Origin of the sequence: Mesorhizobium sp. B1-1-5 (genome assembly GCF_006443065.1) — a bacterium.
Taxonomy (GTDB): Bacteria; Pseudomonadota; Alphaproteobacteria; order Rhizobiales; family Rhizobiaceae; genus Mesorhizobium.
In genome coordinates, this window is the sequence record NZ_VFWS01000023.1 from 1 (window position 1) to 55,574 (window position 55,574).

A 55,574-nucleotide genomic window follows, 5' to 3' on the forward strand; every position below is an offset into this window, starting at 1 on the left:
GCCCGGTCTGGGCCGCCTTGCGGATGGCTTCGATGGCGCCTTCGACCGCATCGTCGCCGAGCACGACCTCGATCTTCACCTTGGGCAGGAAGTCGACGACATATTCGGCGCCGCGATAAAGCTCGGTATGGCCCTTCTGGCGGCCGAAACCCTTGGCTTCGGTGACGGTGATGCCTTGCAGTCCGGCCTCCTGAAGCGCTTCCTTCACTTCGTCCAGCTTGAATGGCTTGATGATCGCTTCGATCTTTTTCATGTAAAAAGTGGCCTCCACTGCCAAGAAAACGGGTTGTGTGCCCCGCTTGCGCCTTCATCAAGCACGAAGCGTGCCAATCCTGAGGAGTGCAGACGGTGAGGGGCGTTTTCGCGCCCATGCCGCGTCCGGATGCAAATTCGCGTCATCGGCTGCATCGGATGCGTCATGGACGCCCAAACCGTATACATCGCTCCTCCTCGCGTCTGCGCAAAAAATGGGCAGACAGCGCAATTTGCAGGCTGAACCCCTCCCGGATGCGACCGCATTTGCAAGACAATGCGCGGTCATTGGTTTGCTTCGAACCGAAAACTGGACAATGCTTGATCGCATGGAGATCGGCAATCCCATGCGCAATGAACTTCTATCGCCGGCCGAAATGGCCGAGGCCGACAGGCTGACAATCGCGGCCGGACCGCTCGACGGCTATCGCTTGATGCTACGCGCGGGCGAGGCGGTCGCGGCCGTCGTGCTGGCGCGCTATCCTGGCGCGAAGAAGGTGCACGTGCTGTGCGGCCCCGGCAACAATGGCGGCGACGGCTACGTCGTGGCGCGGCTGCTGGCCGAGGCCGGCGTCGATGTGGCCCTGTGGGCGTCGGGCGAACCGAAGGCAGGCAGCGACGCCGCGCTCGCGGCGGCTGATTGCGCTCTGGAGCGGCACCCGCTTTCAGCCTTCACCGCGGAAGCTGGATCGCTGGTTGTCGACGCGATCTATGGCGCGGGCCTGTCGAAGCCTCTTGCCGGCGACGCCAAAGGCGCGGTCGAAATCGCGACGGGCATGAACCTGCCGGTTGTCGCGATCGACCTGCCTTCGGGCGTTTCAGGCGAAAGCGGCCAAGTCCTCGGCTCGGCATTTTGCGCGGCTCTCACGGTGACCTTCGCACGAAAGAAGCCTGGGCATCTGCTGCTGCCTGGCCGCGAGCGATGCGGCGAGATCGTGGTGGCCGACATCGGCATCCGGGACGAGATCATCGACGAGGTCGCGCCGCGGGCCTTTGAGAACCGCCCCGGGCTCTGGATCGCAAGCTTTCCCGCGCCCGCCCTCGACACGCACAAATACAAGCGCGGCCATACCAGCGTCTTTTCGGGCGGACCATCCGCGACGGGCGCGGCGCGCCTATCGGCACTTGCGGCCGCAAGAAGCGGAGCAGGGGCCGTCACCGTGCTGTCGCCCGCCAACGCAATGCAGGTCAATGCGGCGCATCTGACCTCGATCATGCTGCGCAAGGTCGACGCGATCGAGGACGTGCATGATCTTATCGGCGATCGCCGGCCGTCCGCCTTCGTCCTCGGCCCCGGCTTCGGCATCGGTGACAAGGCGCGCGATTTCACGCTGGCCGTGCTCGCCAAAAACCGCCAGGACGGCGGCGTCGAGGGCCTCGTGCTCGACGCCGACGGCATCACGTCTTTCCGCAATGTGGCCTCGACGCTGTTCGAGGCAGCCGGCAGACCGGACGCGCCGGCGTTGATCATGACGCCGCATGAGGGTGAGTTCGGCAGGTTGTTTGCGGACGTTGCCGGCAACAAGGCGTTGTCGAAGCTGGCCAAGGCACGCGAAGCCGCGCGGCGCGCCAACGCCGTGATCGTCTACAAGGGCGCCGACAGCGTGATCGCCGCGCCGGACGGCCGCGCCGCGATCAACAGCAATGGCGCGCCCTGGCTTGCCACCGCCGGTTCGGGCGACGTGCTGGCGGGCATCATTGCCGGGCTTCTCGCGCAAGGCATGCCGGCCTTCGAAGCGGCTTGCGCGGCGGTCTGGATCCATGCCGAAGCCGGCAGCCGCTTCGGGCCGGGTTTGATTGCAGAAGACCTGCCTCTGGCCATGGTGCCGGTTCTTCGCGAACTGGCGCAGAGCGCTGTCCAATGAAGCGGCGCGCCCCAGCCGGCATGGGCGCGGGTTTCGGCGCGGCAGCCGGGGAATAGGTCAGGCAATCTAGCTGGGGCGCGGCTGCCTCACGGCGTCGGCCAAAGCGGCAAGAACGCGTTGCTCGCTGACACCGCGTGTGTCCTGGACCCAACTCGGTGTCGAAATCGGCGGCTCGAGATAGCGCACCTGTTCGTTCACCGGTCCGGTCTCATAGGAGCGGGTCGATCCGAAGATAAGCACGCATGGTCCGCCCAAGGCTGCGGCCGCATGGCAGAGCCCGCCATCGACGCCGAGAAACGCAGTCGAGGCGGCGATCTGGCATATGGCGTCGGTCAGTTGCGGTGTCGATGTGAAATCCACCGCCTCGGGGAGCGCAGCCCGGATCTGAGCCGCGGCCTCGCGCTCGCGCGGGCCGCCGATGAGCCAGACCGACCAGCCGCGCCGGGCGTGATCCTGCGCGACCGAGATAAAGCGCTCCGCCGGCCATGAGCGAAAGTTGCTGAAAGCCGAGGTGTAGAGCGCCAGCGCCGACCTCGCCGGATCGATTCCATGCTGGGCGCGCCAATCGGAAAGTTCCTCGGCTGAGACCGCCATTTGCGGCGCGGGCAGGCGCATGTCATCGCCAGGTTTCTCGCCCAGCATCGCGATCGCGCAAACTTGCTCGAACAACCTTGTCTTGCGCGGGCCGAACGCCACGAAGCTCTTCGGCCAGCCGGCGGGAAGGCGGTTGATGATGCCGAACTGGAACTCGCGCGGATAGCCGATGCGTTCCGGAATTCCGGCGAGCCACGGCACCAGCGAAGCCTTGGTGCTGCTGGTGAGCATATAGGCCGCCTGGTAGTTCTCCTTGCGGATTTCGCGTGCCAGACCCGCGCGCTCTTTCAGCCCGGGCTTCCAGTGCTTCTCAATGATCCAGGTCTTGCGGATATGCGGCATCAGCCGCGCCAGCGGCGCGGCGAGTGGCGAGGTGGCGACGTCGATCGGATGCCCGGGAAATTTCTCCGCCAGAATCTGGATTGCCGAATGGCAACGGATGAAATCACCGATCGCCGGCAAGCAGAAGACGAGGATGGGACGCAACAAGCGCTACCTTTTCGATCCGGAACAGCCGCTGCCAATAGCGAGCATGACGGTGATTTGTCACGGAAGCGCTTCGCCATCAAGGATGCGGTGATAGAGCTCCAGATAGGCTTTCGCCGTTTTCTCGATCGGGAACCTGTCCGCCGCAGACTGGCGGCACCTTTGCGCCGGCAGGTCTCCGATCTCGACAAGGGCGCACCCGAACTCCTCGTCGGACTCGAAGAAGCGTCCGGTATCCGCATCGACGGTTTCCACGAGCGCGCCGCGCGGCGTGGTGAGCACGGGCGTGCCGCACAGCATGGCCTCGACCTGCGCCATGCCGAACGGCTCCTCCCAGGAGATCGGGTTGAGGAATGCCTTCGATTCGCCCAGCAGACGCAATTTGTCCTGGCCGTCGACCATGCCGTGAAACCGATAGCGAGCGGAAAGGCTCTTGAAGAACACGCCCTCGCGGCGCGTCTTGCTGCGGCCGAGCAGCTTCCAGCGCGAGCCGCCGGCGATGTCGAGGGTGAAGTCGAATTTCTTCGCCAAGTCCACCGCCCGGTTCAGCCCCTTTCCGGCCCGGGCGATGGCCGCCATGAAAAACAGATGGTCGTTCTTCGACGGCGCCAGCTGATAGGCGTCCACCGGAAAGCCGTTATAGACGAAGGTCTTGCGGCCATGCAGCTCGGCATGGCGGGCGCTGAGGAAATTCCAGTTGGGCTGTGGCCGCGGATAATCCGGAAGATGGCCGTGCTCGGTGTTGAGCGTCGGAAAGGGTACCTCGACCTTCCAGGCGTGGAGATTGACGATCTGGGTTTCGCGTGGGATCGCCGCCCGGCATTCGGCATCGCTGATCGCATGCCTGACCTCGCAGAGCGGATGCGACGACCCCGGCGCGGCGATCAGGACCACATGGTGGCCGAGCCTGACCAGTTCGGTGATCAGCCATTCGACCTGGCGCTGTGTGCCGCCATACCCCATCGCTGGAATAAGGCTCTGGGCTGCAAGGGTTATGCGCATTTCTTATCGGTGCAGCTTTTCACAACGGAATGTTGTCGTGCTTCTTCCAAGGATTCTGCATGTCCTTGTTGCGCAGCATGCGCAGCGCTCGCGCTACGCGGCGCCTGGTCGAATGCGGCATGATCACCTCGTCGACATAGCCGCGTTCGGCGGCGACGAAGGGCGACAGGAAGCGGTCCTCGTAAGTCTTTGTATGGGCGGCGATTTTCTCCGGATCGCCGATATCCTTGCGATAGATGATCTCGACCGCGCCCCTGGCGCCCATCACCGCGATCTGCGCCGTCGGCCAGGCATAGTTCATATCGCCGCGCAGATGCTTCGAGGCCATCACGTCATAGGCGCCGCCATAAGCCTTGCGGGTGATGACGGTGATCTTCGGCACAGTCGCCTCGGCATAGGCGAAAAGCAGCTTGGCGCCATGCTTGATCAGCCCGCCATATTCCTGCGCGGTGCCCGGCAGGAAGCCCGGCACGTCGACGAAAGTGACGATTGGAATGGAAAAACAATCGCAGAAGCGCACGAAGCGCGCCGCCTTGCGGCTGGCGTCGGAATCGAGCACGCCGGCCAGCACCATCGGCTGGTTGGCGACGAAACCGACGGTGCGGCCCTCGACGCGGCCGAAGCCTGTGACGATGTTCTTGGCGAAACTCTGCTGGATCTCGAAGAAATCGCCTTCGTCCGCGACCTTCAGGATCAGCTCCTTGATGTCGTAGGGCTTGTTGGCATTATCGGGGATCAGCCGGTCGAGCGACAGGTCGTGGTCCGTCACCGACTGGTAGCACTCGATTTCCGGGATTTCGGCCGTGTTCGACGCTGGCAAAAGATCGACCAGCCGGCGCATCTGCAGCAGCGCCTCGACATCATTGTCATAGGCGCCGTCGGCGATGGAGGATTTGGTGGTGTGGACGGACGCGCCGCCGAGGCTTTCGGCGGTCACCGTCTCGTTGGTCACGGTCTTCACCACGTCCGGTCCGGTGACGAACATGTAGGATGTATCGCGCACCATGAAGATGAAATCGGTCATGGCGGGCGAATAGACGTCGCCGCCGGCGCAGGGACCCATGATCAGCGAGATTTGCGGGATGACGCCGGATGCGAGCACATTGCGCTGGAAGATCTCCGCGTAGCCGCCAAGCGCCGCCACGCCTTCCTGGATGCGTGCGCCGCCGGCGTCATAGAGGCCGATGATCGGCGCGCGATTGCGCAGCGCCATCTCCTGGACCTTGATGACCTTCTCCGCATGCGCTTCCGACAGCGAGCCGCCGAACACGGTGAAATCCTTGGCGAAGATATAGACCGGGCGCCCGTTGACGGTCCCCCAGCCGGTGACGACGCCGTCGCCGGCGATCTTGGTCTTCTCCATGCCGAAATCGGTCGAACGATGCTCGACATACATGTCGAACTCCTCGAACGAGCCCTCGTCGAGGAAGATCTCGATACGCTCGCGCGCGGTGAGCTTGCCCTTCTTGTGCTGCGCCTCGATGCGGTCCTTGCCGCCGCCCATGCGGGCAATCTCACGGCGGCGCTCGAGTTCTTTCAGCACGTCTTTCATCGCTGCTTCCCAAAAAGGATAAGTGATTTGTGGTAATGGGGAGGGCAGAGGAGCGCAAGCGCTCCATTTCGCCCGGGTCTCCAAGCTCGCGCAACCGTCAGTGGGCGATCTTGGCAGTCAGCAGTCGGATATGGCAGAATGAAACGATGAAGAACAACGTGGAAATATCCGAGGACTTGAACCGCAGGATCGAAATGCTGACCTCGCGTTCGACACTCACTCGCGATCAGATCATTGAGGATGCCCTATCTCACGGCCGCTCGCTCGCGTGGCAGGAAAAGTGGATCGCCGGCATTCAGGCCGGAATAGACGCGGCCGATCGTGGCGACTTCGCAAATGAAGAAGAGATAGCAGCCGTTTTGAACAAATACGGTCAGGTATAACGATCTGTGCGGATTGTCTGGACCCGACACTATCTGATCGAGCTTGCATCAATCGGCGACTATATCGGCCAACACAACCCACGGGCCGCTGCCCGGGTCGTCAACGAGATCCATTCGAAAACAGCTCGTAAACGGCTGCTCATTTATTGCACCGCAACATGACGCCCCTTGCAATTCGGGACGAACTCAGCCATATGCAGCGGCATAGGCGCTTGGGCCGGGATATCCGGCCTTCTCGACGAATGAGACTGGTTGCGTCTGTTTTCCCTCTTTCCGGCAATCGGCCCTGGTCGATCGGCAAGCTGGCGAAAAAGCCCCGAGGCATGATGCTTGCGGGCACGACAGCGCAGCCGCGCGGACGGAACCGTCCGCCGCCTTGTCGTTCCATGACAATTTATCCGACGGCAGGTTGCGCCCTGCCGCCATTGATGTTTGCGGCCACAAGGCCGCGTGAAAGAAGATTATTTTGACCAACGAAAACACAGCGGAACTGAACGGTTTCGCAGCACTTGGGATTTCGGGCGCGCTGCTCAAGGCGACCCATGCCGCCGGCTTCACCGATCCGAAGCCGATCCAGACGCAGGCGATCCCGCCGCAGCTCGAGGGGCGCGATATTTTCGGTATCGCCCAGACCGGTTCGGGCAAGACGGCGGCCTTCGCGCTGCCGATTCTCTCGAAGATCATCGGCCTCGGCACCAAGCGCCGGCCGAAGACGACGCGGGCGCTCATCCTGGCGCCGACGCGCGAGCTCGCCGTGCAGATCGAGGACACCATCAAGATCCTCGCCAAGGGCGCGCATGTCTCGACCGCGCTGGTGCTGGGCGGCGTCTCGCGCTTCAGCCAGGTCAAGAAGGTTGCGCCCGGCGTCGACATTCTGATCGCCACGCCCGGCCGCCTGACCGACCTGGTGCGCGAGGGCGACCTCATCCTTGCCGACACCAAATGGCTGGTGCTCGACGAGGGCGACCGCATGCTCGACATGGGCTTCATCAACGACGTCAAGCGTATCGCCAAGGCGACCGCGCCGGACCGGCAGACGGCACTGTTCTCGGCTACCATGCCCGATGAGATCGCCGAGCTCGCCAAGGGCTTGCTGAAGAACCCCGTCCGTATCGAAGTCTCGCCGCAAAGCACCGCTGCGGTCGAGATCGTGCAGAGCTTGGTGCTTGCCCGCACCAAGCAGAAACGCCAGGTGCTGTCCAAGATGCTGGCCGACGAGGCGATGCGTTCGGTGATCGTGTTCTCGCGCACCAAGCATGGTGCCGACCGCGTCACCAAGGACCTTGCCCGTGACGGTTTCGAGGCGGCCGTCATCCACGGCAACAAGTCGCAGAACGCGCGCCAGAAGGCGCTCAACGATTTCCGCGACGGCTCGGTGCGCATCCTTGTCGCGACCGATATCGCGGCGCGCGGCATCGACGTGCCCGGTATCAGCCATGTCGTGAATTTCGACTTGCCCGACGAAGCGGAGAGCTACGTCCATCGTATCGGCCGCACCGGCCGCAACGGCAGGGACGGTATTGCGATCACGCTGTGCGATCCTTCGGAAAACGCCAAGCTGCGGCAGGTCGAGCGCATCATCCGCATGAAGCTGCCGGTCGTTGCCGACCATCTCGGCAGCCCGGATCCGCAGCGCGACCCCAGGGAAAAGGCCGAGCGTCATTTCGAACCGGCCAATGACCGCGAGCATCACGGCGCCCGCCGCGATGGCCGCCGCCCGGGCAACGGTGGCGACAACAAGCGTTTCGGCGGCAAGCCTCATGGCGAGCGCGCTCCGAAGCCGCAGGGCGAACGCCCGGCCGCGGCCAAGCCGAACGGCTCGAGCAAGCCCGACGGCTTCAAGCGCTTCAAAGGTAACAACAAGCGCCGCTTCGGCGGCAAGCGTCCGGCGAACCGGGCCGCTTGAGCCTAGTAGAATCACGCGAACAGGAACGGCCGGAGCGATGCTTCGGCCGTTTTTCATTCCATTGGGCTGACTTCACTGGCCTGACTGCTGCTGCATCAGCGCCTTCACCCACACCACGATACGCTGGGTAAGGAAGGCTGTGGTCTGCGGCGACAGCACATCGCCGGCGATGACGTGATTGTCCGGATCGCCGGTGTCGTCGACCGGCACCAGCTCGTGCGGACCGCCCCAGCGCCCGGCGATCTCGCGCGTGCGGTCCGGCCGCACCACCTTGTCGGCATCCGAGAAGATAAAGAGGGCAGGGATTTTCGCCTTCTCGACCGGCGCCTCATAGGCGAGATTGGTGAGCGCGGCCATCGGCAGCACCGCCTTCATGGGATATTTGGTGGTCCAGAATTTCTCGTGCAGCGCGTTGCGCGCGGGGAAGCTGCGCTCCTTGCCGCCGACAAGCTCGGCGATTTGTCTGCCCCAGGGCATGGTGAGAACCTCGGCGCCGGAGGCCTTGACGCCGAAATTTGGCGATATGAACGCGATAGCAGCGACGCCGTCCGATGCACCGGGCCGGGTTGCGGCCCATGCCGCCAGCGAACCGCCGGTCGAGGTCCCGATGACGATCACCTTGTCACCGATGGCACGGCCGATGGCCAAAGCCTCCTCATAGTCGTTGACCCAGGCATTGACACTGCCTTGCGCCATGGCCGCGCCGTTCTGGCCGTGGCCGGTCAGACGCGTGTAGAAGAGGTTGGCGTCCAGTTCATCCGCAATGTCGTCCGGCAAGGGGCGGACCTCGCCCTTCGAGGCGGAAAAGCCATGGATATAGACGATGGCCAAGGGCGTCTTGGCATGGACCATCGGGTTCGCCCAGATGATCTCCTTGTCGAGCCCGTCGCGGATGTTGGGCACGGCGGCCTCTTCACGCGCCAGATAGGCCTGCGGATCGTCGCCGATCGCCGACGGATTGAACCGGATTGTGGTGTCGACCGGCACGCGTGGGCCGAGGAAGAAAACGGCTGTCAGGACGACTGCAAGGCCAAGCACCGCAAGCACGATCCGCCGCCCCATTACAGTCTCCAAGCAATGATTCTCAACCTATGGCCGTCCCCGCCGGCAGGCAATCGCCGTTTCGCCGGCTTATGCCGCCTTGTCGCGGGATGGGTTCTTGTCGCCAGGCAGCCTGCGATCGAAATGCAATGGCCGCCCCCACCAGTGGGTGGTGAGCCCGATGACGAAGCGGCCGATCGGCCGCGGCAGCAGGCCGAGCACCTTCAACGGCAAGCTAATATGGTACGGGAAGGTGACTTCGAAGCCGCCCTTCCGGATACCGCGTGCCATGCGGCGCGACGCGCGATGCACAGGCATGAGGCCCGGCATCGGCAGCTTGTTCTTTTCCGTCAGCGGCGTGTCGACGAAGCCCGGGTTGATGACCTGGATGCGGATATTCATCTTGTCGAAATCGTATTTCAGCGACTCCGCCAGGATGTTGATCGCGGCCTTGGTGCCGCCATAGGCCGCCGTGGTCGGCCAGCCGGAATAAGCGGTGACCGATCCCACCAGAACGATATGGCCGCGTCCGCGCACGCGCATATGCTCGACGACAGGCACCACGCCGTTGACGATGCCGAAATAGTTTACGGCGAAGGAGCGGTGGAAATCGCGCACAACAAGATTCTCGCCGGGGGTGGCGATGTAGTTGCCGGCGTTGAAGACGGCAAGCACGATGGGCCCCATCTGCTCCTCGATTGCGGCGGCCGTACGCGCCATGCCCTGCTCGTCGGTGACGTCGCAGGGAAAGGATTTCACATGTCCCGACATTTGCGCCGTTTCGACGACCAGCGTGTCGGCCGGATCTTCCGGCAGAGAGGTCACCGCGACGGCATAGCCTTGATTGGCAAGATCCTTGGCCAACGCGCGCCCAAGCCCGCTGCTGCCGCCCGTGATCCAGGCGACACCGTCCTTCGGATTGGCCCGGTAGAGTGTCATGTGATGTCCTGCGAATGTTCGGGCTTGCTGTAGCGGCGAAGAAATCGAATGAAAAGAGCGCTTTTGCGCTTGGCGTTGAAATGATCGCAAGCATTGCAGCGTCCAGAATGCGACTGGACCAGACAAAATCTTACCTTGAAACCGGGGCGTCCGGTTTTTAGGGTCTCGCCGCACACATAAAGGAATCCCGCATGCCCCGTTCTGTGATCGAAGCAATCGGCAACACGCCGCTGATCCGGCTCAACAAGGCTTCGGAAGCGACCGGCTGTGAGATCCTCGGCAAAGCCGAGTTCATGAATCCGGGGCAATCGGTAAAGGATCGGGCCGGCCTGTTCATCATCCGCGATGCCGAGCAGCGCGGCCTGCTCAAGCCAGGGGGGTTGATCGTCGAAGGGACTGCCGGCAACACCGGCATCGGTTTGACATTGGTCGCCAAGGCGCTTGGCTACCGCACCGTCATCGTCATCCCCGACACGCAGAGCCAGGAAAAGAAGGACACGATCAAGATCCTGGGCGCGGAGCTCATCGAAGTGCCGGCGGTGCCCTACAAGAACGCCAACAATTACATAAAACTGTCCGGCCGCCTTGCCGAGCAACTGGCGCGCTCGGAGCCGAACGGCGCGATCTGGGCCAACCAGTTCGACAATGTCGCCAACCGCGACGGCCACGTCCGCACGACTGCCCAGGAGATATGGGCTCAGACCGGCGGCAAGATCGATGGCTTCGTCTCGGCAGTGGGCTCCGGCGGCACGCTTGCGGGTGTTGCGCTCGGGCTCAAGGGCAAGAGCAAGGACGTCAAGATCGCGCTCGCCGACCCGCTGGGTGCCGCCCTCTACAGTTTCTACACCAGCGGCGAGTTGAAATCCGACGGCAGCTCGATCACCGAAGGTATCGGCCAGGGCCGCATTACCGCCAATCTGGAAGACTTCACGCCGGATTTCTCCTATCAGATCCCGGACGAGGAAGCGTTGCCCATCATTTTCGACCTGATCCAGGAAGAGGGGCTCTGCGTCGGCGGCTCGACCGGCATCAACATCGCCGGCGCCGTCCGGCTGGCGCGCGAGCTCGGACCCGGCCACACCATCGTGACGATCCTGGCCGACTACGGCACGCGCTACCAGGCCAAGCTCTTCAATCCGGAGTTCCTGCGCGGCAAGAACCTTCCGGTGCCGCGCTGGATGGAAGAAAAAGCCGATATTTCAGTGCCGTTCGAAAAGGTGGCATGATGGCGTATAAAACCGAGGCGCAGTTTCGCGACGACGCCTATCAGAAGACGGCGGAGGCCGAGGTCGTCGCGATCAACGATCGTGGCGGCATCCTTCTGGATCGTACAGTCTTTTATGCAACGTCCGGTGGGCAGCCGGGCGACACCGGGATATTCGAGCGCGCCGATGGCGGCCGCATTGCGATTGCCGCCACCATCACCGGCGAGACCAAGGACGAGATCGTCCATGTGCCGGCACCCGAGCAGGCGCTGCCCGCGGTCGGCGAAAAGCTGAAGCTCCTGATCGACTGGGAGCGGCGGCACCTCCTGATGCGCATGCACTCCGCCTGTCACCTGCTGACTGTCGTTTGCCCTTTCCCAATCACCGGGGCAGCGGTCGCAGAGGACGACAGCCGCGTCGACTTCGACATTCCCGACGCCGGCTTCACCAAGGAGGATGTGACGGCGAGGCTGATGGAGCTGGTGCGCGCCGACCATCCGATCTTCACCCGGCTGATCACCGACGAGGAACTCGCCGCCAATCCCGGCCTAGTCAAATCGAAGAACGTCCGGCCGCCGGTCGGCACCGGCAAGATCCGCCTGGTCTGCATCGGCGAGAGCGGCTCGATCGACAGCCAGCCATGCGGCGGAACGCATGTGAGGTCGACCGGCGAGGTCGGCGAGATTCATATCGGCAAGATCGAGAAGAAAGGCCGCGAGAACCGGCGCTTCCGCATCCGATTCGGACCGATGCCGGCGAACTGACGTTAAAGCTAGGCGGGGCAGGAGAATAAAATGGCGCAGGACAGTCCCTTCATCGTCGACGCCGATTGGCTGGAAAAGCGACTTGGCGAGCCGGGTTTCTCCATTATCGACGCTTCGTGGTATCTGCCGGCGCAAAAGCGCGACGCCCGCGCCGAATACGATGCCGCTCATATTCCGGGTGGTCGCTTCCTCGACCAGGATGCAGTGTCCGATCCGGATTCGAAACTGCCGCACACATTGGCATCGCCGCAGCACTTCGCCCAATATGTCGGCGCCATGGGCGTTTCGGCTGACGACACCATCGTCGTCTATGACGGGCCCGGCCTGTTCTCGGCACCGCGCGCCTGGTGGATGTTCCGTGTCATGGGCGTCTTCCAGGTCTACATCCTGAACGGCGGCATCGACCGCTGGAAGGCCGAGGGGCGACCCGTGACGGCCGAGCCGACAAAGATCGCGCCGAGCGTCTTTTATGCCGATTTCGATGCCGGCCGTGTTGTCGGCCTCGACGAGATGCGCAGGATCGTCGGCAGCCATGAGAGCCAGATCGCCGACGCACGCTCGGCCGGCCGCTTTGCCGGAACCGATCCGGAGCCGCGTCCGGGCGTCCGTTCGGGCCATATGCCGGGTGCGCACAACGTTCCGGTCACGGCGCTTGCCGAGAATGGCGAATTGCTGCCGAAGGATCGCCTGCGCAAGGTGATCAAGGATGCCGGCATCGACCTGTCGAAACCGGTTGTGACGTCCTGCGGCTCGGGCATCACGGCGGCGGCGATCACGCTGGCGCTCGAGACGCTCGGCCACACCGACAACCGGCTTTACGATGGATCCTGGACTGAGTGGGGCGGTCTCAGCGACACACCAGTGGTAACGGGGAAAGAATGATGGAAAACGGCGCGCTGCAGGATATCGAAGTCACGGTCACATTCCTGGAGATGCACGCGGCTCCGGCGGTTTCGCCGCCGATCCCTTACAATCGCCAGATCGCGCTGCTGAAGACGAAAGATATCCCGCTTCATTTCTACCGCTATCTGATGGATCGCGTCGGTCGCAAATGGCATTGGGTCAATGTGCTGAGGCTCAGCGACGAGGAGCTTGCCGCCGGCTTGCACCGCGAGGACCGCGACATCCGCGTGCTCTATCTCGACGGCGCTCCCGCCGGTTTCTTCGACCTGAAGCCGCATCTGCCTGACGAGGTGGAGCTCGCCTATTTCGGCATGATGGAGCATGCGCATGGTCAAGGCATCGGTCGCTGGTTCCTCGGCGCCGCCATCTCGGCGGCCTGGGCATATGGGCCAAGGCGCGTCACCGTGCAGACCTGCACGCTCGACCATCCGGCGGCTCTTCCGCTTTATCAGAAGCTGGGCTTCACGCCGGTGGCGCAGAAGAGAGAGGTCGTGCATCCGCTGACCTTCGCCGAGCGGTCGGCCAGCGTCATGCGACCCTAGAGCAATTCGAGGACTGGTGAGAAACGTTTCCGCCAGTCAGGAATCGGGTGGGAGCCGTCGTCGAGGAGGCATAATTTCCGGAGATCGACACCGGAGATCTGCCATGAGCATCCAGTTCAAAGCTTTGCCGACCGAAGCCGTGCGCGCCTTGCAGCGGGGAGGGCCCGATGCCTATGGCTGCATCCCGGAGCACCGCATTTCCGACGGCGCCGGCGTGCCATGCAGGCATTGCCTCAGGAACGTCGCCGAGGGTGATGGTTATCTGATCGTTGCCTACCGGCCGTTTCCGGAACTGCAGCCCTATGCCGAAACCGGCCCGATCTTCCTGCATGCCGAGGAATGCGAGCGCGCAGCCGAAGGGGATGCGCTGCCGGAGATGCTCGAAAGCAGCGACTATATCGTCAGGGGTTACGGCAGGGACGATCGCATCGTTTATGGCAGCGGCGCCGTCACGCCGACCGGCGAGATTGCCGCCCGCGCGCGGACGCTGTTTGGGCGCGCCGACATCGCCTACATCCATGTCCGCTCGGCCCGCAACAATTGCTATCAATGCCGCATCGAGCGGGCATGACCCAAAAAAGAAGCCCGCCGATGGTCGGGCGGGCCGTTGGAGGGTCTGACAGAAGCTGTCGGGCCAGTGCCGTCCGGGCCGGACTTATCCGACCCGGCAAGCAGCTCAGGCCGCCAGTAACGGTCCGTCTCTAGGCAACTTTCTCGTCGAGCGAATGTGAAGCATTTCACACAAGGAGCATAATCGCCGGGAAGATGGAAACCGCGCCTTCCAAGACTGTCGTATTCCCGTCGTACTACTGCGCTAAACAGTAATCGTTGATGATTTGTCGACCGCGGATGGACCGGCGGCAGATCGTGGCAGTCGAGGAAGCGGGGCTTTTTGCTCCGCTTTTTTGTTGCCAAAATTTTCGAGGGAAGCGCAGTTTCCGCGCAAGAAAAAGCCCGCCGGAATGACCCGGCGGGCGACTGAAGGAAATCGTTGCGAATTATCAGGCGGCAAGGACCGCCTTCGGTTCGACCATTTCGTAGCCGAGCGCCTCAGCGACGGCGCGGTTGGTGATCTTGCCCTTGTGGACATTGAGGCCGTTGCGCAAATGGTGGTCGTCGACCAGCGCCTTCAGGCCCTTGTCGGCGAGCTGCAGGCCATAGTGCAGCGTCGCGTTGTTGAGCGCGTGCGCCGAAGTGACCGGCACGGCGCCAGGCATGTTTGCGACGCAATAGTGGATCACGCCGTCGACCTCATAGGTCGGATCGGCGTGCGTCGTGGCATGCGAGGTCTCGAAGCAACCGCCCTGGTCGATCGCGACGTCGACCAGCACCGAGCCCTTCTTCATGCCGGAAAGCATTTCGCGGGTGACGAGCTTGGGCGCGGCGGCGCCCGGGATCAGCACGGCGCCGATGACGACGTCGGCCGAGAAGCATTCTTCCTCCAGCGCTTCGACGGTCGAGTAGCGTGTATGGACGCGGCCGCCGAAGATGTCGTCGAGCTGGCGAAGACGCGGGATCGAGCGGTCGATGATGGTGACGTCGGCGCCGAGGCCGACAGCCATCTTGGCTGCATGCAGGCCGACGACGCCGCCGCCGAGCACGGTGACCTTGCCGGGCAGCACGCCGGGCACACCGCCGAGCAGCACGCCGCGGCCGCCATTGGCCTTCTGCAGCGCAGTCGCGCCGGCCTGGATCGACAGGCGGCCGGCGACTTCCGACATCGGCGCGAGCAGCGGCAGGCCGCCGCGGTCGTCGGTCACGGTCTCATACGCGATCGCGGTGACGCCCGAGCCAAGAAGCCCCTTGGTCTGCTCCGGATCCGGAGCCAAATGGAGATAGGTGTAGAGAATCTGGCCGTCGCGCAGCTGCACCCATTCGTTGGGCTGCGGCTCCTTGACCTTGACGATCATGTCCGACTTGGAGAACACGTCGGCGGCCGTCTTGGCGATGGTGGCGCCGACGGCGCGATAGGCGTTGTCGTCGGCGCCGATGCCGGCGCCAGCACCGGTCTCGACCAGCACTTCATGGCCATGCGCGACATATTCGCGGACCGAGCCCGGCGTCAGGCCGACGCGATATTCGTGGTTCTTGATTTCCTTGGGGCAGCCGACACGCATCTTTCTTCTCCCTGTCCGCGCCCTTCAAGGGGCGCTCTCACTGTCGCTCGTGCATGTCACCGGGTCGAAAATGCGGAGGGTGGACACGCAGTAACCGCAGTCAACCACGAATCGTTCCGTATGTGTTTGCGAATGCACTTGCGGCAATGGTCGCTCTCCGATAATCGTTGCGCAAAATGACTTGAAATTCGCAGGAACTTCGAAAAATGCGGCTCGACAGGATTGATATCGCCATTCTGGAGACTTTGCAGAAGGATGGCCGGATCCCCAATGCGGCGCTCGCGGAGAAGGTCGGCCTTTCCCAATCGGCCTGTTCGCGCCGGCTCGACAATCTGGAGAAGTCCGGAACCATCCGCGGGTACCACGCGCGGCTGTCCAATTCCGCGCTCGGCCACCAGATGACGGCGATCGTGCACATATCGCTGTCGGGGCAATTCGAAAAGACGCTGTCGGATTTCGAGGCGGCGATCAAGCGCTGCCCGAACGTGCTCTCCTGCCATCTGATGTCGGGCGAATACGACTACATCCTGCGCATCGCGGCGAAGGATCTCGTCGACTATGAGCGTATCCACAAGGAATGGCTGTCGGCCATGCCGCACGTGACCAAGATCAACTCGTCCTTTGCGCTGCGCGAGATCGTCGATCGCACGGCGGTCGGGCTGCGGCCTGAGATGGCTTAAACCGCTGCGGCTTCGGTCACCACAGTAGTCATTGGGATATCGTGCGGCTGCGGGTAGATGGTCGGAATGCGCTGCAATTCGTAGCCGACGCCGATGACCAGCGGCCTGAACGGCATTGCGGCAAGCGTGCGATCGTAAAAGCCGCCGCCATAACCCAGCCGATAGTTACCTGGATCGATGCCGACGATCGGCGAGATCACGATGTCGGGCAGCACCGGGTCGCCCTCGGCCGGGATCGGAATGTTCCACACGCCCTTTTCCAACCGGTCGCCCTGTTTGTAGGCGCGAAACACTAGCGGCTGCCCCTTCTCGATGACGACGGGCAGCGCGGTGCGCCCACCGCGATCGTTGATCGAGGCCATCCAGCCACGCAGATCCGGCTCGCCGCGAAATGGCCAGTAGAGGCTGACCATCCGGCCGGCTATGTCGCCGATCAGCGCGTCGAGGCCTTTCGCGATGCGTGCCGACATGGCGGCGCGCGCATCGGCTGAAACGGCGAGGCGCCCGGTGATGAGTCGCTCACGCTCGGCCTTGCGCCATCGCCGAACATCCGTCCAGTCGGAGAGCGGCTCCCGGTATTCCGGGTCGAGTTCGTGCATGAAGCAGGGCGGTGAGGCGTATTGGGCCGGGCCTTCGTCGTCGTGTTTGTCAGCCATGCTTGGCTCCCGTCGTTTTGTTTCACGCTATACTCGCGCCTGTGCGACCGCATGTGCATTCACGACGCCGCACGACGACTCCCGGGCATGACCGTTGCCATGCGCAATATTGTTGCAGTGCACAAAAATACTTACATCATCAGTAGGATTGCACTTTGGCGAGGTGGAATGAAATGAGCGAAACCGAGCATAAAGTCGTTGTCGTCGGCGCCGGCTTCGGCGGCCTCGAACTCACGCGCGCGCTGGCGGGAGCTCCGGTGCGCATCACCATGATCGACAAGCGCAACCACCATCTCTTCCAACCGCTGCTTTACCAGGTGGCGACGACGTCGCTGGCGACCTCGGAAGTCGCCTGGCCGATCCGCCATCTTCTGCGCAGGCGCAAGGACGTGACGACGCTTCTCGGCAATGTCACCGGCGTCGACCGCGCCGGCAAGCGCGTGCTGATCGAGGACGGCAGCTCGATCCCGTATGACACGCTGGTGCTCGCCACCGGCGCTCGCCACGCCTATTTCGGCCATGACGAATGGGAGCCGTTCGCGCCGGGTCTGAAGACGCTTGAGGATGCCACGACGATCCGGCGCCGTATCCTGCTCGCTTTCGAGCAGGCCGAGCGCGAAACCGATCCGGCCAGGCGCCAGGCGCTGCTGACCCTGGCCATCGTCGGCGGCGGGCCGACCGGTGTCGAGCTCGCCGGTACCATTGTCGAGCTCGCGCATGACACGTTGCGCGGCGAGTTCCGCAACATCGACCCAAGCCAGGCGCGCGTCGTGCTGATCGAAGCCGGCGACGGGATCCTGGCCAATTTCGCGCCGCAGCTTTCCGACTATGCCCGCAAGGCGCTGGAACGGCTGGGCGTCACCGTCGAGCTCGGGCGCCCCGTCACGCACCTCGATGCCGAAGGTGTCGTCTTCGGCGACACGCGCTTGCCGGCAAGGACGATCATCTGGGCGGCTGGCGTTGCCGCTTCGCCGGCGGCCGAATGGCTGGGAGCGCCGGCCGACCGGGCGGGCAGGGTAATCGTCGAACCAGACCTCACCGTGCCGGGCAGTCCAGACATTTTCGTCATCGGCGACACCGCGCATGTGCTGCGGCCGGATGGAAGGCCGGTGCCGGGTGTGGCGCCCTCTGCCAAGCAGGAGGGCAAGCATGTTGCCGCGACGATCAAGGCGCGGCTCGCCGGCGACATGGCGACGCGTCCTTTCCAATACCGTCATGACGGCGATCTGGCGACGATCGGCAAGCGCGCCGCCGCCATCGATTTCGGCTGGATAAAGCTCACCGGCTGGCTCGCCTGGTGGCTCTGGGGCATAGCGCACATCTATTTCCTGATCGATTTCCGTAACCGCCTGGCGGTCTCGCTTAGCTGGCTATGGATATATTTTACGGGCCAGCGCAGCGCGCGCCTGATCACGCAGGGCGACGACGACAAAAGCTGATCGCCCCGCTGCAGCCTGCTTCATCGACCCGTCACCTTGTCGTGATTGAACGGCTTTCCGCGCACGTGGACTCAACGCGCCTTCAGCGCCATGCTCCGTGCCTGGGGCAAGGGGTTGTCGCGTTGTCCAATAGGAGAAGAAAATGTCACGACTGCCCATCTCCCGTCGCGGATTCTCCCGTCGCGAATTCCTGGCCGGCGTCGCTGCCGGCGGCGCACTGATCATGCTGCATCCGTTCTCCGCCCGCGCCGCGGCCAACCAGGCGCATCTCAGGATCATGGAGACGACCGACATCCATGTGAACCTGTTGCCTTACGATTACTACGCCGACAAAGCGAACGACACGATGGGCCTGTCGCGCACCGCCTCGCTGATCGATGCGGTGCGCAAGGAAGCCACCAATTCGATGCTGATCGACAATGGCGACCTGCTGCAGGGCAGCCCGATGGGTGACTATGTCGCCTATGAGGAGGGCATGAAGGATGGCGACCTGCACCCGGTCATGAAGGGAATGAACCTGCTCGGCTATGAATGCTCGACGCTCGGCAACCATGAATTCAATTACGGCCTGTCCTTCCTCGACAAGGTGCTGGCCGGCGCCAATTTTCCCTTCGTCTGCGCGAACCTGATCCGCGGCACCACGCTTGCCGCGAGCCCGCGCGACGACAAGCTCTACCTCAAGCCCTATGTGATCCTCGACAGGAAGATCAAGGATGGGTCGGGTGCCGAGCAACCGATCAGGATCGGCGTCATCGGCTTCGTGCCGCCCCAGATCATGGTCTGGGACCTGAAGAACCTCGAAGGCAACGTCCAGACGCGCGACATCGTCGAGACGGCCAAGGCCTGGGTGCCGCAGATCAGGGAAGAAGGCGCCGACATCGTCATCGCGCTCTCGCATTCCGGCATCGACATCAAGCAGGGCGACAAGATGGAGAACGCCTCCTTCTTCGTCGCCGGCGTCCAAGGCATCGACGCGGTCTTCACCGGCCACCAGCACCTGGTCTTCCCCGGCAAGAAGGATTTCCAGGCGCTCGCAGGCGTCGACACCGAAAAGGGCACGCTGCAGGGCAAGCCGGCGGTCATGGGTGGCTTCTGGGGCTCGCATATGGGTCTGATCGACCTGCTTCTTGAGCGCGACGGCTCGAAATGGCGGGTCGTCTCGGCCACCTCCGAGGCGCGGCCGATCTATGAGCGCGTCGACAACAAGAACAAGGCGACGGTTGGCGACGACAAGCGCATCATCGCCGCGCTCGAGCAGGATCACGAGGCAACCCTTGCCTATGTCCGCCGCCCCGTCGGCAAGACCTCGGCGCCGCTCTATTCCTATTTCGCTCTGGTGGCCGACGATCCATCGGTGCAGATCGTCAACCAGGCGCAGACCTGGTATCTCAAGGACATATTGAAGAGCACTGGGTGGAAGGACGTGCCGCTGCTATCGGCGGCAGCACCCTTCAAGGCCGGCGGCCGCAACGGCGCCGACTATTATACCGACGTTCCAGTGGGCGATATCGCCATCAAGAACGTCGCCGATCTCTATCTCTATCCGAACACGGTGCGCGCCGTCGAAATCACCGGCGCCGAGGTGAAGGAATGGCTGGAGATGTCGGCCGGCATCTTCAACCATATCGAGCCGGGCAAGGCGGATCAGCCGCTCATCAACACCGATTTCCCGTCCTACAATTTCGACGTCATCGATGGCGTCACCTACAGGATCGACCTGTCGCAGCCGCCGAAATACGATGCCAAGGGCGGCATCGCGAACACAGGCTCCAACCGCATCGCCGACCTGAAATTCGACGGAAAACCGATTGATCCGGCAGCGAAATTCGTCGTTGCCACCAACAACTACCGTGCCGGCGGCGGCGGCAATTTTCCCGATATCAACGCCTCGAAGATCATCTATGAGGCGCCCGACACCAACCGCGACGTGATCGTGCGCTTTGTCGTCAGCGAGGGCACCATCAATCCGTCGGCGGACGGCAACTGGTCGTTCGCGCCTCTGCCCGGCGCCAGCGTCGTCTTCGAGACCGGCCCGAGGGCCAAGGATTTCATTGCCGAGGTCAAGTCGTTGAAGATCGAGCCGGCAGGCGAGGGCGAGGCGGGCTTCGCCAAATACCGCATCACGCTTTGACGTCGTGCAGCGTCGACGCGGCTGCCTGGGCGGCCGCCCGCGCCGCCGCTGACGGGAAAGCGCTTCAGGCAAAAAGCAGTGAACTGCCAAAATCGCTGCCCCGGCCGCTCTGGTTCCGGCCGTCCGCATGGGATAGTTTTAGCCATGCGTTATGTGATCGTCATCGCCTCCATCACCTTCTTCCTGTTCTGGGACGGCCTCTACAATCGCGGCCACTACCTCGACGTGACCGTGCGGGAAGTCTCGCGCATCGTGCGCTACGTCACCGGGTAAGGTCTCGCCGGTTTCGCATAGCGGGCGCGACATCGTTGCCGGTTGACGCCTGGGCATCGCTCCCACAAAAACGCCGCTGAAACGAAGACCAGGGAGGCTGGCTTGATCCGGCACATCGTTTTCTTCAGCGTGCGGCGCAAGGAAGATGTCGAGACTGTGCGCTCGGGCCTGCTGGCGCTCGGCAAGATTCCGTACTCGAAGCATTTCGAGGTGACGCTCAACACCAAGGTCGATCAGTTCTCCAATGCGATCGATGTCGTCGTCTATGCCGAGTTCGAGGACGAGGCGGCGCTTGCCGCTTACAAGGCGCATCCGATTTATGCGGATACGACCAGCAAGGTGAAGCCGCTGCGCGAACTGCGCTATTCGGCCGATGTCGTGGCCGCTGCCTGAAGCGGCAGAGCACGGTCCGTCGGGCCGCCGCTCTTGAACAGCCGGCCGGAATGAGGCACACCGCGCCGGCATGACCAGAAACTCCGCCCATCCGCTCGACCATCTCGTGTTGCCGACACGGAACCTCGATGCCGCGCGGTCGCGTCTGGCCTCGCTCGGCTTCGTCGTCGCCCCCACGGGCATCCACCCGTTCGGCTCGGAGAACGCCTGCGTCTTTTTTGCCGACGGCACCTATCTCGAGCCGCTGGCGGTGGGAAATGAACAGGCGGCAAGACAAGCGATTTCGGCCGGCAATGTTTTCATAGCGCGCGACCGCCTTTTTCGCGAGCGGCTGGGCGAGGAAGGTTTTTCCGCCGTCGTGCTTGGAACCGGCAATGCCGATGCCGACCATATGCGTTTTGTCGAAGCCGGTCTGTCAGCCGGCGATACGCTGCGTTTCTCACGCGCGTTCACAGATGCGAACGGAAAGAGCGACACGGCGTCCTTCAAGCTGGCCTTCGCGGCCGGCAAGGGAGCGACGGACGCCTTCCTCTTCGCCTGCGAGCGCGTCAACGCGCCGAAGATCGATCGCAAGGCGCTGCAGGCCCATGCCAATGCCGTGACCGGCATCGTCGAAGTGATCGCGGTCAGCGACGCGCCGCCCGCGCAGATCGGACTGGTCGCGATCGCCGCAGACGCGAAGGCGGACGGTGACGCGGTGCGGCTGCCAAATGGGGTCCTGAGCATCGTCACGCCCGAAACCTACGCGCAGCGCTTCGGCCTGGCGGCCGAACCCTCACCGCATTTACGGTTTCAGGCGGTTGTTTTCTCGATCCGCGACAAAGCTACAGCGGCGCACGCGCTTGCGGCCGGGGCCATCGATCACGACATGAACGGCAGTGACATCGTCGTTCCGCCGGCGCCCGGACAGGGCGCCGCCTTCATCTTCCGGGAGATCCCATGAGCAAGCCCCTGGCGCCCAACGCATCGGTAACCGTCGGCAAGGTCGTCTTCGCCAACAATGCGCCGCTGTCGCTAATCGCCGGCCCGTGCCAGCTTGAATCGCGCCAGCACGCTTTCGACATGGCCGGCGCGCTGAAGGAACTGACGGAACGTCTGGGAATCGGCCTCGTCTACAAGACTAGCTACGACAAGGCCAACCGCACCTCGCTGTCGGCGACGCGCGGCGCGGGACTCGATGCGGCGATGCCGATCTTCGACGATCTGCGCAAGGAGTTTGGCCTTCCTGTGCTGACTGATGTCCACAACGAGGAGCAATGCGCGATCGTAGCCCCCCATGTCGATATCCTGCAGATCCCCGCCTTCCTGTCGCGCCAAACCGACATGCTGGTCGCCGCCGCCAGGACAGGCAAGGTCATCAACGTGAAGAAGGGGCAGTTCCTCGCGCCCTGGGACATGAAGAACGTCGTCGCCAAGATCACCGGCTCCGGCAACCCGAATGTGCTCACCACCGAGCGCGGCGTCTCGTTCGGCTACAACACGCTGGTCTCGGACATGCGCGCTCTGCCGGTCATGGCCGAGATCGGCGCCCCGGTGATCTTCGATGCCACCCATTCCGTGCAGCAGCCGGGCGGGCAGGGTGGCTCCTCCGGCGGCGAACGGCGCTTTGTCGCGACGCTCGCGCGCGCGGCCGTTGCCGTCGGTGTCGCCGGCGTCTTCATCGAAACCCATCAGGACCCGGACAATTCGACGTCTTCGGATGGCCCCAACATGGTGCCTCTCAAGGACATGCCGGCGCTGCTGGAAAAGCTCATGGCCTTTGATCGGATCGCCAAGGGCCACTGATTCCAGCGGCGGACCTCGATCCTGCGCCGGCTTGTGGTGAGCGGGGGCTGCCTCACCGACAGCTGAGCAAATCGTCGGGAACCTTAGCGCGCTCCTCTCATTGTCGGTGCATGCATTCAACGAGAGGAGCACCATCATGACTACTCCGTCCGGGCATACCGAAGCCATTGCCGCCTCGCGCGTCATCGGCACGTCGGTCTACAACACAGAAGGCAAAAGCATCGGCAGCATCGAGGACGTGATGCTCGACAAGATGTCGAACGGCATCATGTTCGCTGTGATCGGTTTCGGCGGCTTCCTCGGCATGGGCGAGAAGTACCACGCGATTCCGTGGGCGACGCTCGATTATGACGAGGATCAAGGCGGCTATGTCGTGCCGTTCACCAAGGAGCAGCTCCAGGCGGCACCGGCATATTCGATCGACGAATTGACCGGCGCCGACGGCGAAGCCGCCCGCGATGCTTCATTCCAGTATTACCATGTGAAGCCCTATTGGCATTGATCGCGCGATCGGCAAGCTGGGAATCGAAAGGCCCCTGATATAAAAGCCGGGGGCCTTTGACGTTAACTACTCCGCCGCGTTGAGAGTTGATAGCTCCACCGAGCTCTGCTGCGGTTTCTGATCGTCGCATGACGTCAGGAACGCCGCCGCGATCAGGAACAAACTCACGATACCGCTCAACTGGGACATGGCGAAACTCCTCCTGTTTCGCCCCGCGCGAACGCGACCATAGATGAGATGGTCACACAGCGCGCATGACTTATGATGACAGAAAATTGCGCTTCGTGAATCACACCCGCGGCAATAAATGCGGGCCCGCCGATTGCCTTTTGCTCTGCTTTGGCTAAGAGGGGCGCGACGCTTCAATCGATCAATCGGGGACATCGCAAATGACCGCCATCATCGACATTGTCGGGCGTGAAATCCTGGACAGCCGTGGCAATCCGACCGTCGAGGTCGACGTGGTGCTGGAGGACGGCTCCATGGGCCGCGCCGCTGTGCCGTCGGGCGCATCGACGGGCGCGCATGAGGCGGTCGAAGTCCGGGACGGCGGGCCGCGCTATCTCGGCAAGGGCGTGCAGCGCGCCGTCGAAGCGGTTAACGGCGAGCTGTTCGAGGCGATCGGCGGCATGGAAGCCGAGAACCAGATCCATATCGACCAGACGATGATCGAGCTCGACGGCACGCCGAACAAGAGCCGCCTCGGCGCCAACGCCATCCTCGGCGTGTCGCTGGCGGTCGCCAAGGCCGCGGCGGAAGCCGCGGGCCTGCCGCTCTACCGCTATGTCGGCGGCACCAAGGCGCACATCCTGCCGGTGCCGATGATGAACATCATCAACGGCGGCGCGCATGCCGACAACCCGATCGATTTCCAGGAATTCATGATCCTGCCGATCGGCGCGCCGACGCTGCGCGACGGCGTGCGCTGGGGCTCGGAGATTTTCCACACGCTGCGCAAGAAGCTCAAGGATGCCGGCCACAACACCAATGTCGGCGACGAGGGCGGCTTCGCTCCCAACCTGAAGAGCGCGCCTTCGGCGCTCGATTTCATCATGGAATCGATCGAGAAGGCCGGCTTCAAGCCGGGCGAGGACGTGGCCCTCGGTCTCGATTGCGCGGCGACCGAGTTCTTCAAGGACGGCAATTACGTCTATGAGGGCGAGAAGAAGACCCGCGATCCGAAGGCGCAGGCCAAGTACCTTGCCAAGCTCGCTGCCGACTATCCGATCATCACCATCGAGGACGGTCTTGCCGAGGACGATTGGGAAGGCTGGAAAATCCTGACCGATCTGATCGGCAAGAAGACCCAGCTCGTCGGCGACGATCTCTTCGTCACCAATACGGCGCGGCTGCGCGACGGCATCCGCATGGGCGTCGCCAATTCGATCCTGGTCAAGGTCAACCAGATCGGCTCGCTGACCGAGACGCTTGACGCCGTCGAGACCGCGCACAAGGCCGGCTACACCGCCGTCATGTCGCATCGCTCGGGCGAGACCGAGGATTCGACCATCGCCGACCTCGCCGTCGCCACCAATTGCGGGCAGATCAAGACCGGCTCCCTGTCGCGTTCGGACCGCATGGCCAAATACAACCAGCTCATCCGCATCGAGGAAGAGCTCGGCAAGCAGGCGCGCTACGCGGGCAAGTCGGTGGTCAAGGGCTGATCCCGGCAATTTCCAGGGAATGTAAGCGCGCTCGTTCGCTGAGCCGCTAATGCATGTCGCTCAAAAGTGCTCAGCGGTTTGAGAGAACGACATCAAAACAAAGACTTTAGAGCGCGTCGCAGGGCCTCGCGCGACGCGCCTGGGAGCACCGCGCTCCTCAAGCGCTTTCCGTGCGATGCACGCCGAGCGCCGCCGAGAGGCCTCCTGTGATTTTCAGCATCACGTCCGGCTCGTTTCGGTCGACGCCGTAGACGTAGCCCGGAAAATCGAGCGGTTTTTGGTGAGACCAGATTGCCTCATGCCGGTCGGGGGGCAGGACTTGCGCCGGGTCGCCGACGGCAATCCAGCCGATCGGTACGACGGCGCCAGGCTCGAGGCGGGTGCGTAGGTGAACGGTGCCGTTGATGCGGACTTCCGATCCGCGGCCTATGTGTGCGCCATGGAATACCGCGGCGCCCGTAGCGATAAAAACCTCATCGCCGACTTCTGCGCCGACCACGTGGCTATTGGGACCTACAATGCAATAGTTCCCAATCATGCAAGGGTGACGCGCTGTGGCGCGGATTACCGCATTCTCCAGCACGATGCAGTAGCGGCCAATGCGGATCGAGCCGCCTGCCTCCGCCACGAGGCGGGAGCCATGCATGACCCGGCTGCCAGCGCCAACGGTGACATCGCCACATACGGTGGCGTCCGGAGCGACCCACGCATCGGTATCGATTGCCGGCGAATGCCCGGCGTAAGAAACGATCATCGCTCGCTCTCCTGTTTCTCGATTTCAGCGGCGCGACAGCCGATCGGACAAACCTCGGCTCCGCAAAGATCATGCTCGCAGAGGCGACAGGTTGTTCTCGCGAAGGCCCGGGAAGACGTCGCGCCGGCAAGAATCCTATCCAGCATGGAAACAAAGCGCGGCCGCTCATCCGGTCGCAGTGCGGACAGCAATCCGTCAAGCGCGGTGAGCCGGAGAGCCTGCATCTCCTTGACCTGGGCGTGGCCTCTCTCCGTTAGCATCAACGGCGTGACACGACCCTCCGGTTTGCCACGCTCAATCAGCGCCTGCCGCTCCAGCCCGTCGATCAAACGTACAGCAGTCGGTTGACTGACACCGACGATGTCAGCGAGTTGCGTCGTCGTCAGTCCCGGCTTGAAGTGCAGCATCGACAGCACCGCCGCCGCGCTCGATGAAAGCTCCCTCAAGGATGCTTCCGTCCTGTCGCGAATCACGGCGCCGAGAGCGCCGAGCTTGTTGGCGTCCAATAATTGCATAGCGTATGCATGCATCATTTCAGGACGACGTCAACCTTTTCACGCATGCGGGCCACGCGACCGCAAACACGTCGAGGCAACTTGCCCGCCGGTCATTCCACTTCGCCAAAGTCCACGGTCCGTAACCGTCCATTAAGCACAATCGGGCGAAATGCGACTCATGGCCGCCTGCGTTCGTGGCCGCGAGGGTTCGGGTCATGTGGACACGTCAGCACAAGCAGAGAAACACCGGCAGGCTGATCATCCCCTCGCTTTGCGTGCTCTTCCTGGCCTATTTCGGCTTCCATGCCTATCACGGCGAATTCGGCATCTATTCCAAATATCGGCTGCAGGCCCGGGCGGTTGAATTGCAGGCCCAGCTTGACGCCGTGAAGGCGCGCCGGATCGACTTCGAGCGTCGTGTCCAGCTGATGCATGAGGGCACACTGGAGAAGGATATGCTTGACGAGCAGGCCCGAAAGGCGCTCAATCTGTCCCATCCCGACGAAATCACCATCATGCTGCCTGTCGCGACGAAATAACCGAATTTCGGTTAATCGCCGTTATTTTCAATGATTCTAACCGCTTAGACGCATGCCAGCCATGCGTTTTTCAGCATGGCGCAATGCATCCTTGCATGTTAGCTTTCCGCAATCGGTGGGGAGACGATCGATCTCCCTGAATGTCCGCGAAGAGACGCCAACAGGGAGTGACGCATGGCCACCGCCGCCAAAAAAGCGCCCGCAAAATCCAGATCCGACAAACAGCCCAATCTGTCAGCGCCCAAACCGGCGGATTTCACCAAAGAAGAAGAGCTTTCCGCCTACCGGCACATGCTTTTGATCCGCCGCTTCGAGGAGAAGGCGGGCCAGCTCTACGGCATGGGCTTCATCGGCGGCTTCTGCCACCTCTATATCGGCCAGGAGGCCGTCGTCACCGGCATGAAGATGGCGCTGATCGAAGGCGACCAGATGATCACCGCCTATCGCGACCATGGCCACATGCTGGCGATGGAGCTGTCGCCGCGCGGCGTCATGGCCGAGCTGACTGGCCGCCGCGGCGGCCTATCGAAGGGCAAGGGCGGCTCGATGCACATGTTCTCCAAGGAGAAGCATTTCTATGGCGGCCACGGCATTGTCGGCGCGCAGGTGTCGCTCGGCACCGGTCTCGCCTTCGCCAACCGCTACCGCGACAACAAGAATGTCTCGCTGACCTATTTCGGCGATGGCGCCGCCAACCAGGGCCAGGTATATGAAAGCTTCAACATGGCCTCGCTGTGGAAGCTGCCGGTGATCTACATCATCGAGAACAACCGCTACGCCATGGGCACGTCCGTGTCGCGCTCGTCGGCCGAGACCGACTTCTCGCATCGCGGCGCTTCCTTCAAGATTCCCGGCATCCAGGTCGACGGCATGGACGTGCGCGCGGTGAAGTCGGCGGCCGATCTCGCCACCGAATGGTGCCGTGCCGGCAACGGTCCGCTCATCCTCGAGATGCAGACCTATCGCTATCGCGGCCATTCGATGTCCGACCCGGCGAAATACCGCTCCAAGGAGGAAGTGCAGAAGATGCGCTCCGAGCATGACCCGATCGAGCAGGTCCGGGTGCGGCTGCTCGACAAGAAGTGGGCAAGCGAGGACGAGCTCAAGGCCATCGACAAGGAAGTCCGCGACATCGTCGCCGACGCCGCCGAATTCGCCCAGAACGACGCCGAGCCGGATCCGTCCGAGCTCTGGACCGACATCGTACTCTAAGGAGAGGGCAAGGACATGCCGATCGAAATTCTCATGCCCGCGCTGTCGCCGACGATGGAAGAGGGCAATCTTTCCAAATGGCTGAAGAACGAAGGCGACAAGGTCGTCGCCGGTGACGTCATCGCCGAGATCGAGACCGACAAGGCGACGATGGAAGTCGAAGCCGTCGACGAAGGCACGCTGGCCAAGATCGTGGTTCCCGCCGGCAGTGAAGGCGTCAAGGTCAACGCGGTCATCGCCGTGCTTGCCGTCGACGGCGAGGACGTCGACAAGGCCGGCGAAGGTGTCGGTGAAGAACCCGCCAAGGCTGAAAAAGCCACGCCGGCGCCAGCCCCCGCCGCGGCCAAGAGCGACGCTGCCGCTCCTGTCGCCGCCGCGCCGAAGGCGGAAATCGCCGCCGATCCGGATATTCCCGCCGGCACCGAGATGGTTTCCACCACGGTGCGCGAAGCGCTCCGTGACGCCATGGCCGAGGAGATGCGCCGCGACGGCGATGTCTTCGTCATGGGCGAGGAAGTCGCCGAGTACCAAGGCGCCTACAAGATCACGCAGGGCCTGCTGCAGGAATTCGGGCCGAGGCGCGTCGTCGACACGCCGATCACCGAGCATGGCTTTGCCGGCGTCGGCGTCGGTGCCGCGATGGCGGGGCTGAAGCCGATCGTCGAGTTCATGACCTTCAACTTCGCCATGCAGGCGATCGACCAGATCATCAACTCGGCCGCCAAGACGCTCTATATGTCCGGCGGCCAGATGGGCGCGCCGATCGTGTTCCGTGGACCGAATGGAGCGGCGGCCCGCGTCGCCGCGCAGCACTCGCAATGCTATGCCGCCTGGTACAGCCATATCCCCGGCCTAAAAGTGGTGATGCCCTATACGGCTGCCGACGCCAAGGGCCTGCTCAAGGCCGCGATCCGCGATCCGAACCCGGTCATCTTCCTGGAGAACGAGATCCTCTACGGCCATTCCTTCGACGTGCCGAAGCTCGACGATTTCGTGCTGCCGATCGGCAAGGCGCGTATCCACAAGCAGGGCAAGGACGTCACCCTCGTCTCCTTCGGCATCGGCATGACCTATGCGCTCAAGGCGGAAGCCGAGCTGCGCGGCATGGGCATCGACGCCGAGATCATCGATCTCAGAACCATCCGCCCGCTCGACTTCGACACGATCATCGCCTCGGTGAAGAAGACCAATCGGTTGGTGGTGGTGGAAGAAGGTTTTCCGCAGAACTCGGTCGGCGATCACGTCGCCAACCAGGTCTCGCAGCGCGCCTTCGATTTCCTCGATGCGCCGGTGATCACCATTGCCGGCAAGGACGTGCCCATGCCTTATGCGGCGAACCTCGAGAAGCTGGCGCTGCCCAACGTCGGCGAAGTCGTCGAGGCCGTCAAAGCCGTCACTTATCGCTGAGCCGGTCGGGAGGACATCATGCCAATCAACATCACAATGCCGGCGCTCTCTCCCACGATGGAAGAGGGCAATCTGTCAAAATGGCTGGTCAAGGAAGGCGATAAGGTTTCGCCGGGTGACGTGATCGCCGAGATCGAGACCGACAAGGCGACGATGGAAGTCGAAGCCGTCGATGAAGGCACGGTCGCCAAGCTGGTGGTTCCGGCCGGCACCGAAGGCGTCAAGGTCAACGCGCTGATCGCCATCCTGGCCGGTGAAGGTGAGAATGCCGCGGCCGCTGCCAAGAGCGGCAGCGGCGCGCCCAAGGCCGAAGCGCCGAAAGCGGATGCCCCGAAGGCCGAGCCGCCCAAGGAGGCGCCGAAGCCGGCAGCCGCCGCTGCGGCCTCCGCGCCGAAGGCCGAGCCTGCTCCGGTCGCCAACGGCCACGCTGCCGGCGATCGCGTCTTCGCATCGCCGCTGGCCCGCCGCATCGCCAAGGATGCCGGCGTCGACGTGACGGCGCTGACCGGCTCCGGCCCGCATGGCCGCGTGGTGAAGGTCGATGTCGAGGCGGCGATCGCTTCCGGTGGCGCTCCGGCTGCGAAGGCGCCCGCCGGCGCTCCGTCCGCTCCGGCCGCGGCGCCCAAGCCAATGTCGGACGACCAGGTGCTGAAGCTGTTCGCCGAAGGCTCCTACGAGCTGGTGCCGCATGACAACATGCGCAAGACCATCGCGCGCCGCCTGGTCGAGGCCAAGTCGACCATCCCGCATTTCTATTTGACGCTCGACTGCGAGCTCGACGCGCTGCTTGCGCTGCGCACGCAGCTCAATGCCGCAGCCCCGATGCGGAAGGCCGACAAGGGCGAGGTTCCGGCCTACAAGCTCTCGGTCAACGACATGGTCATCAAGGCCATGGCGATGGCGCTGATGGCGGTGCCGGATGCCAACGCCTCCTGGACCGAAAATGCCATGGTCAAGCACAAGCACGCCGATGTCGGCGTCGCCGTCTCGATCCCCGGCGGCCTGATCACGCCGATCATCCGCCATGCCGATGAAAAGACGCTGTCGGTCATCTCCAACGAGATGAAGGACATGGCCAGCCGCGCCAGGAGCCGCAAGCTGAAGCCGGAAGAATATCAGGGCGGCACGACGGCGGTGTCCAATCTGGGTATGTTCGGCGTCAAGGACTTTGCCGCCGTCATCAACCCGCCGCATGCGACGATCCTGGCTGTCGGCGCCGGCGAGGAGCGGGCGGTGGTCAAGAAGGGCGAGATCGGAATAGCCACCGTGATGTCGGTGACCTTGTCGACCGATCACCGCGCCGTCGACGGCGCGCTCGGCGCGGAACTGCTCGGCGCCTTCAAGCGCCTGATCGAAAACCCGATGGGCATGCTGGTGTAAGAAGGGAAAAGGCGGTGCGGAAATTCTTCACCAGCCTTTTCGCCCTGATCATTTTCAATCCTGACGGCGAGCTCTTCGCACTCCTGCGCGGCAGGCGCTCGCAGCCAGCTTTCGGCAAGGGTGGGGCAACCGCATGAAGACAATTCTCTGCTATGGCGACTCGCTGACCTGGGGCTATGACGCCGCCAGTCTCGGCCGCCATGCGCTCGAGGACCGCTGGCCGAGCGTTCTCGGGGGCGAGCTCGGGGGCGACGTCGAAGTCATCGCCGAAGGCCTCAACGGCCGCACCACGGCATTCGACGACCATCTGGCTGGTGCCGATCGCAATGGTGCCCGCGTCCTGCCGACGATCCTGACCAGTCATGCGCCGCTCGATCTCGTCATCATCATGCTCGGCTCCAACGACATGAAGCCCTGGATTCACGGCAATCCGGTCGCAGCCAAGCAAGGCGTGCAGCGGCTGATCGATATCGTGCGCGGCCATGACTATCCGTTCGAATGGCCGGCGCCGCAGATCCTCATCGTCGCGCCGCCTGTCGTGACACGCACTGACAATGCCGAGTTCAAGGAAATGTTCGCTGGCGGTGACGACGCCTCCAAGCGACTTGCGGCCCAATATTCGGCGCTGGCCGACGAGGCCGGCTGCGGCTTCTTCGACGCCGGCACTATCGCTACCACCACGCCGCTCGACGGCGTCCATCTCGATGCCGAGAACACGCGAAACATCGGCAAGGCTCTGGCGCCGCTCGTGCGCGTCATGCTCTCGCTCTAACCCTCAGAAAGATCAGGGAGAAAACCCGTGGCTGAATCCTACGACGTCATCATCATCGGCTCAGGCCCCGGCGGCTATGTCACGGCGGTGCGTTCCGCCCAGCTCGGCTTCAAGACGGCGATCGTCGAGCGCGAGCATCTTGGCGGCATCTGCCTGAATTGGGGCTGCATTCCGACCAAGGCGCTGCTGCGCTCGGCCGAGATCATGCATTATTCGGATCATCTGAAGGATTATGGGCTGAAGCTTGAGTCGGGTAAAATCATCCCCGACACCGCTGCCGTGGTCGACCGCTCGCGAAAAGTCTCGCTACGGCTGAACACCGGCGTCGGCTTCCTGATGAAGAAGAACAAGGTCGACGTCATCTGGGGCGAGGCGAAGCTTTCCAAGGCTCCTGCCGGTGACAAACCGGGCGAGGTCGTCGTTTCGAAGACCGCGAAGAAGGCGATGGAGCCGCAGCCGCCGGTGCCGAAAGGCGTCAAGGGCGAGGGCACCTACACGGCCAAGCACATCATCCTGGCGACCGGCGCCAGGCCGCGCGCACTGCCCGGCATCGAGCCGGACGGCAAGCTGATCTGGACCTATTTCGAGGCCATGGTGCCGAAGGAAATGCCGAAATCGCTGCTGGTGATGGGCTCGGGCGCCATCGGCATCGAATTCGCCTCCTTCTATCGCACCATGGGCGCCGATGTGACGGTGGTCGAGCTGCTGCCGGCGGTGATGCCGGTCGAGGACGCCGAGGTCTCGAAATTCGCGCAAAAACAATTCGAGAAGCAAGGCATGAAGATCCTCCTCGAGGCCAAGGTGACCAAGGTCGAAAAGGGCGCCAATTCGGTCACCGCCCATGTCGAGATGAAGGACGGCAAGGTCGAGAAGATCACCGCCGACCGCATGATCTCGGCCGTCGGCGTGCAGGGCAACATCGAGAATCTCGGCCTTGAAGCGCTTGGCGTGAAGACGGATCGCGGCTGCGTGGTCGTCGATGGCTACGGCAAGACCAATGTGCCCGGCATCTACGCGATCGGCGACGTCGCCGGCCCGCCTATGCTCGCCCACAAGGCCGAGCATGAAGGCGTTGTCTGCGTCGAGAAGATAGCCAATTTCCCGGGCGTGCACCCCATCGACAAGTTGAAGATCCCCGGCTGCACCTATTGCAGCCCGCAGGTCGCTTCCGTCGGCCTGACCGAAGCGAAGGCCAAGGCCGAAGGCAAGGATATCCGCGTCGGCCGCTTCCCGTTCAGCGCCAACGGCAAGGCCATCGCGCTCGGCGAGGACCAGGGCTTCGTCAAAGCCATCTTTGACAAGAAGACCGGCCAGCTACTCGGCGCGCACATGGTCGGCGCCGAGGTGACCGAGCTCATCCAGGGTTTTGTCGTGGCGATGAACCTGGAGACCACCGAGGAAGAGCTGATGCATACGATCTTCCCGCATCCGACACTGTCGGAGATGATGAAGGAGAGCGTGCTCGACGCCTATGGCCGCGTTTTGAACGCATGATGAGTCACCAATCGGTGATAAGTCACCAATCGGTGATCGATGGCCAATCCGTGCTAACGTTGTCGGGCGAGACTCACACGCGGCAGCCGGAGAAAGCTGACGGCAAGGCGGTTCGTATCCGGATGCATTTTCACCTGATCGAGGAGGAATTGGCACATGCATATGAATGGTGTCGGCTGGATCGCAGCCATCATCGTCGGCGGCTTGGCGGGCTGGCTGGCCGAGATGGTCATGAAGAGCAACACCGGTATCTTCATGAACATCATCATGGGGATCGTCGGTGCGATAGTGCTGAACGCGATCCTGCAGGCTCTCAACATCCAGTCGTTCGGCGTCGGCTGGGTCGCCTATCTGATCACCGGCTTCATCGGCGCCTGCCTGCTGATCTTCGTCGGACGGCTCGTGCGTCGCTGACCCGAAGCCGCCGTTATGCGAAAATGGCCGTGGCGGCATGCGCTGCCGCGGCCTTTTTCTTTGTCCCGAAAAGTCCTAGATGACGCAAGACAGGCGGCTGGCGAAATCGCGGCCGCGAAGGGTTTGAAATGGTCACAGTCGTAGACACGATCGCCAACCGGCCGCGCCCGCGGCATCCCGAAAAGGCGCACCGGCCCGACCAGGAGGTGCTGCGCAAGCCCGACTGGATCCGCGTCAAAGCGCCGGTTTCCAAGGGCTATGCCGAAACGCGCGAGATCGTGAAGTCGCACAAGCTGGTGACGGTGTGCGAGGAGGCCGGTTGCCCCAACATCGGCGAATGCTGGGACAAGAAGCACGCCACCTTCATGATCATGGGCGAGATCTGCACGCGCGCCTGCGCCTTCTGCAATGTCGCGACCGGCATCCCGACCGCGCTCGACCAGGATGAGCCGGCGCGCGTGGCGCACGCCGTCAAGCAGATGGGGTTGAGCCATGTCGTCATCACATCCGTCGACCGCGACGATCTTGACGATGGCGGCGCGCAGCATTTCGCCGAAGTCATCCGCGCCATTCGCTCGGCAACGCCATCGACGACGATCGAGATCCTGACGCCCGACTTCCTGCGCAAGGACGGCGCGCTGGAGATCGTCGTCGCCGCCAAGCCCGATGTCTTCAACCACAATCTCGAAACCGTGCCGTCGAACTACCTGACGGTTCGCCCCGGCGCGCGTTATTTCCATTCGATCCGGCTTTTGCAGCGGGTCAAGGAACTCGACCCGTCGATCTTCACCAAATCCGGCATCATGGTCGGCCTCGGCGAGGAGCGCAACGAAGTGCTGCAGTTGATGGACGATCTGCGTTCGGCCAATGTCGATTTCATGACCATCGGCCAGTATCTGCAGCCTTCCAAAAAGCATCATCCGGTGATCCGCTTTATCCCGCCGGACGAGTTCAAATCCTACGAGACGATCGGCAAGACCAAGGGTTTCCTGCTGATGGCGTCGAGCCCGCTGACGCGCTCCTCGCACCATGCCGGCGAGGATTTCGCCAGGCTGCGCGAGGCGCAGCTCGCGAAGGCCAGCTGACCTTCAATGCCGAAATTCGAGGCGACACGCCGCGTCGCGCATACGCCCGACGAGATGTTCGCGCTGGTGGCGGACATCGAGGCCTACCCGCAATTCCTGCCGCTCTGCGAATCGCTCACCGTGCGCTCGCGCAAGGAGCGTGACGGCCGCACCATCCTGGTTGCCGATATGAGCATCGGCTATAAGGCGATCCGCGAGACATTCACGACCCAGGTGCTGTTGAAGCCCGACGAGAAAGCGATCGACGTCAAATACATAGACGGCCCGTTCAAATATCTCAGCAACATCTGGCGCTTCGATCCCGCGACCAGCGGCTGCGAGGTGCATTTCTTCATCGACTACGAGTTCAAGAGCCGCATCCTCGGCGCGGTGATGGGTACGATGTTCGACCGCGCCTTCCGCATGTTCTCGGAAGCCTTCGAGAAACGGGCAAACGTGATTTACGGTGTAAAGCCCGCCTAACGTTCGCCCAGCGCCCGCAAGCCGAGTTGCAGCGCGTGCCTCACCGTCTCGTGCCGGATGAATTCGCGGCCCTTGTGACCGAACAGCTGCGGCTCGGCGATAACCGGCTGTCCGGCAAGCGCTATCCCGAACCAGACAAGACCGACTGGCTTGTCGGCCGAGCCGCCGCTGGGGCCGGCAATGCCGGTGACGGCGAGCGACAGACTTGCCTGCGAATGCGTCAGCGCCCCCGCCGCCATTTCCAGAACCGTCTCGCGCGAGACCGCGCCATGAGCATTGAGCGTGGCGGCGGAGACGCCGAGCATCTCCATCTTGGCTTCGTTGGAATAGGTGACGAAGCCGCGATCGACCACGGCGGAAGACCCGGCGATATCGGTGAGCGCCGCGATGATCAGGCCGCCGGTGCAGCTTTCGGCCGTCGCCAGCATGATGCCGCGCTGCTGGCAGGCCTGGAGCAGGGCATTTGCGAGTTCGGCGTTGCTCATGCCGGCACCTCGCCCGGATAGACGACGCTGGCGGTGGCGATCGCGGCGATACCTTCGCCGCGCCCGACAAAGCCGAGCTTCTCGTTGGTTGTCGCCTTGATCGAAATGCGCTCGGGCGCGATGCCGAGCATGGCTGCGAGCGCTTGCGTCATTGCCGCGCGATGCGGCCCGACGCGCGGCGCCTCGCAGATCAGCGTGATGTCGGCATTGGCGATACGGCCGCCGCGCTCGCGCACCAGCCTTGCCGCGTGCTCAACGAATATCTTCGAGGCAGCACCCTTCCATTGCGGGTCCGATGGCGGGAAATGCGTGCCGATATCGCCGGCGCCGCAGGTGGCGAGCAGCGCGTCCGTCAGCGCGTGAAGCCCGACATCGGCGTCCGAATGGCCGGAGAGTTTGCGATCATATGGAATGGCGACGCCGCAGAGCTTTACATGGTCGCCGGGCTCGAACGCGTGCACGTCATAGCCGTTGCCGGTACGAATATCCGGGAAGCGCTGCTGCGCGCTCGAAAGCCGCTGGTCGGCCAATGCAATGTCCCTTGCCCAGGTGAGTTTGACGTTGTCCGGCGATCCGGGAACGATCTTGACCGGTATCTGTGCCCATTCGGCGATCGCCGCGTCGTCGGTGAATTCCGTCTTGCCCAGATGATGTGCCTTCTCGTGCGCGGCAAGCAGCGGCCAGAACGGAAAGCCCTGCGGCGTCTGCGCGGCATGAAGGCCGGCTCTCGACACCGTCTCGTCGATCATGCCGGCGGCCGATTCTCGCTTCAGCGTGTCGGCGACAGGCAGCGCCGGCAACGCGCCCTGGCGCTCGCCGATGGCTTCGATGGTGCGGTCGATCAGCCCGGCGTCGACGAAGGGTCGCACGGCGTCATGCACCAGCACTTTTGTCGGTGCCTGGTCCCTCAGCGCCAGGAGGCCGAGCCGGACGGACGCCTGGCGCGAAGGGCCGCCGATAACGGCGACAAGACGATTGCCATGCGCTTCGGCCGCGCGTTGGAAGAGGTCGGCGTCGTCGGCATGGATGGCCACGACCACGGGACCGATCATCGGATGGGAGAGGAAGATATCCAAGGTATGCGCGATGACGGCACGGCCGCCGATGCGCTGATATTGCTTCGGACCGTCGGCCTGTCCGGCGCGCGCGCCGCGGCCGGCGGCAACGATCACCACCCCGATCCCGCCGTTCAGGCCTGCCGCTTGCTTTTCGCTTGCCTCGCTCATTCCGATCGGTCCTAGAGCCGGATGATTTCAGGTCGATTCGGCCTGAAATCTGAATCCGTCTCTAAATCAAAGAAGTAGAGCATGATGTCGGCCGAAAACCGCTCACACTTTTCGGCATCATGCTCTAGTCGGGGTGATGGCCGAAGGCCAGCTTTTTCCAAAATGCGCCTTAATGTGACGTCATTGCGCGTTGCACAATGCCACACTTCTGGCTAGAGAATGTGCAACGATCGAGCATGCTTGGTTTTTGTGCATGGCTGAACTGACCACATTGGCATCGCCTCTTGATGTCGGCGGCGTGAAAATCCGTAATCGGGTTTTCCTGGCGCCGATGTCGGGCATCACCGACGAGCCGTTCCGGCAGCGCGCGCACGCGCATGGCGCGGGATTGGTCGTTTCGGAAATGGTGGCGAGCGGCGAACTGGCCAAGGGCAGGGCAGGCTGCGACCTTCGCATCCGTCATTCCGGCCTGCCGGTGCATATGGTGCAGCTTGCCGGCCGCGAGGCCGTGCACATGGCCGAGGGCGCGCGAATCGCGGCGGGCGAGGGCGCCGATATCATCGACATCAATATGGGCTGCCCGGCGAAGAAGGTGACCGGCGGCTATGCCGGCTCGGCACTGATGCGCGACCTCGACCATGCGCTGTCGCTGATCGAGGCGGTGGTCGGCGCCGTTTCGGTGCCGGTGACCGTCAAGATGCGGCTCGGCTGGGACGAAAGCGCGCTCAACGCGCCGATGCTGGCGCGGCGCGCCGAACAGGCCGGCGTCAGCATGGTGACCGTGCATGGCCGCACGCGCTGCCAATTCTATCAGGGCAAGGCCGACTGGCGCGCCATCGCGCGCGTCAAGCAAGCCGTCTCGATCCCGGTGGTGGCCAATGGCGACGTCGGCTCGCCGGAAGAGGCGGCGACAATCCTCGAACAGTCCGGCGCCGACGCGGTGATGGTCGGTCGCGCGCATTACGGCGCGCCGTGGATTGCAGGAAGCATCGCCTCAATTGCCGGTGGTGTATCTGCGCCGGGCATTCCGCACACGCCGCAGGCGCTCGCCGACTATGTCGTGTCGCACTACGAGGACATGCTCTCGCTCTACGGCATGGAAAGCGGGCTGCGCCAGGCGCGCAAGCATCTCGGCTGGTATCTCGACCGCCATGCTCCCGATATTTCAGCCGAGCGGCGCAAACGCATTCTCACGTCCTTCGAGCCGGGTGAAGTCGCGGCCGAATTGTGCCGTGTCTTCGCCGATGGCGCGCAACCGACCAGCCTGCGGAGCGCGGCATGAAGGCGGACGTGCCACAGCAGTCCGATATGGCGGATGCCGCCAACATCGTGCTCAACACCATCCGCCGCCCGGTGATCATGGTCGATCCGGACGGCTTCATCACATTCGCCAACGCCGATGCCGAGGACTTCTTCCGCTCCAGCGCGAATATGCTCGCGCGCAACACGCTGTCCAAGCTGGTGCCCTTCGGCAGTCCGCTGCTGACGCTGGTCGACCAGGTGCGCGAACGCCGCGCGCCGGTCAACGAATACCGCGTCGATGTCTCGTCGCCGCGGCTCGGCATCGAAAAGATGGTCGATCTCTATGTCGCGCCGGTGCCGGAATTTCCGGGCTCGGTCGTCGTCATGTTCCAGGAACGGTCGATGGCCGACAAGATCGACCGCCAGATGACGCATCGCGGTGCGGCGCGCTCCGTCACCGGCCTTGCCGCGATGCTCGCGCATGAGATCAAGAACCCGCTCTCCGGCATCCGCGGCGCCGCCCAGTTGCTCGAGCTTTCCGCCTCCGATGAAGATCGCGCGCTGACCCGCCTGATCACCGACGAGACCGATCGCATCGTCTCGCTGGTCGACCGCATGGAAGTGTTCTCCGATGAGCGGCCGATCGAACGCTATCCGGTCAACATCCATGTCGTGCTCGACCATGTGAAGGCGATTGCCAAAAATGGTTTTGCAAGACGGATCAAGATCTTGGAGGAATATGATCCATCATTGCCTCCGGTCTTCGCCAACCGCGACCAGCTGATCCAGGTCTTCCTCAACCTGGTCAAGAACGCCGCCGAGGCGATCGGCGCCGACCCGCAAGGCGAGATCGCGCTCTCGACGGCCTTCCGTCCAGGCATCCGCGTCTCGGTGCCCGGAACGCAGGACCGGGTCTCGTTGCCGCTGGAGTTCTGCGTGCATGACAACGGTCCGGGCGTTTCCGAGGACATCCTGCCGATCCTGTTTGATCCGTTCATCACCACCAAGCCGAACGGCTCCGGACTTGGCCTTGCGCTGGTCGCCAAGATCGTCGGCGAGCATGGCGGCATCATCGAATGCGATTCGACGCCGCGCGGAACGACGTTTCGCATCCTGCTTCCAGCCTGGAAAGAGGCCGCACCAAGCGCCGGTGATGAAGCTGAAGGAGACCGCACATGACCGCTCGCGGCAATATTCTCGTCGCCGATGACGATGCGGCCATCCGCACCGTGCTCAACCAGGCGCTGTCGCGGGTCGGCCACGAGGTGCGTGTGACCTCCAATGCCTCGACGCTGTGGCGTTGGGTGGCTGCGGGCGAGGGCGATCTCGTCATCACCGACGTGGTGATGCCCGACGAAAACGCCTTCGACATGCTGCCGCGCATCAAGAAGGCGCGGCCCGAGCTGCCGGTCATCGTCATGAGCGCCCAGAACACGTTCATGACCGCTATCCGCGCTTCCGAGACCGGCGCCTACGAATATCTGCCGAAGCCGTTCGACCTGACGGAGTTGCTCAACATCGTCAGCCGGGCGCTGGCCGAGCCGAAGCGGCCGAAGCTCGATGCCCGCGCGGAAGACCAGCCGGAGACGATGCCGCTGGTCGGCCGATCCGCCGCCATGCAGGACATCTACCGCATGCTGGCGCGGATGATGCAGACCGACCTCACGGTCATGATCAGCGGCGAGTCCGGCACCGGCAAGGAGCTGGTGGCGCGCGCGCTGCACGAATATGGCCGCCGTCGCGGCGGCCCGTTCGTGGCCATCAACATGGCGGCGATCCCGCGCGACCTGATCGAATCGGAACTGTTCGGCCACGAGAAGGGCGCCTTCACCGGGGCACAGAACCGCTCCAGCGGCCGGTTCGAACAGGCCGAGGGCGGCACGCTGTTCCTCGACGAGATCGGCGACATGCCGATGGAAGCGCAGACCAGGCTGCTGCGCGTGCTGCAGCAGGGCGAATATACCACTGTCGGCGGCCGCACGCCGATCAAGACCGATGTGCGCATCGTCGCGGCCACCAACAAGGACCTGCGCACGCTGATCAACCAGGGCCTCTTCCGCGAGGACCTGTTCTATCGTCTCAACGTCGTGCCGCTCAGGCTGCCGGCGCTGCGCGAGCGTTCCGAGGACATTCCCGACCTGGTGCGGCATTTCTTCAAGCAGGGCGCCAGCGAGGGCCTGCAGACCAAGCGCATATCCTCCGGCGGCATCGAGCTCATGAAACGCTATCCCTGGCCGGGCAATGTGCGCGAGCTTGAAAACCTGGTGCGCCGGCTGGCCGCCCTCTACTCGCAGGACGAGATTTCGTCGGAAATCATTGAATCGGAGCTGAAAACCGGCGAAAGGCCGGTCGTGCCCGATGGCGGCGCGCTCATCCCCGACGATCTGTCGATCGGCCAGGCGGTCGAGCATTTCCTGCAGCGCTACTTCGCCTCCTTCGCCGGCGAATTGCCGCCGGCCGGGCTCTACCAGCGCATCCTTGCCGAGGTCGAGTATCCGCTGGTGCTGGCTTCGATGACGGCGACGCGCGGCAACCAGATCAAGGCGGCGGAGCTTTTGGGGCTCAACCGCAACACGCTGCGCAAGAAGATCCGCGAGCTCGGCGTCAACGTCTACAAATCGGCCAGGCAGCCGTAACGTCACCTCGTCCCGTCGGTGAATTTTGTCTGGGAAAGATTATCTTCCCGGCCACACTTGTTGCATAATCGCCACAATGCGTTGCATACATCCGACGCGATGACTCTGTACCGCGACATGGCAGCTGAGGCTCCGACCCTGACCCAACCGCTTTTCAACCAAACCGGCACGCGTGACGGGCGACGGTTGCTGGCGTTGCCCGGCGTGGTCGCCATTGCCGGCGCGGTGATCACGGCGGCCATCTCGTTTGCGATCCTGGTCGGCGCAACGCCGATCGCGCCGACCGCCGACGCGACTTGGGCACTGATCGCGGCCAATGCCGTCTTTGTGCTGTTCCTCATCGCGTTAATCGCGCGCGAGGTGCGACGCATCGTGCTGGCGCGGCGCCACGGCAGGGCTGCCTCGCGGCTGCATGTGCGCATCGTCGCCATGTTCGCTCTGGTCGCCGCCATCCCGGCCATCATGGTTGCGATCATCGCCTCGATCACGCTCGACATCGGCCTCGACCGCTGGTTCGAAATCCGCACCAAGACGATCGTCAACTCGTCGCTGTCGATCGCTGACGCCTATGTGCAGGAGAACGCGCGCAACCTGCAGGGCACGACATTGTCGATGGCATACGATCTCGATGCCTCGCGCACGCTTTACGGTCTCGACAAGGGTGGTTTCCTCGATCTGTTGAACAAGGAAGCCGTCGGGCGCGGACTGGCGCATGCGGCCCTGATCAAGCCGGACGGCTCGTTCGTCATGAACGCCAAGACCGACGCCGATTTCCCCATGCCCGAGCCGCCCTCGGGCGCCGTCGACACCGCGGCCGACGGCAAGCCGGTGCTGATAGAACCGCGCACCCGCAACATCATGGGCGCCATCATCAAGCTGCGCGAGATCGAAGGGCTTTATCTGTACACGATCCGGCTGGTCGATCCCGACGTGATAAAGGCGCGCCAGATCGTCAGGGGCAACACCGACGAATACCGCAATCTGCAGGACAATCGCCGGACCTCGCAGGTCGCCTTCGCGTTGCCTTATCTGTCGCTCACGCTGATCATCACGCTCTCGGCGATCTGGACCGGCATCGCCGTCGCCGACCGGATCGTGCGGCCGATCCGCCAGCTGATCGGCGCCGCCGACGAGGTGGCGACCGGAAATCTCGACGTGGCCGTTCCGGTACGCCAGTCCGATGGCGACGTCGCCTCGCTCGGCGAGACCTTCAACAACATGATCCTGGAGCTCAAGTCGCAACGCAACGAGCTGCTCTCGGCCAAGGATCTGATCGACGAGCGCCGGCGTTTCTCCGAGGCGGTGCTGGCCGGCGTCACCGCCGGCGTCATCGGCGTCGACCCCTACGGCATCATCACCATCGTCAATCGCTCGGCCGAGACCATGCTGACGATTTCGGCGAATGCGACGCTCGGCCAGAACCTTTCGACGGTCCTGCCGCTTGTCGGTCGCGTGTTCGAGATTGGGCGCCAGTCGGGCAAGCCGGTCTATCGCGAGCAGGTGACCTTCTTCCGCACCGGTCTGGAGCGCACCTTCAATGTCCAGGTGACGGTCGAGTCCGGTGACGACGGCGAGGAAGAGAAATCCTATGTGGTGACGGTCGACGACATCACCGATCTCGTCCAGGCGCAGCGTTCGTCGGCCTGGGCCGATGTGGCGCGGCGCATCGCGCATGAGATCAAGAACCCGCTGACGCCGATCCAGCTTTCCGCCGAGCGCATCAGGCGTCGCTACGGCAAGGTCATCACCGAGGACCGCGAGGTCTTCGACCAGTGCACCGATACCATCATCCGCCAGGTCGAGGACATCGGCCGCATGGTCGACGAATTCTCGGCCTTCGCCCGCATGCCGAAGCCGGAGATGAAGGCGATCGACCTTCGCGAGTCGTTGCGCGAGGCGTCTTTCCTGGTCGAGGTCAGCCGCTCGGACATTGCCTTCCAGCGCGATTTCGGCAGTGAGCCGTTGAAAGGCACTTTCGACAGCCGCCTGATGGCTCAGGCCTTCGGCAATGTCATCAAGAACGCGGCCGAGGCGATCGACGGACTTGATGCGCAGGACCGTTCGGGCGGCACAATCCGGATTCAGGCCGGACGGCAAGATGGCGCCATACGAATCGACGTTATCGATAACGGCAAGGGGCTGCCGCGCGAGAATCGCCAAAGGCTTCTCGAGCCCTATATGACGACGCGCGAGAAGGGCACCGGGCTTGGCCTCGCTATCGTCAAAAAGATCGTGGAGGACCATGGCGGCCGTCTCGAATTGCACGACGCGCCAGCGGATTTCCATGGCGGCCGGGGCGCGATGATCTCGATCATCCTGCCCCCGGCCACGATCGTAGCCGCGCCGCCACGCGGTGAAGGTCGAAGCGAACACGAACGAGAAACTGAAAAGGTCGGTAATGGCGTCTGACATTCTCATCGTCGATGACGAGGAAGACATCCGCGAACTTGTCGCCGGTATATTGAGCGACGAGGGTCACGAAACCCGCACGGCCTATGATGCCGACAGCGCGCTTGCGTCGATTGCCGATCGCGCGCCGCGGCTGATTTTCCTCGATATCTGGCTGCAGGGCTCGCGCCTCGATGGCCTGGCGCTGCTCGACGAGATCAAGACCATGCATCCGAACATGCCGGTGGTCATGATCTCCGGCCACGGCAACATCGAAACGGCGGTGTCAGCCATCCGGCGCGGCGCGTATGATTTCATCGAGAAGCCGTTCAAGGCCGATCGCCTCATCCTGATCGCCGAGCGCGCGCTGGAGACATCCAAGCTGCGGCGCGAGGTCTCCGACCTCAAGCAGCGCAGCGGCGAGACCTTCGACCTGATCGGCATGTCGTCGGCGATGAGCCAGCTGCGGCAGACCATCGAGCGCGTCGCGCCGACCAACAGCCGCGTCATGATCATCGGCCCCTCCGGCTCAGGCAAGGAACTGACGGCGCGGGCCATCCACACGCTGTCGTCGCGCAAGTCCGGTCCGTTCGTCACGCTGAGCGCGGCCACCATCACGCCCGAGCGCATGGAGATCGAGCTGTTCGGCACCGAATCGAACGGCACCGAGCGCAAGGTCGGCGCGCTGGAGGAGGCGCATCGCGGCATCCTCTACATCGACGAAGTCGCCGATATGCCGCGCGAAACGCAAAACAAGATCCTGCGCGTGCTGGTCGAGCAGCAATTCGAGCGGGTAGGCGGCACCAAGCGCGTCAAGGTCGATGTCCGCATCATTTCCTCGACCTCGCAGAACCTTGAAGCAATGATCGCCGACGGCCGCTTCCGCGAGGATCTTTACCATCGCCTGGCCGTTGTCCCGGTCATGGTGCCGGGGCTCGCTGAGCGGCGCGAGGACATTCCTTACCTCGTCGACAACTTCATGAAGCAGATTGCGCGCCAGGCCGGCATAAGGCCGCGCCGCATCGGCGACGATGCGCTGGCCGTGCTGCAGGCGCACAACTGGCCGGGCAATGTTCGCCAGTTGCGCAACAACGTCGAGCGACTGATGATCCTGGCGCGCGGCGAAGAGGCCGATGCGCCGATCACCGCCGACCTTCTGCCGTCCGAGATCGGCGACGTCATGCCGCGCACGCCCAACCAGTCGGACCAGCACATCATGGCCCTGCCGCTGCGCGAGGCCCGCGAGCAATTCGAGAAGGACTACCTGATCGCCCAGATCAACCGCTTCGGCGGCAACATCTCGAAGACCGCAGAGTTCATCGGCATGGAACGATCGGCACTTCACCGCAAGCTGAAGTCGCTGGGTGTGTAGCGAGCGCTTGGCCCACGCGATTGTTCATTACCGCAGGGGCGGAATCGCCTAAGAAAGCCGGACATTTTTCTGAGGATGCCCATGCCGCGCATTGCCTATGTCAACGGGCGCTATGTCGTCCATGCTCAAGCCAGCGTCCATATCGAGGATCGCGGCTACCAGTTCGCGGACGGCGTCTATGAGGTTTGCGAGGTGGCGCGCGGCCATATCGTCGACATGCCGCGCCATCTTGCCAGGCTCAAGCGCTCGCTGAAGGAACTGTCGATCGCCTGGCCGGTCTCGGAAAGCGTCCTGCCGATGCTGCTGCGCGAGGTGGTCAATCGCAACGGCGTGGTCGACGGCCTTGTCTATGTGCAGGTGACGCGCGGTGTCGCCAGCCGCGAGTTCGTGTTTCCGCCCGCGGGCACAAGGCCTTCCCTGGTCATAACCGCCAGAAAAGCCGATCCGGCCGCGGCGGCGAAGCGGGTGGAGACCGGCATCAAGGTCATCACCGTCCCGGAGAATCGCTGGGACCGCGTCGACATCAAGAGCACCGGCCTGTTGCCCAATGTGCTCGCCAAGCAGAAAGCCAAAGAAGCCGGCGCCCAGGAAGCGTGGTTCGTCGACACCGACGGCAACGTCAAGGAAGGCGGCTCGTCCAACGCCTGGATCGTTACCCGGGATGGCGTCCTTGTGACCCGGCCGGCCGAGCATGGCATCCTGCGCGGCATCACCCGCACGACGCTTTTCGATGTCGCCGCCAAGCTTGGCCTCAAGATCGAGGAACGCGGGTTTTCGGTCGCCGAAGCCAAGGCGGCAAGGGAAGCATTCATCAGTTCGGCGACCACAATCGCCATGCCGGTGGTCGAAATCGACGGCGCGCCGATCGCAAATGGCCATCCCGGTTCGATGACACTTTCGTTGCGGCAGGCCTTTTTTCACGTTGCGGAAAAAAGTCCAGCCTGATAACCGCACAACTGGAAGTAACCTCAACTATCTCATTCTGCTTGCCATTGTGTCGGCAAGAGGGGGTTTGCGCGCTTGACAGGTGCCTCGTAATTTGGCGCATTGGCCCGTAAACCGAAGGGGATCGGCGAAAGACAAGAAAAATGGCGGAACGATCGCAAAACCTTCAGGACCTGTTCCTGAATTCAGTTCGCAAGAGCAAAAATCCACTTACCATCTTCCTCATCAACGGCGTGAAGCTGACCGGCGTCGTCACTTCGTTCGACAATTTTTGTGTGTTGTTGCGGCGCGACGGGCACTCCCAGCTCGTCTACAAGCACGCTATTTCCACGATCATGCCGAGCCAGCCGGTTCAGATGTTCGATGGCGAGGAAAGCCAGGGCGCCTGATTGGCACGTGATAATGACGCGGACCGCAGCGTTCGCGGAAAACAAGGACATCAACTCGGGCAGGAATCCAAGGATCCGACCCGCGCAGTTGTCATTGTGCCGGTGCTTACCCGCCAGCCGCGCGGCGACGACGAGTCGAGCCGTCCGCGCCTGAGCCGTTCGGCAGATGCACGCCACGACGAAGCGGTCGGACTTGCCAGCGCCATCGATCTCAACCCGGTTCACACTGCGGTGGTGACGGTTGCCGATCCGCGGCCGGCCACACTGCTCGGCAGCGGCAAGGTTGCTGAATTTGCTGAAATCGTGAAGGAGCGCAAGGCGGAGCTGGTCATCGTCGACCATCCGCTGACGCCGGTGCAGCAGCGCAATCTCGAAAAGGAACTGAATGCCAAGGTGCTCGACCGCACCGGGCTCATCCTCGAGATATTCGGCGAACGGGCGCGCACCAAGGAAGGCACGCTGCAGGTCGAGCTTGCGCATCTCAACTACCAGAAGGGTCGTCTGGTGCGGAGCTGGACCCACCTCGAGCGGCAGCGCGGCGGCGCCGGCTTCCTCGGCGGTCCGGGCGAAACCCAGATCGAATCCGACAGGCGCATCCTGCAGGACAAGATCACCAAGCTGAAACACGAGCTGGAGACGGTTCGGCGCACGCGCGACCTGCACCGCGCCAAGCGCAAGAAGGTGCCGTTCCCGGTCGTGGCGATCGTCGGCTACACCAATGCCGGCAAGTCGACGCTGTTCAACCGGCTGACCGGGGCCGGGGTGCTGGCCGAGGATATGCTGTTCGCGACGCTCGATCCGACGCTGCGGCGCGTGCGGCTGCCGCACGGCACGCCGGTTATCCTGTCGGACACGGTGGGCTTCATTTCCGACCTGCCGACGCATCTGGTGGCCGCCTTCCGGGCGACGCTGGAAGAAGTCGTCGAGGCGGATCTGGTGCTGCATCTGCGCGATATCTCCGATCCGGACACCGCCGCCCAGGCCGAGGACGTCGAACGCATCCTCGGCGATCTCGGCGTCGATGCCGCCGATGCGAACCGCGTGATCGAGGTCTGGAACAAGATCGACCTGCTTGACGAAGGCAATCGCGAGCGCCTGCTTGCCGCGAGCGCCAGCGGCAAGGCGCCGCCGATCGCGATATCGGCGGTCACCGGCGAAGGGATCGACGCGCTGAAAGCGCTCATCGAGACGCGCGTGTCGGGCGAGCTGGAAACGATGACGGTGACGTTGAGCCCTGCCCAGTTGGGCCAGGTCGACTGGCTCTACCGCAACGGCGATGTCGTTTCGCGCACCGACAATGAAGACGGCAGCGTCACTCTCTCGCTGACAGCCACGCACAGCGCCAGGCAAGAGATAGAGAACCGCCTGCATCGCAAGAGCGGCAGCTAACCGGCTGTTTATTTGGTGCTTTTGGCCTGCTGCCAGAGCGCTTCCATCTCGTCGAGCGTTGCCTTCTCCAACGACTTGCCCGAGGCCTCCAGAGCCTGCTCGACATAGTGGAATCGCGAACGGAACTTTTCGTTGGTGCCGCTGAGCGCAGCTTCCGAATCGAGCTTGAGGTGGCGGCCGAGATTGACAACGGCAAACAGCATGTCGCCGAACTCGTCCTTGATGGGAGCCGCGTCACCGGTGGCGAGCGCCTCGCGCAATTCCCCGATCTCTTCCTCTATCTTGTCGAGGATGGGAGCTGCCTCGCTCCAGTCGAAGCCGACGCGCGCCGCCTTCTCCTGCAGCTTGAGGGCACGAGTCAGGGCAGGGAGCGCGACCGGAACGCTGTCGAGATAGCCCTTGCCGTGATCCTCCGGATCCAGCCCGCGCGCGATGCGGGCATCGCGCTTCTCGGCCTTTTCAAGCGCCTTGATCTTCTCCCACATGCCTTTGGCCATGCCGGCGCTGCGCGCCCTCTCGTCGCCGAAGACGTGCGGATGGCGGCGGATCATCTTGGTGGTGATGGCCTCGACGACATCGCCGAAAGCGAACTCGCCGATCTCCTCAGCCATCTGCGCGTGATAGACGACCTGAAGCAGCAGATCGCCCAGTTCCTCGCGCAGATCGTCGAGATCGCCGCGCGCGATCGCATCGGCCACTTCATAGGCCTCCTCGATCGTGTAGGGCGCGATGGTCGCGAAATTCTGCTCGATATCCCAAGGGCAGCCGGTCTTCGGCACCCTGAGCGCCGCCATGATCTCGATCAGCCGGGAAATGTCCTTGGAGGGCTTCATAGTTTGAGCCTATCCCGCGGCCAGCGTCCGACCAATCCCGGCCGGACACCGAAACGAGTTGTCCACAGCCTCAGTCGAGCACCGAGACGATCGCCTTGGCGAGATCGTCCATGCCGTCCTCCGGCAGGCCGGCCACGTTGATGCGGCTGTCGCCCACCATATAGACGGCGTGCTCGGCGCGAAGGCGTTCGACTTGAGCCTCGGTCAGCCCAAGTCTGGAAAACATGCCGCGATGGCTGGCGACGAAATCGAAGCGGTCGGAGTTGGACTGCCGGCGCAGAGCCTCGGCGAAGGCGACGCGCAGCCGAAGCATGCGCAGCCGCATCTCCTCGAGCTCCGTCTCCCAGTCCTTCCTCAACCCGGCATCTTCAAGCACCATGCGCACCGCCGCCGCGCCGTGATCCGGCGGCATCGAATAAAGCGCGCGCGCTGCCGCCAGCATCTGGCTCATCGCCACATCCGCCTGAGCGCCGTCCTTGGCCATGATCATCGCCGCGCCCACGCGGTCGCGGTAGACGGCGAAATTCTTCGAGCAGCTCGAGGCGACGACCATTTCCGGCACCTTGCCGGCAAGCAGCCGCAGACCGGCGGCGTCGGCATCGAGGCCCTCGCCAAAACCCTGATAGGCGATGTCGACGAAAGGCAGCAAGCCGCGATCCAGCAGGACATCGGCGACCTTGGCCCACTGCGCGACATCGAGGTTGGCGCCGGTCGGGTTGTGGCAGCAGCCATGCAGCAGCACGACATCGCCACTGTTGGCAATTTTCAGCGCCGCCAGCATCTCGTCGAAGCGGACTGCGCCCGATGCGGCATCGAAATATGGATAGTCGCGAACCTGCAGACCAGCGGCGCGCATCACCGGCAGATGGTTCGGCCAGGTCGGATCGGACAGCCAAACCGTCGCGCCGGGGCGGGTGCGCTGCATGAGCTCGGCCACCAGCCGGAGCGCGCCGGAGCCGCCCGGCGCCTGTGCTGCGCGGATGCGCGAATGGTCGGCCTTCTCGCCGAAGGCGAGCTTGATCATGGCCGTATTGAAGCCGGTGTCGCCGGCAAGGCCGAGATAGGTCTTGGTGTCCTGGGTCGCCAGCAGCCGTTTCTCGGCCTCGCGCACGGCACGCATCACCGGCGTCTTGCCGTCGATGTCCTTGTAGACGCCGACGCCGAGGTCGACTTTGCCGGGCCGTGGATCGTTGCGATAGAGGCCGATCAGGGCGAGGATCTTGTCGGCGGGCGCGGGCTGCAGGGTCTCGAACATCGAAAAGGACTCCAATGGCGGCGGAGTGATACGCAAATCGATCCTGTCGCGCCAGCGGTTTCCGCTGTGGCGGCGACACGAAAAGAAAGCCGGGCAGGGGATTAAAACCCCTACATGCTCCGTAAACAGGGCATGAAACGGTCGATGGCACGCTTCGATATCGTCGGGCAGTTGGGCTCGCTGCGGCGCTATGCGCGCTCGCTGACGCGCGACAGCACTGAGGCCGAGGATCTCGTCCATGACGCGCTGGTGCGCGCCTATGAGCGGCGCGCGACCTTCCGGTCAAGCGGCAATCTGCGCGCTTGGCTGCTGGCGATCGTGCACAACGTCTTCATCGACCGCGTGCGCTCGCGCCGCTCCGAGGCGGCGCGCATCGAACAGGCCGGCCTTGTCGCCGACCAGAGCGTGCCGGCGTCGCAGGACCATTCGGTGCGCCTGTCACAGGTCCGGGAAGCGTTTCTTTCGCTGCCGGAGGAACAGCGCTCCGCGCTGCACCTCGTCGCCATCGAAGGGCTTTCCTATCAGCAGGCCGCCGAAGTCATCGGCGTGCCGCTCGGAACGCTGATGTCGCGCATCGGCCGCGCGCGTGCCGCGCTGCGCGAGATGGAAGAGGGCGCGGCGCCGAAGGCCAGGCCTCATCTCAGGATCGTGGGAGACGATCAATGACCGCCATTGTCGACCCTGTGACCGATGCCGATCTCGACGCCTATGTCGACGATCAACTGGATGTCGCCCGCCGCATCGAGGTCGAGGCGCACCTCGCCGCGCGCCCGGAAGTGGCGGCGCGCGTGATGTCCGATCTGAGGACGCGCGACGAACTGCGCGTCGCGCTTGCCGGCCCTGTCGGCAGGACGCGTCCGGCCACGACAGACGCGGCGCGCCGACTGGAAAGAGGTCTTGCCAGGGGCCGCATGCTTGCCGTGCTGCAGCGTGCGGCGGCCGCGGCCGTGCTGGTCGCGGCAGGCTGGCTGGCCAACGGCGCCTTCGGGCCGATCGCCGTGACCAAGGTGGTCGCCTCGACGCAGCCGCCGGCCTATGTCGAGGATGCGGTCCGGGCGCACAGGACGACCTTGGTGCGCGAGACGATGCCTTCGCAGCAAGAGGCGCCGGGCTACGATGCCGACGAGATTCGCGCCGCCACCGCGATCGTCATGCCGTCGCTGCCCGAGGACTGGAAGATCCGCGACGTCCAGGTCTATCCCTCGCAATTCGGGCCGAGCGTCGAGGTAGCGGTCGACACCAAGGACCTCGGTCTTGTCTCGTTGTTCGCCATCAGGCCGGGCAGGTTCGATGTGGTGAAGCCGACGGTCGCGCCCGCCGACGACATCTCAACCGCGTATTTCCAGATCGGCGAGGTTGCCTATGCGGTGGTCGGACGCGGCGACGCCGGCAGCCTCGACCGTGCCGCCGAGAAACTCGCCAGAACTCTCTACTGAAAACAAACCCTCTACCGAGAAACCAAGGAGAAACCGAATGAACAGCCCCAATCTGGGATACCGAATGGGCACCGGCGTCCAGGCCGGAGCCGTCTATGACGAGGGCCTGCGCAAGCACATGCTGCGCGTCTACAACTATATGGGCCTCGGTCTCGTCGTCACCGGCCTCGTCGCCTTCTTCGTGGCCTCGACGCCGGCGCTCTATGTGCCGATCTTCTCCAGCCCGCTGAAATGGGTGGTGATGCTGGCGCCGCTCGCCTTCGTCATGCTGTTCTCGTTCAGGATGCAGACCATGTCGGCCGCGAGCGCGCAGGCAATGTTCTGGGCCTTCTGCGCGGTCATGGGCCTGTCGCTCGCCTCGGTGTTCCTGGTCTTCACCTCGACCAGCATCGCGCGCACCTTCTTCATCGCCGCCACGATGTTCGGCGCCACCAGCCTCTACGGCTACACCACCAGGCGCGACCTGACGCAGTTCTCGTCCTTCCTGATCATGGGCCTGATCGGCGTGGTCATCGCCAGCCTGGTCAACCTGTTCCTCGGCTCGACCGCGCTGCAGTTCGCCATCTCGGTGATCGGCATCGCCGTCTTCATCGGCCTCACCGCCTGGGACACGCAGACGATCAAGGAGCAGTATGCCGAGAACTTCGATGCGGAATCGCAGCAGAAGCTTGCCGTCTTCGGCGCCTTCTCGCTCTATCTGAACTTCATCAACATCTTCCAGCTGCTGCTGAATTTCACCGGCGAGCGCGAATAGGCCGGACCGCGGCAGGCAACACGACGGACCTCGGCACGGCCGGAGGGAAAACCTCCGGCCGTTTTTTTGTCGACTGCGCACCAAGCGTTGACGACCAAGGGCGATCTGCCTGCCGCGCTTGAGTTCACGCGCGGCCTTTTGCTAGCGTGCCGGCCAAACCAGCCAGCCGCGAGGACGCAATGGACCAGCTGACGCTTCACGCTGACGGCATTTCGGCGACCATCGTCGGGCAGGGGGCCGAACTGGTCTCGCTGCGCGATGGCGACGGCACCGAGCTTCTGTGGCAGGCCGGTCCCGCCTGGCCTCGTCATTCGCCCGTCCTGTTCCCGATCGTCGGCCGGCTCAAAGGCGATCAATTGCGGCATCGCGGCCAAACCTATCCCATGACGCAGCACGGCTTTGCCCGCGACCGGCGCTTTGCCTGGGCGGAGCAGGGGCCGGCCTCCTGCACATTGGTCCTGACGGATGACCCCGAGACCCGGACGCACTATCCCTTCGCCTTTCGTCTCGCCATCAGCTACGAGCTGAAACCCCGACAACTCGGCGTGACCTTCGAGATCGCCAACACCGGCGACCAACCGCTGCCGGCCTCGATCGGCGCGCATCCGGCGTTCAACTGGCCATTGCTGCCGGAATTGCCGAAGGAAGCCTATCGGCTGACCTTCGCCGACAATGAGCCGGCGCCGATCCGCCGCCTGAAGGACGGCCTGTTGTTGTCGACGCCGCAGCCGACGCCCATCGAGGGCAGGACGTTGCCGCTATCCGAAAGACTGTTCGACGACGACGCCGTCATCCTCGACCGGCCGGAAAGCAAGAGCGTGCGCTACGCCGCCGGGCGCGGGCCGGCGATCGAGATGTCATGGCAGGGAATGAACGCGCTGGGCATCTGGTCCAAGCCTGGGGGCGCGCCCTTCCTGTGCATCGAGCCCTGGCACGGCATCGCCAGTCCCGTCGATTTCGACGGCGAATTCGCCGACAAGCCGGGCGTCATGCTGATCGAGCCGGGCGGCCGGCGCGTGCTGAGTTACTGGATCGGCGTCACCCGGGAACCTTAGGGCATGGCATACGCGATCAAGACCGAGATCGAGGACCCGGCGGCGGAGAGGTTCGTGTTCGCCGCCCAGAAAACCATGTATGGCGGCAAGCGCATCGCCGAGGGCGACGTCATCTTCCTGTTCGCCAGCGAGAACGAAGGCGGGCAGGGGCTAGTCGCCCGTGGCATCGTGACCTGCTCGGAAGCCATCGCCAGACATCCAGATCTCGAACGGCAGACGCCGCGCGTCAGCGTTGCCGTCCGCCGCACTGCCTTGGCGACGAGGCGTTTGGGTCGCAATGAGCTCAAACGCTTCAAGGATTGGAAGGACGGCCGGCCCGAGACCGAGCTCAACTTCAAATTCTACCGCCAGGCGACCGACAAGATCGTCGGCATTTCGGACGTGACGGCGGCGTTTCTGAACTGCTTTTTCTAGACCACCCGATCGCATCTCAGCCGATCTGCCGGACAATGGCACCGATCGCGTTGACAAGAAGACGCGATGCGGTGATGGCCGACAGACCGTCGATGTCGGCGGGAGGATAAAGCTCGACAAGGTCGAACCCCGCGATCCGCGTCCGCCTGCCGAGGCCCGCGACCAGTTCGATCGCCTGCGTGTAGGTGAGGCCGCCGGGCGTGCGTGCAGCCACGCCCGGCATGATGCCGGGATCGAGGCTATCGCAGTCGAGGGTGACGACAACGTTTGCTCCATCCGGAATGTGCCGCAAAGCAGCTTCGACGCCCTGGGCGTGAACTTCGCGGGCCGTGACGAAGCGGCTGCCGTAGCGCCGCGCCGCTTCGATTTCGCCGATGCGTGCGCTGCCGACGCTGCGCAGGCCGACCTGCATGCCGGCGACATGCGCCATCTCGCCCGCCCGCCGCATCGGGCTCGAATAGCCGTAGCCTTCGCCATGCACCTCGTCGCGCCAGTCGATGTGGGCATCGATCTGCAGGATCCAGATTGGTCCGTGGCCGGCAAATCCGGCCAGGAACGGAATGACGACGGAATCGTCGCCGCCAAGCAGGATCGGTACGGCCGGCAGTGCCAGCACCTCGCGTGTCTTCGCCTCGATCCGGGCTCGGTTGCCGGCGTTGTCATGCATGGTGGTCAACACATCGCCGGCATCGACGCAGCAGACCGGTTTGTTGTCGAACAGCGGCCCGCCCAGATCGAAATCCCAACGATCAAGGAGTGGTGCATCGTCCTGGCTCGCGGCGCGGATGGCATCGGCGGCCAAGGCCTGGCCGCTGCTGTCCTGGCCCGGATAGGTGGTCCCGTGACCGGCTCCAAAGATCACGGCGCGGGGCACCGGCCATCGGCGAGGCGATCGGGAAAGCCGAGAAAGGAAGGCGAGGCGGTCATTTTCCGGATGCTTTCATTGTTGCGCGCGGCGCGATGGCAGTTTCGGGCAGCGTAGTTGCTTCGGCCTTAGTTTGCGACAATTCGCGTCTCGCGCAACATAATGGGCTACAGCGATTTGTGCTTTGCTCCTTGCTGCCATGTCATGTCGCCTGCGGTGGCCGGCGAAAAACTACGCGTTCGGACAAGGCGGCGCTTGCCGAATGCCTGAAACATCCTGGCGACGTTTCTCAGTGGTTTTTAGGACGGCAAGCCACGAACCAAATCGATCTCTTTCAACGGATCGCCGCCGTCGATGAAGAGCCTGCCATGCGGCTTCAGCGCCGCCTTGATCCGCGTCAGGGCCGCACGGTTGGCCTCGGGGTGACGCCCGTCGAGCGCGCCGACCCGCATGGCGAAGGCGATGTCAAAAAGAGCCTCGTCAGCATTCAATGCGAAGTCTCCGATTGCCGCATGCCTGAATTCGAGGCAGCCCCAAGCTATCTCATCGGCCGATCCCGCCCGCGCCAATCGGATTGCCTTCTCCGAGCGGTCGATGGCCAGAACGAAGCCGTCGCCGATGCGGCGAGCGATATCGCGAGCGGCAACGCCGGGACCGCATCCGATCTCCAGGACGCGAAGTCCCGGCTTCAATGGAAGCGCTTCGACGAAGGCGGATATCCGATCAGAGATTCCGGCAGCCATGAAGTAAATTATCCAACCTGGCCTGCGCCAGGCAAGCGAGACGGCGCCGAGCGGAAATGGCTGAGGAGACAGCGGCCAGAACATTGATGCCGGACAATGTAGCCCCAGGCGTCGGCCGCGTTCGGGTCGGCCAGACCTCAAGGACTGTTCTATTGCCGTTCCAGGAAGTCGACCATCAGCGACGCAGCTTGGTTGGCATGCGTTTCCAGCAGGAAATGAGGCCCGTCGAGAATGTGTGCTTCCATCCTCGGCAGGGCCCGCATCCATGATAGCGTCTCTGCCAGGTCGAAGAACGCGTCATGCCGGCCCCACAGCATCAGGGCGCGAGGCTGCCTGCGCTGCAAATAGTCGGCAATCGCGTCGAAACGGGCAGCTCCGTGCGGCTGGCGAGCAGGGCTGTATGATGAGGCGCGCCCGACATCTCCGCGGCCATATCGAATGTGGCGGTGATGTAGAAATGTCGCCAGGTGTGCAAAGTTGAAATGTCGCATTCGACGTTTCAGCGGGCAGGCCACGCCACGCGCTTCCTGGCGCCAACGTTAGCGCCCGATCGGGCGTAAGCTGGTCAGGGTTGCGCAGCCGATCGGGCGCGATCCAGTTAAACTCCGTGGATGGGAATGACAGCTTCCGACCCAAGGCAGAACTTGGTAATGATCGACAGTCGTGTTTTGGAGAACCTTGCGAAACAGGAGCGACCCTTGTGTCATCCATAACTTCCGGCAATGCAGAGCAGTATGGTGATAGCCGGAAGCTTGCCGCTCGCGCCCGATTGAATAGCGAGTACACGATTGCCGAAATTGGCTGGTTTTCGTGGGTGGCGAAACAGCTTCCCCTTAAGTCTGTCGACAGCATTCTTGATGTTGGATGCGGACCCGGCTGGTTTTGGGCCGCAACGGCGAACGAGCTGCCGCAAAATCTGAATCTTACGCTTTCCGATCTCTCGCCGGGCATGGTTCACGAGGCGGTTGAAAGATGCCGGCCATTGTCGTTTGCATTGGTCACAGGCGAACAGGCCGACGCGACAGCCCTGCCTTTTGAGGACGGTTCCTTTGATGCC

At 63.5% G+C, this 55,574-nt stretch carries 57 protein-coding genes and 1 pseudogene (1 of these 58 running past the window's edge); 40 read left to right on the plus strand and 18 right to left on the minus strand.

Going from position 1 to position 55,574, the window contains the following annotated elements; genetic code table 11:
* The coding region (locus FJ980_RS10785; protein ID WP_140542878.1) for a P-II family nitrogen regulator at positions 1-253 on the minus strand (253 nt) is incomplete at its 3' end.
* A gap of 346 nt (positions 254-599) precedes the next feature.
* On the opposite strand from FJ980_RS10785, the gene FJ980_RS10790 reads away from it, so the two are divergent.
* Positions 600-2,117 carry an NAD(P)H-hydrate dehydratase gene (locus FJ980_RS10790; RefSeq protein WP_140542879.1) on the plus strand — a complete coding sequence of 506 codons (1,518 nt, stop codon included), beginning with the start codon at positions 600-602 and terminating at the stop codon, positions 2,115-2,117.
* A gap of 66 nt (positions 2,118-2,183) precedes the next feature.
* On the opposite strand, the gene waaF is transcribed toward FJ980_RS10790, so the two are convergent.
* The 3 genes from waaF to FJ980_RS10805 are packed head-to-tail and all read right to left on the minus strand — an operon-like array spanning position 2,184 to position 5,751.
* Positions 2,184-3,200, minus strand: a complete 1,017-nt coding sequence (waaF, locus tag FJ980_RS10795; protein WP_246676390.1) for a lipopolysaccharide heptosyltransferase II — start codon at positions 3,198-3,200, stop codon at positions 2,184-2,186.
* Between the two features lie 57 nt (positions 3,201-3,257).
* On the minus strand, positions 3,258-4,199 hold the full coding sequence (locus FJ980_RS10800) for a glycosyltransferase (RefSeq protein WP_140542880.1): 942 nt from the start codon (positions 4,197-4,199) through the stop codon (positions 3,258-3,260).
* Positions 4,200-4,218: 19 nt separating this feature from the next.
* Entirely contained in the window at positions 4,219-5,751 is a 1,533-nt protein-coding gene (locus tag FJ980_RS10805; RefSeq protein WP_140542881.1) for an acyl-CoA carboxylase subunit beta, read from the minus strand.
* Between the two features lie 146 nt (positions 5,752-5,897).
* Between FJ980_RS10805 and FJ980_RS10810 the strand changes: the two genes are divergently transcribed.
* On the plus strand, positions 5,898-6,134 hold the full coding sequence (locus FJ980_RS10810) for a transcriptional regulator (protein WP_140542882.1): 237 nt from the start codon (positions 5,898-5,900) through the stop codon (positions 6,132-6,134).
* Positions 6,135-6,600: 466 nt separating this feature from the next.
* Entirely contained in the window at positions 6,601-8,040 is a 1,440-nt protein-coding gene (locus FJ980_RS10820; protein WP_181181170.1) for a DEAD/DEAH box helicase, read from the plus strand.
* Between the two features lie 72 nt (positions 8,041-8,112).
* Here FJ980_RS10820 and FJ980_RS10825 read toward each other — a convergent pair whose 3' ends face one another.
* Together FJ980_RS10825 and FJ980_RS10830 are read right to left on the minus strand one after the other, a co-directional pair.
* Positions 8,113-9,102: an alpha/beta fold hydrolase gene (locus tag FJ980_RS10825; protein WP_140542884.1), complete on the minus strand. Its 990-nt coding sequence runs from the start codon at positions 9,100-9,102 to the stop codon at positions 8,113-8,115.
* 69 nt (positions 9,103-9,171) lie between these two features.
* Entirely contained in the window at positions 9,172-10,020 is an 849-nt protein-coding gene (locus FJ980_RS10830; RefSeq protein WP_095765482.1) for an SDR family NAD(P)-dependent oxidoreductase, read from the minus strand.
* 191 nt (positions 10,021-10,211) lie between these two features.
* On the opposite strand from FJ980_RS10830, the gene FJ980_RS10835 reads away from it, so the two are divergent.
* The 5 genes from FJ980_RS10835 to FJ980_RS10855 all read left to right on the plus strand — a co-directional run bounded on the left by FJ980_RS10835 (position 10,212) and on the right by FJ980_RS10855 (position 14,005).
* The gene (locus tag FJ980_RS10835) at positions 10,212-11,246 is read left to right on the plus strand and encodes a cysteine synthase A (RefSeq protein ID WP_140542885.1); all 1,035 of its coding nucleotides are present in this window, start codon (positions 10,212-10,214) and stop codon (positions 11,244-11,246) included.
* Positions 11,246-11,989, plus strand: a complete 744-nt coding sequence (locus tag FJ980_RS10840) for an alanyl-tRNA editing protein (RefSeq protein ID WP_140542927.1) — start codon at positions 11,246-11,248, stop codon at positions 11,987-11,989. Before FJ980_RS10835 ends, FJ980_RS10840 begins: the two co-directional genes overlap by 1 nt.
* Positions 11,990-12,019: 30 nt before the next feature.
* A complete protein-coding gene (gene sseA, locus FJ980_RS10845; protein ID WP_140542886.1) occupies positions 12,020-12,871 on the plus strand; it encodes a 3-mercaptopyruvate sulfurtransferase in 852 nt (283 codons plus the stop codon).
* Positions 12,871-13,434 carry a GNAT family N-acetyltransferase gene (locus FJ980_RS10850; protein WP_140542928.1) on the plus strand — a complete coding sequence of 188 codons (564 nt, stop codon included), beginning with the start codon at positions 12,871-12,873 and terminating at the stop codon, positions 13,432-13,434. The genes sseA and FJ980_RS10850 overlap by 1 nt, the downstream gene beginning before the upstream one ends.
* Before the next feature lie 103 nt (positions 13,435-13,537).
* Entirely contained in the window at positions 13,538-14,005 is a 468-nt protein-coding gene (locus FJ980_RS10855; RefSeq protein ID WP_140542887.1) for a DUF1203 domain-containing protein, read from the plus strand.
* Positions 14,006-14,435: 430 nt separating this feature from the next.
* Here the strand turns inward: FJ980_RS10855 and ald are convergent, their stop codons facing one another.
* The gene (ald, locus tag FJ980_RS10860) at positions 14,436-15,551 is read right to left on the minus strand and encodes an alanine dehydrogenase (RefSeq protein ID WP_140542888.1); all 1,116 of its coding nucleotides are present in this window, start codon (positions 15,549-15,551) and stop codon (positions 14,436-14,438) included.
* Between the two features lie 206 nt (positions 15,552-15,757).
* Between ald and FJ980_RS10865 the strand changes: the two genes are divergently transcribed.
* Positions 15,758-16,231 (plus strand): Lrp/AsnC family transcriptional regulator, encoded by a 474-nt coding sequence (locus FJ980_RS10865; protein ID WP_040982960.1) that lies wholly within the window; start codon positions 15,758-15,760, stop codon positions 16,229-16,231.
* Here FJ980_RS10865 and FJ980_RS10870 read toward each other — a convergent pair.
* Positions 16,228-16,887 (minus strand): 5-formyltetrahydrofolate cyclo-ligase, encoded by a 660-nt coding sequence (locus FJ980_RS10870; RefSeq protein WP_140542889.1) that lies wholly within the window; start codon positions 16,885-16,887, stop codon positions 16,228-16,230. The genes FJ980_RS10865 and FJ980_RS10870 overlap by 4 nt on opposite strands.
* 173 nt (positions 16,888-17,060) lie before the next feature.
* Here FJ980_RS10870 and FJ980_RS10875 point away from each other — a divergent pair, with 173 nt between their 5' ends.
* From FJ980_RS10875 to FJ980_RS10900, 7 genes are all read left to right on the plus strand, one after another.
* The gene (locus FJ980_RS10875; protein ID WP_140542890.1) at positions 17,061-18,326 is read left to right on the plus strand and encodes an NAD(P)/FAD-dependent oxidoreductase; all 1,266 of its coding nucleotides are present in this window, start codon (positions 17,061-17,063) and stop codon (positions 18,324-18,326) included.
* Positions 18,327-18,468: 142 nt separating this feature from the next.
* Positions 18,469-20,457 (plus strand): bifunctional 2',3'-cyclic-nucleotide 2'-phosphodiesterase/3'-nucleotidase, encoded by a 1,989-nt coding sequence (locus FJ980_RS10880; protein WP_140542891.1) that lies wholly within the window; start codon positions 18,469-18,471, stop codon positions 20,455-20,457.
* 144 nt (positions 20,458-20,601) lie between these two features.
* Positions 20,602-20,730 carry a hypothetical protein gene (locus FJ980_RS35825; protein WP_263481783.1) on the plus strand — a complete coding sequence of 43 codons (129 nt, stop codon included), beginning with the start codon at positions 20,602-20,604 and terminating at the stop codon, positions 20,728-20,730.
* Positions 20,731-20,832: 102 nt separating this feature from the next.
* The gene (locus tag FJ980_RS10885; RefSeq protein ID WP_140542892.1) at positions 20,833-21,123 is read left to right on the plus strand and encodes a Dabb family protein; all 291 of its coding nucleotides are present in this window, start codon (positions 20,833-20,835) and stop codon (positions 21,121-21,123) included.
* Positions 21,124-21,193: 70 nt separating this feature from the next.
* Entirely contained in the window at positions 21,194-22,066 is an 873-nt protein-coding gene (locus FJ980_RS10890; protein ID WP_140542893.1) for a VOC family protein, read from the plus strand.
* The gene (gene kdsA / locus FJ980_RS10895; protein ID WP_140542894.1) at positions 22,063-22,908 is read left to right on the plus strand and encodes a 3-deoxy-8-phosphooctulonate synthase; all 846 of its coding nucleotides are present in this window, start codon (positions 22,063-22,065) and stop codon (positions 22,906-22,908) included. Before FJ980_RS10890 ends, kdsA begins: the two co-directional genes overlap by 4 nt.
* Before the next feature lie 136 nt (positions 22,909-23,044).
* Positions 23,045-23,410 carry a PRC-barrel domain-containing protein gene (locus FJ980_RS10900; RefSeq protein WP_140542895.1) on the plus strand — a complete coding sequence of 122 codons (366 nt, stop codon included), beginning with the start codon at positions 23,045-23,047 and terminating at the stop codon, positions 23,408-23,410.
* A gap of 66 nt (positions 23,411-23,476) precedes the next feature.
* Here FJ980_RS10900 and FJ980_RS35830 read toward each other — a convergent pair whose 3' ends face one another.
* Positions 23,477-23,599, minus strand: coding sequence for a hypothetical protein (locus tag FJ980_RS35830; protein ID WP_263490149.1), 123 nt, complete (start codon positions 23,597-23,599; stop codon positions 23,477-23,479).
* A 200-nt stretch (positions 23,600-23,799) separates the two neighbouring features.
* Between FJ980_RS35830 and eno the strand changes: the two genes are divergently transcribed.
* A complete protein-coding gene (gene eno, locus FJ980_RS10905) occupies positions 23,800-25,074 on the plus strand; it encodes a phosphopyruvate hydratase (protein ID WP_140542896.1) in 1,275 nt (424 codons plus the stop codon).
* Positions 25,075-25,231: 157 nt separating this feature from the next.
* Here eno and FJ980_RS10910 read toward each other — a convergent pair whose 3' ends face one another.
* Positions 25,232-25,828: a gamma carbonic anhydrase family protein gene (locus tag FJ980_RS10910; RefSeq protein ID WP_140542897.1), complete on the minus strand. Its 597-nt coding sequence runs from the start codon at positions 25,826-25,828 to the stop codon at positions 25,232-25,234.
* Positions 25,825-26,361, minus strand: a complete 537-nt coding sequence (locus tag FJ980_RS10915) for a MarR family transcriptional regulator (protein WP_140542898.1) — start codon at positions 26,359-26,361, stop codon at positions 25,825-25,827. Before FJ980_RS10915 ends, FJ980_RS10910 begins: the two co-directional genes overlap by 4 nt.
* 179 nt (positions 26,362-26,540) lie before the next feature.
* Here FJ980_RS10915 and FJ980_RS10920 point away from each other — a divergent pair, with 179 nt between their 5' ends.
* From FJ980_RS10920 to FJ980_RS10960, 9 genes are all read left to right on the plus strand, one after another.
* Positions 26,541-26,864 carry a septum formation initiator family protein gene (locus tag FJ980_RS10920; RefSeq protein WP_140542899.1) on the plus strand — a complete coding sequence of 108 codons (324 nt, stop codon included), beginning with the start codon at positions 26,541-26,543 and terminating at the stop codon, positions 26,862-26,864.
* A gap of 174 nt (positions 26,865-27,038) precedes the next feature.
* Positions 27,039-28,076 (plus strand): pyruvate dehydrogenase (acetyl-transferring) E1 component subunit alpha, encoded by a 1,038-nt coding sequence (pdhA, locus tag FJ980_RS10925; RefSeq protein WP_140542900.1) that lies wholly within the window; start codon positions 27,039-27,041, stop codon positions 28,074-28,076.
* A gap of 15 nt (positions 28,077-28,091) precedes the next feature.
* Entirely contained in the window at positions 28,092-29,483 is a 1,392-nt protein-coding gene (locus FJ980_RS10930) for a pyruvate dehydrogenase complex E1 component subunit beta (RefSeq protein WP_140542901.1), read from the plus strand.
* A gap of 18 nt (positions 29,484-29,501) precedes the next feature.
* Positions 29,502-30,863 (plus strand): pyruvate dehydrogenase complex dihydrolipoamide acetyltransferase, encoded by a 1,362-nt coding sequence (locus FJ980_RS10935; protein ID WP_140542902.1) that lies wholly within the window; start codon positions 29,502-29,504, stop codon positions 30,861-30,863.
* 133 nt (positions 30,864-30,996) lie between these two features.
* Complete coding sequence (locus FJ980_RS10940) at positions 30,997-31,635, plus strand: SGNH/GDSL hydrolase family protein (protein WP_140542903.1); 639 nt, start codon at positions 30,997-30,999, stop codon at positions 31,633-31,635.
* Between the two features lie 27 nt (positions 31,636-31,662).
* Positions 31,663-33,129 (plus strand): dihydrolipoyl dehydrogenase, encoded by a 1,467-nt coding sequence (gene lpdA, locus FJ980_RS10945; RefSeq protein WP_140542904.1) that lies wholly within the window; start codon positions 31,663-31,665, stop codon positions 33,127-33,129.
* A gap of 156 nt (positions 33,130-33,285) precedes the next feature.
* Positions 33,286-33,543 (plus strand): GlsB/YeaQ/YmgE family stress response membrane protein, encoded by a 258-nt coding sequence (locus FJ980_RS10950; protein WP_095765464.1) that lies wholly within the window; start codon positions 33,286-33,288, stop codon positions 33,541-33,543.
* 128 nt (positions 33,544-33,671) lie between these two features.
* Positions 33,672-34,628, plus strand: a complete 957-nt coding sequence (lipA, locus tag FJ980_RS10955) for a lipoyl synthase (RefSeq protein WP_140542905.1) — start codon at positions 33,672-33,674, stop codon at positions 34,626-34,628.
* A gap of 6 nt (positions 34,629-34,634) precedes the next feature.
* Positions 34,635-35,090, plus strand: coding sequence for a type II toxin-antitoxin system RatA family toxin (locus FJ980_RS10960; protein ID WP_140542906.1), 456 nt, complete (start codon positions 34,635-34,637; stop codon positions 35,088-35,090).
* Here the strand turns inward: FJ980_RS10960 and FJ980_RS10965 are convergent.
* Together FJ980_RS10965 and FJ980_RS10970 are read right to left on the minus strand one after the other, a co-directional pair.
* On the minus strand, positions 35,087-35,575 hold the full coding sequence (locus FJ980_RS10965; protein ID WP_140542907.1) for a CinA family protein: 489 nt from the start codon (positions 35,573-35,575) through the stop codon (positions 35,087-35,089). The two genes, FJ980_RS10960 and FJ980_RS10965, sit on opposite strands and share 4 nt — an antisense overlap.
* Positions 35,572-36,801, minus strand: coding sequence for a bifunctional 2-C-methyl-D-erythritol 4-phosphate cytidylyltransferase/2-C-methyl-D-erythritol 2,4-cyclodiphosphate synthase (locus tag FJ980_RS10970; protein ID WP_140542908.1), 1,230 nt, complete (start codon positions 36,799-36,801; stop codon positions 35,572-35,574). Before FJ980_RS10970 ends, FJ980_RS10965 begins: the two co-directional genes overlap by 4 nt.
* Positions 36,802-37,054: 253 nt before the next feature.
* On the opposite strand from FJ980_RS10970, the gene dusB reads away from it, so the two are divergent.
* From dusB to hflX, 8 genes are all read left to right on the plus strand, one after another.
* Positions 37,055-38,083: a tRNA dihydrouridine synthase DusB gene (gene dusB, locus FJ980_RS10975; RefSeq protein ID WP_140542909.1), complete on the plus strand. Its 1,029-nt coding sequence runs from the start codon at positions 37,055-37,057 to the stop codon at positions 38,081-38,083.
* Positions 38,080-39,222, plus strand: coding sequence for a nitrogen regulation protein NR(II) (locus FJ980_RS10980; RefSeq protein ID WP_140542910.1), 1,143 nt, complete (start codon positions 38,080-38,082; stop codon positions 39,220-39,222). Before dusB ends, FJ980_RS10980 begins: the two co-directional genes overlap by 4 nt.
* Entirely contained in the window at positions 39,219-40,679 is a 1,461-nt protein-coding gene (gene ntrC, locus FJ980_RS10985; protein ID WP_140542911.1) for a nitrogen regulation protein NR(I), read from the plus strand. Before FJ980_RS10980 ends, ntrC begins: the two co-directional genes overlap by 4 nt.
* A gap of 117 nt (positions 40,680-40,796) precedes the next feature.
* Positions 40,797-43,088, plus strand: a complete 2,292-nt coding sequence (locus FJ980_RS10990; protein ID WP_140700284.1) for a PAS domain-containing sensor histidine kinase — start codon at positions 40,797-40,799, stop codon at positions 43,086-43,088.
* The gene (locus tag FJ980_RS10995; protein ID WP_140542913.1) at positions 43,078-44,439 is read left to right on the plus strand and encodes a sigma-54 dependent transcriptional regulator; all 1,362 of its coding nucleotides are present in this window, start codon (positions 43,078-43,080) and stop codon (positions 44,437-44,439) included. The genes FJ980_RS10990 and FJ980_RS10995 overlap by 11 nt, the downstream gene beginning before the upstream one ends.
* An 81-nt stretch (positions 44,440-44,520) precedes the next feature.
* Positions 44,521-45,384, plus strand: coding sequence for a D-amino-acid transaminase (locus FJ980_RS11000; protein ID WP_140542914.1), 864 nt, complete (start codon positions 44,521-44,523; stop codon positions 45,382-45,384).
* Between the two features lie 143 nt (positions 45,385-45,527).
* Positions 45,528-45,773, plus strand: a complete 246-nt coding sequence (gene hfq, locus FJ980_RS11005) for an RNA chaperone Hfq (RefSeq protein WP_006202172.1) — start codon at positions 45,528-45,530, stop codon at positions 45,771-45,773.
* Entirely contained in the window at positions 45,774-47,162 is a 1,389-nt protein-coding gene (hflX, locus tag FJ980_RS11010; RefSeq protein WP_140542915.1) for a GTPase HflX, read from the plus strand.
* Between the two features lie 8 nt (positions 47,163-47,170).
* On the opposite strand, the gene mazG is transcribed toward hflX, so the two are convergent.
* Entirely contained in the window at positions 47,171-47,995 is an 825-nt protein-coding gene (gene mazG / locus FJ980_RS11015; protein ID WP_140542916.1) for a nucleoside triphosphate pyrophosphohydrolase, read from the minus strand.
* A 70-nt stretch (positions 47,996-48,065) separates the two neighbouring features.
* Positions 48,066-49,250, minus strand: coding sequence for an amino acid aminotransferase (locus FJ980_RS11020; RefSeq protein ID WP_140542917.1), 1,185 nt, complete (start codon positions 49,248-49,250; stop codon positions 48,066-48,068).
* Positions 49,251-49,394: 144 nt separating this feature from the next.
* On the opposite strand from FJ980_RS11020, the gene FJ980_RS11025 reads away from it, so the two are divergent.
* The 5 genes from FJ980_RS11025 to FJ980_RS11045 all read left to right on the plus strand — a co-directional run bounded on the left by FJ980_RS11025 (position 49,395) and on the right by FJ980_RS11045 (position 52,909).
* The gene (locus FJ980_RS11025) at positions 49,395-49,916 is read left to right on the plus strand and encodes a sigma-70 family RNA polymerase sigma factor (protein WP_246676391.1); all 522 of its coding nucleotides are present in this window, start codon (positions 49,395-49,397) and stop codon (positions 49,914-49,916) included.
* Positions 49,913-50,686 carry an anti-sigma factor gene (locus tag FJ980_RS11030; RefSeq protein WP_140542919.1) on the plus strand — a complete coding sequence of 258 codons (774 nt, stop codon included), beginning with the start codon at positions 49,913-49,915 and terminating at the stop codon, positions 50,684-50,686. Before FJ980_RS11025 ends, FJ980_RS11030 begins: the two co-directional genes overlap by 4 nt.
* Before the next feature lie 37 nt (positions 50,687-50,723).
* On the plus strand, positions 50,724-51,440 hold the full coding sequence (locus FJ980_RS11035; protein ID WP_095765448.1) for a Bax inhibitor-1/YccA family protein: 717 nt from the start codon (positions 50,724-50,726) through the stop codon (positions 51,438-51,440).
* A gap of 179 nt (positions 51,441-51,619) precedes the next feature.
* Positions 51,620-52,495 carry an aldose 1-epimerase family protein gene (locus FJ980_RS11040; RefSeq protein ID WP_140542920.1) on the plus strand — a complete coding sequence of 292 codons (876 nt, stop codon included), beginning with the start codon at positions 51,620-51,622 and terminating at the stop codon, positions 52,493-52,495.
* 3 nt (positions 52,496-52,498) lie between these two features.
* Positions 52,499-52,909 (plus strand): hypothetical protein, encoded by a 411-nt coding sequence (locus tag FJ980_RS11045; protein ID WP_140542921.1) that lies wholly within the window; start codon positions 52,499-52,501, stop codon positions 52,907-52,909.
* Positions 52,910-52,925: 16 nt separating this feature from the next.
* Here FJ980_RS11045 and FJ980_RS11050 read toward each other — a convergent pair.
* The 3 genes and pseudogenes from FJ980_RS11050 to FJ980_RS11060 all read right to left on the minus strand — a co-directional run bounded on the left by FJ980_RS11050 (position 52,926) and on the right by FJ980_RS11060 (position 55,008).
* Positions 52,926-53,836 (minus strand): annotated as a pseudogene (locus FJ980_RS11050) (agmatinase).
* Between the two features lie 237 nt (positions 53,837-54,073).
* Positions 54,074-54,517, minus strand: coding sequence for a class I SAM-dependent methyltransferase (locus FJ980_RS11055; protein ID WP_140542929.1), 444 nt, complete (start codon positions 54,515-54,517; stop codon positions 54,074-54,076).
* A 149-nt stretch (positions 54,518-54,666) separates the two neighbouring features.
* On the minus strand, positions 54,667-55,008 hold the full coding sequence (locus FJ980_RS11060) for a hypothetical protein (RefSeq protein WP_210243738.1): 342 nt from the start codon (positions 55,006-55,008) through the stop codon (positions 54,667-54,669).
* A gap of 209 nt (positions 55,009-55,217) precedes the next feature.
* Here FJ980_RS11060 and FJ980_RS11065 point away from each other — a divergent pair, with 209 nt between their 5' ends.
* A protein-coding gene (locus FJ980_RS11065) for a class I SAM-dependent methyltransferase (RefSeq protein WP_140542922.1) crosses the window boundary here: on the plus strand, positions 55,218-55,574 show its start. It continues 441 nt past the right edge of the window; the window shows 357 of its 798 coding nt (coding positions 1-357); it begins with the start codon at positions 55,218-55,220; its stop codon lies beyond the right edge, outside the window.

Excerpts from the sequence above, each read along its gene's own strand:
- ald (WP_140542888.1), bottom strand. The coding sequence starts at position 15,551 with ATGCGTGTCGGCTGCCCCAAGGAAATCAAGAACCACGAATATCGCGTC.
- FJ980_RS10850 (WP_140542928.1), top strand. The coding sequence starts at position 12,871 with ATGGAAAACGGCGCGCTGCAGGATATCGAAGTCACGGTCACATTCCTG.
- FJ980_RS10940 (WP_140542903.1), top strand. The coding sequence starts at position 30,997 with ATGAAGACAATTCTCTGCTATGGCGACTCGCTGACCTGGGGCTATGAC.
- hfq (WP_006202172.1), top strand. The coding sequence starts at position 45,528 with ATGGCGGAACGATCGCAAAACCTTCAGGACCTGTTCCTGAATTCAGTT.
- pdhA (WP_140542900.1), top strand. The coding sequence starts at position 27,039 with ATGGCCACCGCCGCCAAAAAAGCGCCCGCAAAATCCAGATCCGACAAA.
- FJ980_RS11030 (WP_140542919.1), top strand. The coding sequence starts at position 49,913 with ATGACCGCCATTGTCGACCCTGTGACCGATGCCGATCTCGACGCCTAT.
- FJ980_RS10960 (WP_140542906.1), top strand. The coding sequence starts at position 34,635 with ATGCCGAAATTCGAGGCGACACGCCGCGTCGCGCATACGCCCGACGAG.
- FJ980_RS10995 (WP_140542913.1), top strand. The coding sequence starts at position 43,078 with ATGGCGTCTGACATTCTCATCGTCGATGACGAGGAAGACATCCGCGAA.
- FJ980_RS10805 (WP_140542881.1), bottom strand. The coding sequence starts at position 5,751 with ATGAAAGACGTGCTGAAAGAACTCGAGCGCCGCCGTGAGATTGCCCGC.
- FJ980_RS10990 (WP_140700284.1), top strand. The coding sequence starts at position 40,797 with ATGGCAGCTGAGGCTCCGACCCTGACCCAACCGCTTTTCAACCAAACC.
- FJ980_RS10935 (WP_140542902.1), top strand. The coding sequence starts at position 29,502 with ATGCCAATCAACATCACAATGCCGGCGCTCTCTCCCACGATGGAAGAG.
- FJ980_RS11055 (WP_140542929.1), bottom strand. The coding sequence starts at position 54,517 with ATGGCTGCCGGAATCTCTGATCGGATATCCGCCTTCGTCGAAGCGCTT.
- FJ980_RS10910 (WP_140542897.1), bottom strand. The coding sequence starts at position 25,828 with ATGATCGTTTCTTACGCCGGGCATTCGCCGGCAATCGATACCGATGCG.
- FJ980_RS10890 (WP_140542893.1), top strand. The coding sequence starts at position 21,194 with ATGACCAGAAACTCCGCCCATCCGCTCGACCATCTCGTGTTGCCGACA.
- FJ980_RS35830 (WP_263490149.1), bottom strand. The coding sequence starts at position 23,599 with ATGTCCCAGTTGAGCGGTATCGTGAGTTTGTTCCTGATCGCGGCGGCG.
- FJ980_RS10930 (WP_140542901.1), top strand. The coding sequence starts at position 28,092 with ATGCCGATCGAAATTCTCATGCCCGCGCTGTCGCCGACGATGGAAGAG.
- FJ980_RS11045 (WP_140542921.1), top strand. The coding sequence starts at position 52,499 with ATGGCATACGCGATCAAGACCGAGATCGAGGACCCGGCGGCGGAGAGG.
- FJ980_RS10790 (WP_140542879.1), top strand. The coding sequence starts at position 600 with ATGCGCAATGAACTTCTATCGCCGGCCGAAATGGCCGAGGCCGACAGG.
- FJ980_RS10855 (WP_140542887.1), top strand. The coding sequence starts at position 13,538 with ATGAGCATCCAGTTCAAAGCTTTGCCGACCGAAGCCGTGCGCGCCTTG.
- kdsA (WP_140542894.1), top strand. The coding sequence starts at position 22,063 with ATGAGCAAGCCCCTGGCGCCCAACGCATCGGTAACCGTCGGCAAGGTC.
- FJ980_RS10950 (WP_095765464.1), top strand. The coding sequence starts at position 33,286 with ATGCATATGAATGGTGTCGGCTGGATCGCAGCCATCATCGTCGGCGGC.
- sseA (WP_140542886.1), top strand. The coding sequence starts at position 12,020 with ATGGCGCAGGACAGTCCCTTCATCGTCGACGCCGATTGGCTGGAAAAG.
- FJ980_RS10865 (WP_040982960.1), top strand. The coding sequence starts at position 15,758 with ATGCGGCTCGACAGGATTGATATCGCCATTCTGGAGACTTTGCAGAAG.
- eno (WP_140542896.1), top strand. The coding sequence starts at position 23,800 with ATGACCGCCATCATCGACATTGTCGGGCGTGAAATCCTGGACAGCCGT.
- FJ980_RS10825 (WP_140542884.1), bottom strand. The coding sequence starts at position 9,102 with ATGGGGCGGCGGATCGTGCTTGCGGTGCTTGGCCTTGCAGTCGTCCTG.
- FJ980_RS10800 (WP_140542880.1), bottom strand. The coding sequence starts at position 4,199 with ATGCGCATAACCCTTGCAGCCCAGAGCCTTATTCCAGCGATGGGGTAT.
- FJ980_RS10840 (WP_140542927.1), top strand. The coding sequence starts at position 11,246 with ATGGCGTATAAAACCGAGGCGCAGTTTCGCGACGACGCCTATCAGAAG.
- FJ980_RS10835 (WP_140542885.1), top strand. The coding sequence starts at position 10,212 with ATGCCCCGTTCTGTGATCGAAGCAATCGGCAACACGCCGCTGATCCGG.
- FJ980_RS10965 (WP_140542907.1), bottom strand. The coding sequence starts at position 35,575 with ATGAGCAACGCCGAACTCGCAAATGCCCTGCTCCAGGCCTGCCAGCAG.
- FJ980_RS10915 (WP_140542898.1), bottom strand. The coding sequence starts at position 26,361 with ATGATGCATGCATACGCTATGCAATTATTGGACGCCAACAAGCTCGGC.
- FJ980_RS10970 (WP_140542908.1), bottom strand. The coding sequence starts at position 36,801 with ATGAGCGAGGCAAGCGAAAAGCAAGCGGCAGGCCTGAACGGCGGGATC.
- FJ980_RS10980 (WP_140542910.1), top strand. The coding sequence starts at position 38,080 with ATGAAGGCGGACGTGCCACAGCAGTCCGATATGGCGGATGCCGCCAAC.
- FJ980_RS35825 (WP_263481783.1), top strand. The coding sequence starts at position 20,602 with ATGCGTTATGTGATCGTCATCGCCTCCATCACCTTCTTCCTGTTCTGG.
- mazG (WP_140542916.1), bottom strand. The coding sequence starts at position 47,995 with ATGAAGCCCTCCAAGGACATTTCCCGGCTGATCGAGATCATGGCGGCG.
- FJ980_RS11035 (WP_095765448.1), top strand. The coding sequence starts at position 50,724 with ATGAACAGCCCCAATCTGGGATACCGAATGGGCACCGGCGTCCAGGCC.
- FJ980_RS10875 (WP_140542890.1), top strand. The coding sequence starts at position 17,061 with ATGAGCGAAACCGAGCATAAAGTCGTTGTCGTCGGCGCCGGCTTCGGC.
- dusB (WP_140542909.1), top strand. The coding sequence starts at position 37,055 with ATGGCTGAACTGACCACATTGGCATCGCCTCTTGATGTCGGCGGCGTG.
- FJ980_RS11000 (WP_140542914.1), top strand. The coding sequence starts at position 44,521 with ATGCCGCGCATTGCCTATGTCAACGGGCGCTATGTCGTCCATGCTCAA.
- lipA (WP_140542905.1), top strand. The coding sequence starts at position 33,672 with ATGGTCACAGTCGTAGACACGATCGCCAACCGGCCGCGCCCGCGGCAT.
- FJ980_RS11060 (WP_210243738.1), bottom strand. The coding sequence starts at position 55,008 with ATGCGACATTTCAACTTTGCACACCTGGCGACATTTCTACATCACCGC.
- FJ980_RS11025 (WP_246676391.1), top strand. The coding sequence starts at position 49,395 with ATGGCACGCTTCGATATCGTCGGGCAGTTGGGCTCGCTGCGGCGCTAT.
- FJ980_RS10870 (WP_140542889.1), bottom strand. The coding sequence starts at position 16,887 with ATGGCTGACAAACACGACGACGAAGGCCCGGCCCAATACGCCTCACCG.
- FJ980_RS10900 (WP_140542895.1), top strand. The coding sequence starts at position 23,045 with ATGACTACTCCGTCCGGGCATACCGAAGCCATTGCCGCCTCGCGCGTC.
- FJ980_RS11040 (WP_140542920.1), top strand. The coding sequence starts at position 51,620 with ATGGACCAGCTGACGCTTCACGCTGACGGCATTTCGGCGACCATCGTC.
- FJ980_RS10880 (WP_140542891.1), top strand. The coding sequence starts at position 18,469 with ATGTCACGACTGCCCATCTCCCGTCGCGGATTCTCCCGTCGCGAATTC.
- ntrC (WP_140542911.1), top strand. The coding sequence starts at position 39,219 with ATGACCGCTCGCGGCAATATTCTCGTCGCCGATGACGATGCGGCCATC.
- FJ980_RS10830 (WP_095765482.1), bottom strand. The coding sequence starts at position 10,020 with ATGACACTCTACCGGGCCAATCCGAAGGACGGTGTCGCCTGGATCACG.
- FJ980_RS10920 (WP_140542899.1), top strand. The coding sequence starts at position 26,541 with ATGTGGACACGTCAGCACAAGCAGAGAAACACCGGCAGGCTGATCATC.
- FJ980_RS10810 (WP_140542882.1), top strand. The coding sequence starts at position 5,898 with ATGAAGAACAACGTGGAAATATCCGAGGACTTGAACCGCAGGATCGAA.
- FJ980_RS11020 (WP_140542917.1), bottom strand. The coding sequence starts at position 49,250 with ATGTTCGAGACCCTGCAGCCCGCGCCCGCCGACAAGATCCTCGCCCTG.